Origin of the sequence: Humitalea rosea (assembly GCF_003253705.1) — a bacterium.
Taxonomy (GTDB): domain Bacteria; phylum Pseudomonadota; class Alphaproteobacteria; order Acetobacterales; family Acetobacteraceae; genus Humitalea; species Humitalea rosea.
Map to the genome: position 1 here is coordinate 54,701 of NZ_QKYU01000021.1, position 40,645 is coordinate 95,345.

Annotated in this window: 39 protein-coding genes, 1 tRNA gene and 2 pseudogenes (1 of these 42 only partly in view); 26 read left to right on the forward strand and 16 right to left on the reverse strand. The window is 68.4% G+C overall.

The window, feature by feature from the left end; all coding sequences use genetic code 11:
- Positions 1-230, forward strand: a pseudogene (locus C8P66_RS24820) (NAD-dependent epimerase/dehydratase family protein) (its annotated part extends 262 nt beyond the left edge of the window); the annotation flags it as partial.
- 47 nt (positions 231-277) lie between these two features.
- On the opposite strand, the gene C8P66_RS24445 reads toward C8P66_RS24820, so the two are convergent.
- The gene (locus C8P66_RS24445; RefSeq protein WP_111399529.1) at positions 278-526 is read right to left on the reverse strand and encodes a hypothetical protein; all 249 of its coding nucleotides are present in this window, start codon (positions 524-526) and stop codon (positions 278-280) included.
- A 113-nt stretch (positions 527-639) separates the two neighbouring features.
- Positions 640-714: transfer RNA gene (locus C8P66_RS17285), tRNA-Val, on the reverse strand.
- 207 nt (positions 715-921) lie between these two features.
- Between C8P66_RS17285 and C8P66_RS17290 the strand changes: the two are divergent.
- Positions 922-1,509 (forward strand): annotated as a pseudogene (locus C8P66_RS17290) (DUF3108 domain-containing protein); the annotation flags it as partial.
- Between the two features lie 53 nt (positions 1,510-1,562).
- Here C8P66_RS17290 and C8P66_RS24450 read toward each other — a convergent pair.
- Positions 1,563-2,246: an HAD-IA family hydrolase gene (locus C8P66_RS24450; protein ID WP_111399531.1), complete on the reverse strand. Its 684-nt coding sequence runs from the start codon at positions 2,244-2,246 to the stop codon at positions 1,563-1,565.
- A 104-nt stretch (positions 2,247-2,350) separates the two neighbouring features.
- Between C8P66_RS24450 and glmU the strand changes: the two genes are divergently transcribed.
- From glmU to C8P66_RS17315, 4 genes are all read left to right on the forward strand, one after another.
- Positions 2,351-3,664: a bifunctional UDP-N-acetylglucosamine diphosphorylase/glucosamine-1-phosphate N-acetyltransferase GlmU gene (gene glmU, locus C8P66_RS17300; RefSeq protein ID WP_111399532.1), complete on the forward strand. Its 1,314-nt coding sequence runs from the start codon at positions 2,351-2,353 to the stop codon at positions 3,662-3,664.
- An 18-nt stretch (positions 3,665-3,682) separates the two neighbouring features.
- Positions 3,683-5,506, forward strand: coding sequence for a glutamine--fructose-6-phosphate transaminase (isomerizing) (gene glmS, locus C8P66_RS17305; RefSeq protein WP_111399533.1), 1,824 nt, complete (start codon positions 3,683-3,685; stop codon positions 5,504-5,506).
- A gap of 57 nt (positions 5,507-5,563) precedes the next feature.
- Positions 5,564-5,983 (forward strand): hypothetical protein, encoded by a 420-nt coding sequence (locus C8P66_RS17310; protein ID WP_146422927.1) that lies wholly within the window; start codon positions 5,564-5,566, stop codon positions 5,981-5,983.
- A 67-nt stretch (positions 5,984-6,050) separates the two neighbouring features.
- A complete protein-coding gene (locus C8P66_RS17315) occupies positions 6,051-7,529 on the forward strand; it encodes an NAD-dependent succinate-semialdehyde dehydrogenase (protein ID WP_111399569.1) in 1,479 nt (492 codons plus the stop codon).
- Positions 7,530-7,615: 86 nt separating this feature from the next.
- Here C8P66_RS17315 and C8P66_RS23615 read toward each other — a convergent pair whose 3' ends face one another.
- Positions 7,616-8,389: a hypothetical protein gene (locus tag C8P66_RS23615; RefSeq protein WP_146422929.1), complete on the reverse strand. Its 774-nt coding sequence runs from the start codon at positions 8,387-8,389 to the stop codon at positions 7,616-7,618.
- On the reverse strand, positions 8,386-8,898 hold the full coding sequence (locus tag C8P66_RS23620) for a hypothetical protein (RefSeq protein WP_146422930.1): 513 nt from the start codon (positions 8,896-8,898) through the stop codon (positions 8,386-8,388). The genes C8P66_RS23615 and C8P66_RS23620 overlap by 4 nt, the downstream gene beginning before the upstream one ends.
- Before the next feature lie 435 nt (positions 8,899-9,333).
- On the opposite strand from C8P66_RS23620, the gene C8P66_RS17320 reads away from it, so the two are divergent.
- From C8P66_RS17320 to C8P66_RS17400, 18 genes are all read left to right on the forward strand, one after another.
- A complete protein-coding gene (locus C8P66_RS17320; protein WP_111399535.1) occupies positions 9,334-10,290 on the forward strand; it encodes a hypothetical protein in 957 nt (318 codons plus the stop codon).
- 84 nt (positions 10,291-10,374) lie between these two features.
- Positions 10,375-11,739 (forward strand): glutathione-disulfide reductase, encoded by a 1,365-nt coding sequence (gene gorA, locus C8P66_RS17325; RefSeq protein WP_111399536.1) that lies wholly within the window; start codon positions 10,375-10,377, stop codon positions 11,737-11,739.
- Positions 11,740-11,798: 59 nt separating this feature from the next.
- A complete protein-coding gene (locus C8P66_RS17330; RefSeq protein WP_111399537.1) occupies positions 11,799-13,190 on the forward strand; it encodes a class II 3-deoxy-7-phosphoheptulonate synthase in 1,392 nt (463 codons plus the stop codon).
- Positions 13,187-14,350 (forward strand): nicotinate phosphoribosyltransferase, encoded by a 1,164-nt coding sequence (locus C8P66_RS17335; RefSeq protein WP_111399538.1) that lies wholly within the window; start codon positions 13,187-13,189, stop codon positions 14,348-14,350. Before C8P66_RS17330 ends, C8P66_RS17335 begins: the two co-directional genes overlap by 4 nt.
- Complete coding sequence (locus C8P66_RS17340; protein ID WP_111399539.1) at positions 14,347-15,228, forward strand: DMT family transporter; 882 nt, start codon at positions 14,347-14,349, stop codon at positions 15,226-15,228. Before C8P66_RS17335 ends, C8P66_RS17340 begins: the two co-directional genes overlap by 4 nt.
- Positions 15,229-15,362: 134 nt before the next feature.
- Entirely contained in the window at positions 15,363-16,556 is a 1,194-nt protein-coding gene (locus C8P66_RS23625) for a DUF3644 domain-containing protein (protein WP_146422932.1), read from the forward strand.
- Positions 16,557-16,748: 192 nt separating this feature from the next.
- Positions 16,749-17,285 (forward strand): transposase, encoded by a 537-nt coding sequence (locus tag C8P66_RS17345; RefSeq protein WP_111399540.1) that lies wholly within the window; start codon positions 16,749-16,751, stop codon positions 17,283-17,285.
- 74 nt (positions 17,286-17,359) lie between these two features.
- Positions 17,360-19,021: an NAD+ synthase gene (locus C8P66_RS17350; RefSeq protein ID WP_245903644.1), complete on the forward strand. Its 1,662-nt coding sequence runs from the start codon at positions 17,360-17,362 to the stop codon at positions 19,019-19,021.
- Positions 19,021-19,725 (forward strand): substrate-binding domain-containing protein, encoded by a 705-nt coding sequence (locus tag C8P66_RS17355; RefSeq protein WP_111399542.1) that lies wholly within the window; start codon positions 19,021-19,023, stop codon positions 19,723-19,725. The genes C8P66_RS17350 and C8P66_RS17355 overlap by 1 nt, the downstream gene beginning before the upstream one ends.
- Before the next feature lie 99 nt (positions 19,726-19,824).
- Positions 19,825-20,352, forward strand: a complete 528-nt coding sequence (ppa, locus tag C8P66_RS17360; protein WP_111399543.1) for an inorganic diphosphatase — start codon at positions 19,825-19,827, stop codon at positions 20,350-20,352.
- Positions 20,353-20,441: 89 nt separating this feature from the next.
- Entirely contained in the window at positions 20,442-20,858 is a 417-nt protein-coding gene (locus tag C8P66_RS17365) for a hypothetical protein (protein ID WP_111399544.1), read from the forward strand.
- Entirely contained in the window at positions 20,855-21,166 is a 312-nt protein-coding gene (locus tag C8P66_RS17370; RefSeq protein WP_111399545.1) for a hypothetical protein, read from the forward strand. Before C8P66_RS17365 ends, C8P66_RS17370 begins: the two co-directional genes overlap by 4 nt.
- Positions 21,163-22,497, forward strand: a complete 1,335-nt coding sequence (gene gltX / locus C8P66_RS17375) for a glutamate--tRNA ligase (protein ID WP_111399546.1) — start codon at positions 21,163-21,165, stop codon at positions 22,495-22,497. The genes C8P66_RS17370 and gltX overlap by 4 nt, the downstream gene beginning before the upstream one ends.
- A gap of 10 nt (positions 22,498-22,507) precedes the next feature.
- Positions 22,508-23,938: a cysteine--tRNA ligase gene (cysS, locus tag C8P66_RS17380; protein WP_170141588.1), complete on the forward strand. Its 1,431-nt coding sequence runs from the start codon at positions 22,508-22,510 to the stop codon at positions 23,936-23,938.
- 43 nt (positions 23,939-23,981) lie between these two features.
- The gene (locus C8P66_RS17385) at positions 23,982-24,251 is read left to right on the forward strand and encodes a metal-sensing transcriptional repressor (protein ID WP_111399547.1); all 270 of its coding nucleotides are present in this window, start codon (positions 23,982-23,984) and stop codon (positions 24,249-24,251) included.
- Positions 24,248-24,982: a HoxN/HupN/NixA family nickel/cobalt transporter gene (locus C8P66_RS17390; protein WP_111399548.1), complete on the forward strand. Its 735-nt coding sequence runs from the start codon at positions 24,248-24,250 to the stop codon at positions 24,980-24,982. The genes C8P66_RS17385 and C8P66_RS17390 overlap by 4 nt, the downstream gene beginning before the upstream one ends.
- Before the next feature lie 183 nt (positions 24,983-25,165).
- Entirely contained in the window at positions 25,166-25,993 is an 828-nt protein-coding gene (locus C8P66_RS17395) for an RNA methyltransferase (protein WP_111399571.1), read from the forward strand.
- Entirely contained in the window at positions 25,990-26,877 is an 888-nt protein-coding gene (locus C8P66_RS17400) for an alpha/beta fold hydrolase (protein WP_111399549.1), read from the forward strand. The genes C8P66_RS17395 and C8P66_RS17400 overlap by 4 nt, the downstream gene beginning before the upstream one ends.
- 4 nt (positions 26,878-26,881) lie before the next feature.
- On the opposite strand, the gene C8P66_RS17405 is transcribed toward C8P66_RS17400, so the two are convergent.
- The 4 genes from C8P66_RS17405 to C8P66_RS17420 form a co-directional block, all read right to left on the reverse strand.
- A complete protein-coding gene (locus C8P66_RS17405) occupies positions 26,882-28,621 on the reverse strand; it encodes an ABC transporter ATP-binding protein/permease (RefSeq protein WP_111399550.1) in 1,740 nt (579 codons plus the stop codon).
- Between the two features lie 10 nt (positions 28,622-28,631).
- A complete protein-coding gene (locus C8P66_RS17410) occupies positions 28,632-29,081 on the reverse strand; it encodes a DUF1499 domain-containing protein (RefSeq protein ID WP_111399551.1) in 450 nt (149 codons plus the stop codon).
- Between the two features lie 2 nt (positions 29,082-29,083).
- Positions 29,084-29,344, reverse strand: a complete 261-nt coding sequence (locus C8P66_RS17415; protein WP_111399552.1) for a DUF3253 domain-containing protein — start codon at positions 29,342-29,344, stop codon at positions 29,084-29,086.
- A 78-nt stretch (positions 29,345-29,422) separates the two neighbouring features.
- Positions 29,423-30,964, reverse strand: a complete 1,542-nt coding sequence (locus C8P66_RS17420) for an ABC transporter substrate-binding protein (RefSeq protein WP_111399553.1) — start codon at positions 30,962-30,964, stop codon at positions 29,423-29,425.
- 155 nt (positions 30,965-31,119) lie between these two features.
- Between C8P66_RS17420 and C8P66_RS17425 the strand changes: the two genes are divergently transcribed.
- Both C8P66_RS17425 and C8P66_RS17430 read left to right on the forward strand, forming a co-directional pair.
- Positions 31,120-32,091 (forward strand): SDR family oxidoreductase, encoded by a 972-nt coding sequence (locus C8P66_RS17425; RefSeq protein ID WP_111399554.1) that lies wholly within the window; start codon positions 31,120-31,122, stop codon positions 32,089-32,091.
- A gap of 61 nt (positions 32,092-32,152) precedes the next feature.
- A complete protein-coding gene (locus C8P66_RS17430; RefSeq protein WP_146422933.1) occupies positions 32,153-33,274 on the forward strand; it encodes a hypothetical protein in 1,122 nt (373 codons plus the stop codon).
- On the opposite strand, the gene C8P66_RS17435 is transcribed toward C8P66_RS17430, so the two are convergent.
- From C8P66_RS17435 to C8P66_RS17465, 7 genes are all read right to left on the reverse strand, one after another.
- The gene (locus C8P66_RS17435) at positions 33,268-34,326 is read right to left on the reverse strand and encodes a LacI family DNA-binding transcriptional regulator (RefSeq protein WP_111399556.1); all 1,059 of its coding nucleotides are present in this window, start codon (positions 34,324-34,326) and stop codon (positions 33,268-33,270) included. The two genes, C8P66_RS17430 and C8P66_RS17435, sit on opposite strands and share 7 nt — an antisense overlap.
- Positions 34,323-35,078 (reverse strand): SDR family NAD(P)-dependent oxidoreductase, encoded by a 756-nt coding sequence (locus tag C8P66_RS17440; protein ID WP_146422934.1) that lies wholly within the window; start codon positions 35,076-35,078, stop codon positions 34,323-34,325. The genes C8P66_RS17435 and C8P66_RS17440 overlap by 4 nt, the downstream gene beginning before the upstream one ends.
- Positions 35,079-35,082: 4 nt before the next feature.
- A complete protein-coding gene (hisD, locus tag C8P66_RS17445) occupies positions 35,083-36,390 on the reverse strand; it encodes a histidinol dehydrogenase (RefSeq protein WP_111399558.1) in 1,308 nt (435 codons plus the stop codon).
- Between the two features lie 69 nt (positions 36,391-36,459).
- Entirely contained in the window at positions 36,460-37,566 is a 1,107-nt protein-coding gene (locus tag C8P66_RS17450; RefSeq protein ID WP_245903645.1) for an isocitrate/isopropylmalate dehydrogenase family protein, read from the reverse strand.
- 45 nt (positions 37,567-37,611) lie between these two features.
- The gene (locus C8P66_RS17455) at positions 37,612-38,412 is read right to left on the reverse strand and encodes an SDR family NAD(P)-dependent oxidoreductase (protein ID WP_111399559.1); all 801 of its coding nucleotides are present in this window, start codon (positions 38,410-38,412) and stop codon (positions 37,612-37,614) included.
- Between the two features lie 5 nt (positions 38,413-38,417).
- Complete coding sequence (locus tag C8P66_RS17460; RefSeq protein ID WP_111399560.1) at positions 38,418-39,398, reverse strand: tripartite tricarboxylate transporter substrate-binding protein; 981 nt, start codon at positions 39,396-39,398, stop codon at positions 38,418-38,420.
- Positions 39,399-39,416: 18 nt separating this feature from the next.
- A complete protein-coding gene (locus C8P66_RS17465; RefSeq protein WP_111399561.1) occupies positions 39,417-40,397 on the reverse strand; it encodes a Bug family tripartite tricarboxylate transporter substrate binding protein in 981 nt (326 codons plus the stop codon).
- Positions 40,398-40,645: the final 248 nt, after the last annotated feature.

Here is a 40,645-nt window from a genome sequence, read left to right on the forward strand (position 1 = left end):
CGGTGCTCGCCTGGTGCCGGCGCCAGCCGCGGCCGGTGCGGCTGCTGCTGCTCAGCAGCGTCACCGTCTTCGGGGCCGAGGAGGCCGAGGCGCGCGAATCGACCCGTGCCGCGCCCTGCTGCACCTATGGCATGACCAAGCTCGTGGCCGAGCAGCTCGTGCTCGACGCGGCGCGGCGGGGGGAGGTCGATGGCCGCGTGCTGCGGCTGCCGATCTCGGCGATCCGCACCAGCCGGGTGGGCCGGCCGGGGGCGGGGTTTCTCTCCGATCTCGTGGATCATGTGATGCGCGGGCGCCGCTTCGGCGTGCCGCTGCCGATGGGGCGGCGGATGCCGGTCGCCTCGGTGGAGTCAGGGCTTGGGATGATCGCGCGGATGGCGCTGGCGCCGGCGCTGCCCGCGCCCTTGCTGCATCTGCCGAGCCTCGGCGTCTCGGCCGGGGAGGCGGTGGCGGCGCTGGTCGCGGCGGGGTTCTGGCAGGCGCCGGCGCTGATCCATGCGGAGCCTGAGCCGGATGTCGCGCGCATGGTCGCGGGCTGGCCGCAACGGCTGGGGACCGACTACCCGGAGGTTTCGGCGGATCTGGGGGAGATGGGGTTCGGCGCGCTCATCGAGGCGCACAGGAAGGTGGTGGGCAAGGTGGTGGGCGCGACAGGGATTGAACCTGTGACCCTTCGCGTGTGAAGCGAATGCTCTACCGCTGAGCTACGCGCCCGACCTTGGTGCGGGACGGCTGTATCCTCCGACCACGGCGGGGCTGTCAACGGTTCCCCCCCGGAAATCCTTGCTTTCCGGTGAAGGCGTTCACTAGCCTTGGCGCATGCGTGTCCTCGTCCTGCTGATCGGCCTTGCGTTCTCCCTGCCGGCGGCGGCCGAGCCCCTGCGCGCCACCTACCGCGTCACCGCCGCGGGGCTGACGGTGATGGAGGTGGAGGCGGTCTTCGACCTCACCACCCCCGGCGCCTACCGGATCGAGACCCGCAGCCGGCTCACCGGCTTCGCCAGCACCTTCTTCAGCGGCAACCAGGTCAATGAGGTGCGCGGCACCTGGGCCGGGGATCTGGCCCGCCCCAGCCGCTTCGCCGCCGAGGGCGTCTGGCGCGGCACCGCCCGTCGCATCCTGCTGGAATACCCGGGCGGGGAGCCCGTTGTCCGCGCGCTTGAGCCGCCCAACGAGGGCGAGCGCGAGGAGGTGCCGCCCGATCTGAAGCAGGGCACGATGGACAGCCTCTCGGCCCTGGCACAGCTCACCCGGACCCTGGCGACGACCCAGCGCTGCGAGGGCGCGGCCCAGGTCTATGACGGCCGCCGCCGCAGCGATTTCTCCGCCATCACGGCGGGCTGGGAGCAGGTGCCGGCGTGGCGCGATGCCTGGACCGGCGCGGCGCTGCGTTGCGGCTTCGAGGGGCGGCAGATCGCGGGCTTCCTGCTGGATGACGACCGCCCGGCCGAATCGCGCCAGCCGCAGCAGGGCACCGCCTGGATGGCCGTGATCCGCCCGGATATGCCGCCGGTGCCGGTGCGGATCGAGATGCCGAGCCGCTGGTTCGGCAAGGTCATCGCCTATCTGGTGCGGAGCGGGCCCCCGAGCGGCCCCCCGAGCGGGCAGGCGAGCAGGCGGGCGAGCAACGGCACGAGGTCGCTGACCATGGCCGCCACGGGCGCCGCGCCCGCCATGGCGCCGGTGCCATAGCCCCAGCCGCAGAACACCACCGGCAGTCCCGCGCCGCTGCCCGCGAGCATGTCATTGGCATGGTCGCCGACCATCACCGCCGTGCCGCCGCCGGCCGCCGCCAGGGTCGCCAGCACATGCGCGGGGTCGGGTTTTCGGACCGGAAAACTGTCGCCGCCGCCGATCGCGGCGAAGAGGTGGCCGATCCCGAAGCCCTCCAGGATCGCGCGGGCGGGGCGCTCGGGCTTGTTGGTGCAGACGGCGAGGCGCCAGCCGCGCTCCACCATCTCGGCCAAAGCGGCGGCGATTCCGGGGAAGAGGCGGGTCTCCTCCGCGGCATGGGCCTCGTAATCGGCGAGGAAGCCCGTGATCGCGGCCTCATCCGCCACGGCGCCGCGTGCGGCCAGGGCGCGCTCCACCAGCGCCCGCACGCCATCGCCGATCATCGCGGTCGCCTCCGCGCGGCTGAGGGGCGCGAGGTCGCGGGCCAAAAGCATGCGGTCGAGGGCGGCATGCAGATCGGGCACGCTGTCCACCAGCGTGCCATCGAGGTCGAGCAGGATCACGGGGTTCATGGCCCCGGGCGATACAGCCCTGCCCACACGCCCGCAATGCACCGCAACAGAGTTTGAGAAGCCCCCCGCTTCACAGCGCCGGGCAGGCAGGGCAGGAGGACCGCATGACCGCAGCCGCCATTCTCCTCGCCGCCGGACTTGGGACCCGGATGCGGTCGCGCCGCCCCAAGGCGCTGCACCCGATCGCCGGGCGGCCGATGCTGGCGCATCTGATCGCCGCCTGCGAGGCGGTGTTCGACCGCATCATCATCGTCACCGGCCCCGACATGCCCGAGCTTGCCGCCGTGGCGCGGCCGCATGCGGTCGTGGTGCAGCATGAGCGCCTGGGCACCGCCCACGCCGCGTTGCAGGCGGCGCCCTTGCTGGAGGGGTTTTCGGGCGATGTGGCAGTCCTCTACGCCGACAATCCGCTGATCACCGCCGAGACCCTGCGCGGGCTGCTGGCCGCGCGGCAAAAACATGGCGCGGCGCTGCTGGGGATGCGGCCGGCCGATCCCGCGCGCTATGGCCGGCTGGTCGCCGATGTCGCGGGCCGGGTCTCCCGCGTGGTGGAATGGGCGGATGCGTCGGAGGCGGAGCGCGGCATCGGGCTCTGCAACGTCGGGGTCATCTGCGCGCCGGCCGAAAAGATGTTCGGCTGGCTGCGGGCGGTGGGCAACGCCAACCGGGCCGCCGAATACTATCTGCCCGATGTCATCGCCATCGGCACCGCCGAGGGCGCGCATTGGGTCGCCGTCGAGGCCGCCGAGGCCGAATGCCGCGGCATCAACAGCCGCGCCGAACTCGCGGGTGCCGAGGCCGAGGTGCAATCCCGCCTGCGCGCCGCCGCCATGGCCGGGGGCGCGACCCTGATCGCGCCCGACACCGTCACCTTCTGCCACGACACGAAGATCGGCCAGGATGTGACCATCGGCCCCTCCGTGGTCTTCGGCCCCGGGGTCACCATCGAGGATGACGTCGAGATCCTGCCCTTCTGCCATCTGACCGGCTGCGTGGTGCGCTCGGGCGCCACCATCGGCCCCTTTGCCCGGCTGCGCCCCGGCACACTCATCGAGGCGGGGGCGCATGTGGGGAATTTCGTGGAGCTGAAGGGCAGCACCCTTGGCGCGGGGGCCAAGGCGAACCACCTCGCCTACCTTGGCGATGCCAGCATCGGGGCGGGGGCCAACATCGGCGCGGGGACCATCACCTGCAATTATGACGGCATCCACAAGCACCGCACCGAGATCGGTGCCGGCGCCTTCGTCGGCAGCAATTCCTCGCTGGTGGCCCCGGTACGGGTCGGCGCGCGGGCGCTGATCGGGGCGGGCAGCGTGATTACCGAGGATGTGCCCGATGACGCGATGGGCATCGCGCGCGGACGGCAAAGCAACAAACCAGGCCGCGGCTTCCGGGGCAAACCGCCCCGCGCGACCTGACAAGGGGGCACCAGCAGCATGTGCGGCATCGTGGGCATCGTCGGCGCCAACCCCGCCGCCCTTCGCATCGTGGACGGGCTCAGGCGGCTGGAATACCGCGGCTATGACAGCGCCGGCATCGCCACGCTGGTCGATGGCAGGATCGAGCGCCGCCGGGCGGAGGGCAAGCTCGGCAACCTCGCGGCCGTGCTGGAGGAGACCCCGCTCGCGGGCCGCACCGGCATCGGCCACACCCGCTGGGCGACCCATGGCGCGCCGACCACCCGCAACGCGCATCCGCATGCGACCGCCCGCGTCGCCGTGGTCCATAACGGCATCATCGAGAATTTCTCCGAGCTGCGGACCGAGCTTGAGGCCGCCGGCCAGGTGTTCGAGAGCGACACCGATACCGAGGCGGTGGTGCAGCTTCTGGACCTGCTGCTGGCCCAGGGCCATGGGCCGGAGGAGGCCTCCCGCCTGGCGCTCAAGCGGCTGCATGGCGCCTTCGCCATGGCCTTCCTCTTCGCCGACCATCCGGAACTGCTGATTGCCGCGCGGCGCGGCCCGGCGCTGGCGATCGGCTTCGGCGACAATGAGATGTATGTCGGCAATGATGCCCTGGCCCTGGCACCTTTGACCCCGCGCATCGCCTATCTGGAGGAGGGCGACCGCGTCATCCTGCGCCGTGACGGCGCCGAATTCTTCGATGTGGACGATCTGCCCGTCATCCGCGCGATCAAGGCGACGCATGTCTCGGGCGCGCTGACCGGCAAGGGCAACTACCGCCACTTCATGGAGAAGGAACTCCATGAGCACCCCGGGGTCATTGGCGACACGCTCCGCCAATATGTCTCCCCGGCGAGCCGGGCGGTCGCCTTGCCGCCGCTGCCCTTCGACCCGAGGGTGGTGCCGCGGCTGACGCTGTCCGGCTGCGGCTCGGCCTTCCTGGCCGCCCATGTCGGGCGCTACTGGATCGAGGCGCTGGCCCGCATCCCCTGCGATGCCGATGTCGCCAGCGAATTGCGCTACCGCGAGCCGCCCTTCGCCAAGGGGGGGGCGGCGATCCTGGTCAGCCAATCGGGCGAGACCGCCGATACCCTGGCCGTGCTCGCGATGATGAAGGCGCAGGGGCAGAGCGTGCTCTCCGTCGTCAACGTGCCCGAGAGCAGCATGGCGCGGGAGGCGGATACGCCGCTGCTGACCGTGGCGGGGCCGGAGATCGGCGTCGCCTCGACCAAGGCCTTCTCCGCCCAGCTTTCGGTGCTGGCGTGCCTCGCCATCGGCATGGCCCGCGCCCGCGGCACGCTGGATGGCGGCACCGAGATGCGGCTGACCCAGGCGCTGCTGGCGGTGCCGGAGGCGGCCGCCGCGATCCTGGAACAGGACGAGGAGATACGCGCCCTCGCACATGAGATCACGCGCGCGCGGGACGTGCTCTTCCTCGGCCGGGGCGCGATGTTCCCGATCGCCATGGAGGGCGCGCTGAAGCTCAAGGAGCTGTCCTACATCCACGCCGAGGGCTATGCGGCCGGTGAGATGAAGCACGGCCCGATCGCGCTGATCGATGAGGCGGTGCCGGTGATCGCGCTCTGCCCCTCCGGGCCGCTGTTCGAGAAGACGGCCTCCAACCTCCAGGAAGCGGCAGCGCGCGGCGGGCGGATCATGGCCTTCTGCGATGCCGAGGGGGCTGCCGCGCTGTCCCGCTTCGCCGAGCGGGTGGTGGTGCTGCCGAGCGTGGACCCGTTCGTGGCACCGATCCTGCACGCGATCCCGGTGCAATTGCTTGCCTATCACGTCGCTGTGCTGAAGGGCACGGATGTCGACCAGCCCCGCAATCTGGCGAAGAGCGTTACGGTGGAGTGAAGCCGGGAAGGCCCGCCCAAGCCTTCCTGCCAAATAGCGGGCGCTGGAGGCCGATGGATGCCGCGTCACAAGGGTCTGGAACATCTCGCCCGCCGATATCTCGCGAGCCGCGGCACGCCCCCCATGGTGGAGGACCCGGTCGGCGTCGCCTTGCCACGGCTGAGGGCGGAGGTGGCGCAGGCCCGCCGCACCGCGCGCAGGGACCTCGGGCTCGGGCTCGGGCTGACCCTGGCGGGGCTGATTTCAGGGGGCTCCATCCTGGTCATGCCCTTCGGCAATGATGTGCTGATGGCGATGCTGCGGCTGCATCTGGTGCCGCTGATGGGCCTGGGCGGCGCGCTCTGGGGCGCGATCCTGTTCGAGCGGGCGGGGCCGGTCTGGATGGCGGCACGCAACGTCGTGCGTCACCTCTCAACCGGGGCGCTGGTCGAGGCATTTCAACTGGCATTGTCGGGGCTGCCTGCCCAGGTGCGGTGAACGGGGCGGGCACGCTGACATCCGCATCCGTCCGGCGTAGCCTCGCCGGAAAACCGGAGGAATGACGATGCTCGACGCAATCACGACCCTGCCCCTGAAGGATTCCGGGCTGCTGCGGCAGGCCAACCGCATTGGCGGCGCCTGGGTCCAGGCGGAGTCCGGCAAGACCCTGGACGTCCGCAACCCCGCCAATGGCGAGTTGGTCGGCCGCGTGCCGGCGATGGGGGCCAAGGAGACCCGTGCCGCCATCGATGCCGCCGCCGCCGCCTTCCCGGCCTGGCGCGCCATGCTGGCCAAGGACCGCGGCGCCATCATCCGCCGCATGGCGGAGATGATGCTCGCCAATACCGACGACCTCGCCGCCATCATGACCGCCGAACAGGGCAAGCCGCTGGCCGAGGCCAAGGGCGAGGTCGCCTACGCCGCGAGCTTCCTCGAATGGTTCGCCGAGGAAGGCCGCCGGATCTATGGCGACATCATCCCGCCCAACGCGCCCGGCCGCCGCATCCTGGTGAGCAAGGAGCCGATCGGCGTCTTCGCCGCGATCACGCCCTGGAACTTCCCCTCCGCCATGATCACGCGCAAGGCCGGCCCCGGCTGGGCGGCGGGCTGCACCGGGGTGATCCGCCCGGCCTCGCAGACGCCGTTCTCCGCACTCGCGCTGGCGGTGCTGGCCGAACAGGCGGGGATGCCGCCCGGGGTCTGCAACGTCATCACCGGCCCCTCGGGGGCGACGGGTGGCGAACTGACGGCGAACCCGCTGGTGCGGAAGCTGTCCTTCACCGGCTCGACCGAGGTGGGGCGGCTGCTGCTCGCGCAATGCGCGCCGACCATCAAGAAGACCAGCATGGAACTTGGCGGCAACGCGCCCTTCCTGGTCTTCGACGACGCCGATCTCGACCAGGCGGTGCTCGGCGCCATGGCCAGCAAGTTCCGCAACACCGGACAGACCTGCGTCTGCGCCAACCGCATCCTGGTGCAGGAGGGGGTCTATGACGCCTTCGCCGAAAAGCTGGTGACGGCGGTCAAGGCGCTGAAGGTCGGCAACGGCATGGAGCCGGGGGTGACCCAGGGGCCGCTGATCAACCCCGATGCGGTCACCAAGGTCGAGCAGCACATCGCCGACGCCACCTCCAAGGGCGCCCGAATCCTGACCGGCGGCCAGCGGGATGCGAAGGGGGGCAATTTCTTCACCCCCACGGTGCTGGCCGATGTGCCGCTCTCGGCCCAGGTGCTGACGGAGGAGACCTTTGGCCCGGTCGCGCCGCTGATCCGCTTCGGCACCGAGGCGGACGGCATCCGCATCGCCAACGACACCGAATTCGGCCTGGCGGCGTATTTTTACGCCCGCGATGTGGGGCGCATCTTCCGCGTGGCGGAGGCGCTGGAGGCCGGGATCATCGGCGTGAATGAGGGGATCATCAGCACGGCCGAGGCGCCCTTCGGCGGGTTCAAGCAGTCGGGGCTGGGGCGCGAAGGGGGCAAGTATGGGATCGAGGATTATCTGGAGGTGAAGTACATCGCGTTGGGTGGGCTTGGGGGGTAGGCACCGGTTCTGGAGGGGCGTTTCGAGGGGCTTGCCCCTCGAGCAGCCCCGATGGCTGCACCTCAACCTTGGTTAGACGCGCCGTTCTATCGTTCCGAACAAGGAGGCTGCCACCATCGCGACGAACGTCCTACGCGTCGCTCAGTCTCACTGTAGTAAGTAGCGAGAGCCCCCGTCTCCGCACCACCAAACACGTATTCACGGATGAGTGTGCTACCGCCTGGCTTACTCTCAAAGCAGCGCAGCATCAAAAATAATTGTACGTCGTAATCGATTCTTATATTGGGAATCGGGAAGAGGTTAGTGTCAATATCTTCAGAATTTAATGTAAAAAACGTGTCCCACCAAATTCCAATAACTTGTGCCATGGGCCATCCTATAATAGAAGTTCCACGATACACTTGTGGCCTAAGACGCTCTAGTGTAGTACGTGCGCTTAGATAGTTTTGCAAAATACTTCTATGTTCGTAACTTTCGATCTCCTGGGCCATGGCTGTATTCGCTCGCGCACTAAGCCAGTGAAAACTTAAATTGATGGGGAGAGATCGATTGCGGCGAGAGATCCGAAACGCATATTCACGGCGCGGTTCACCTTGCCGTTGAGTATAGGCTATAAGAATGTTCATGTCGGAATCGCGCTCGTTGGGTATTGCGAGTTCGGCACGCCCGCTCTCAAATTTGGCGGAACGCCACTCTGTCTCGCCACGCAGGAACACACGAAGTTCATCTGCGTCGGGTGACTGGGCGACGAACTGAAAAGTCGTCGAGTCATCAGCAAACACCATGCCTGTGGTCAGTGAGTATAGAAGAAATACCAACAGAAAAATCGCCGGGCGGGCCTTGCGTGAGTGCTGCGTCATGTGCGAACGCCTCCCAGTATTAGCCCGAGGAAGCCACCGAAACACGCCTGCAATGCGGAGAGATTGCTTCGGATGGCGCTGGCAATTTGCTCATAGTACTTGATCTGATCCTGCTCGTTCAAGCTTGCGGGTGGCGATGTGACTACGTTTGCACTGAGGGTTTCCACTACCCTAACTCCGTCGAGTAACTCATAGGGAAGATAGAAGGAGAGGACTATTCCAACCACCGATAGCACGAATCCAATACCGACGACGACATATCGGAATATTGATATACGACGACTGGAGATGGCAACGCTGAAATCTGTCTGAAGTAGTGTAAAAACGCTGGTGACTGCCACAAGAGGTCCGGCGGAGCTGTCAAAAAATGGAAGAAATGCGAATCTGACCCATTTCGTGCCTGAGCCAATCAACTCATCGTCATTCATTATCCAAGAGATGACTATAAGATAAAGTGTTAGAATGCCGATTACGGAGACCAGCACTAGCTGACGTGCCAATATTCGCATCGATTTCTCCTGGGGCGCCGCGTTAGGGTGGAATTTTATCCGAAATATAGTTACAATATTTATAAATAGGTGGCGCGATTGGCGCAAAGAGGAATTTCGCTCACAGTATCGAGATTGTGGTGGCCAACGGTCAAACCATAACATATCCAATTCGATATAAAACAGTTTGAATCGGCAGTTCGCCGAGAACCAGTCCGCTCAGTCGCCTCGCCTCGCCTAGGCTTACGGCATGAGTTCATCGCTTCCAAGGTCTTGGTAGGTCCGCGACGCCGTGCCTTGCGCGGGTCGGTTACTGTCTTGGTTCGTTGAACGCTTCGCGGACCGACGGCATGGCCGGTCACAATTGGCGCCACGAACCCTTCGCTCCCCGGCAGGCCACTTGTCACCCCCCCACCACCCCCTAACCTCCCGCCCCAACAGCCTCAGGGACGGACAATGCCCAACGACACCGCATTCTACCGCAACGATTCCTCCCGCCCCGACCCGCCCTTCGCCCGCACCGAGCTCAGCAACCTCCTGCGGAACAACCAGCCGGTCCTGCGCCGCAACGGCATCCCCGTGGGCGCCGAGCACCGCCACACCTACCGCCTGTTCCGGGCCGACCAGCTTGTGGGCAGCTACCAGTTCACCTGGCACCACAACATCCCCTGGAACATCCTGCGCCGCAGTTGGGATGTCGTCCTGACCTTCTGCACCGATGCGGCGCTGAAGGCCCTGTTCAACTTCTACGCCGCCGGCCACCCCCTTGCCGATGACGCGCCGCGCCTCTTCGCCAAGCTGCTGCTGCTGCGCGCCACCTTCGGCATCACCAACGGCGTCGCCGAGCGCACTCCCGGCGTCCGCGGCTGCGAGGCCTGGATCGACCATCTGACGGACACCATGCGCGACTCCCCCAATCCCCGCATGGGCTTCCAGGGCGAGGACCGGGAGAAGCTGAAGACCATCCTCTGCTGGGGCACCTGGAACCTGAACGAGGGCCCGGGCACGCGGGTGGACGACCCGGGCGAGTTGTTCGACACCTTCGGCCCCTTCGATGCCGAGGAGACCCGCCGCGCGCGCTATGTCGCGGTGGAGCGCCTCAACACCACGCTGAACGACATCTGGGACCGCTTCACCGAGCAGGCGAACATGCCCTGTAGCATGGCCACCACCACCCGCCCCTGGTCGGCCGCCTTGCTGGAAACCCTGCGCGTCTGCGCGGCGCTGACCCCGAGCCAGCGCGGCATCGTCTATTTCGACCCGCTGATGTGGGCGCCGGTGACGCTCTCCCGCTCGGCCATGGAGCTGTTCGACGTGAAGGCCAATGCCACCTTCGACAGCGGCATGATCACCGAGGTCCTGCGCGGGGTGAGCGTCTACAAGCAGATGAAGAAGCGGGTGCGCTTCCGCTAGGCCCTCGCCGCATGTCAGCCCGGAGATGACATCGCCGCGGTTTCACGCCATCTGGAAGGGCCAGTTCCGGATGGTTTGACGTACATGACCTACGACTTCGACCTTTTCGTGATCGGCGGCGGCTCCGCCGGCGTTCGCTGCGGCCGCATCGCCGCGGGCCATGGCGCGCGCGTCGCCGTCGCGGAATCGCGATTCTGGGGCGGCACCTGCGTCAACGTCGGCTGCGTGCCGAAGAAATTCATGGTCCAGGCGGCCGAATACGGCGGCTGGATCCAGGATGCGCCCGCCTTCGGCTGGAACATCCCCCCCGGCACCACGCATGACTGGGCCAGGCTCGCCAGCGCGCGGGATACCGAGGTCGCGCGGCTCTCGGGCATCTACGCCACCCTGCTGGGCAATGCCGGCGTCACCACCCTCGAGGGCTATGCGAGTTTCGCGGGGCCGCATGCGGTCGAGGTGAACGGCACCATCTATACCGCCGCCACCATCGTCATCGCCGTCGGCGGCCAGCCGGTGCGGCCGGGCATCCCGGGCGTCGATCTGGCGCTGGTCTCGGACGACCTCTTCACTTTGCCGGCGCTGCCCAAACAGATCGCGGTGATCGGGGCGGGCTATATCGCGTTGGAATTCGCGATGCTGCTGCGCGGCCTGGGCGCCGAGGTCGATCTGATCCACCGCAGCGAGATGCCGCTGCGCGGCTTCGACCAGGACATCCGCGAGGCCGTCTGCGTGGCGCTCGACCATGCCGGCATCCGCCGCCATGGCGGCCTGCCGCCGCTGGCGATCGAGGCGGTGGGCGAGCGGCGTCTGGTCCACCTCTCGGATTCCCACGCGATCGAGACGGATGCGGTGATGCTGGCCACCGGCCGGATGCCGAATCTCGCGGGGCTGAAGCTGGAGGCGGCCGGGCTTGCCGCCGACAAGCGGGGCGCTCTTTCGGTGAATGCGGCGCATCAGACAGCGGTGCCGCATATCTATGCGATCGGCGATGTGATCGACCGCGTGGCGCTGACCCCGATGGCGACCGCGGTCGGCCATGCGCTGGCCGATACGCTGTTCGGCGGCAATCCGCGCCAGGCCTCCTACCTCAACGTGCCGAGTGCCGTCTTCACCGATCCGCCGATCGCAAGCGTCGGGCTGACGGAGGAGCAGGCGGCGGCAACGGGGCTGACCGACATCTACGTCTCCCGCTTCACCCCCATGCGCCACACCATCACCAAGAACGGCCGCCGGACCTTGATGAAGCTCGTGGTCGACGCCCGCACCCAGAAGGTGCTGGGCGCGCATATGATGGGGGAGGATGCCGCCGAGATGATGCAGGGCATCGCCATCGCCATCACCGCCGGCGCCACCAAGCAGGATTTCGACCGCACCATCGGCATCCATCCGACCGCCGCGGAGGAGTTCGTGACGATGCGGACCCGCACGCGGCAGGTCGGGGTGCCCTGATCGGTGGCAATCGGCTACAAGGAACGCCTTTTCTCTGAACAGGACAGGACTGGACCCCGATGACGTCTCGCGCGTGGCGCCCTGACAGCTGGCGGCAGATGCCGATCCGGCAGGTGCCCGAATACCCCGACCTGGCGGCTCTGGCGGCGATGGAGGCGCGTATCGCGTCCTTTCCGCCGCTGGTCTTTGCCGGCGAGGCCGATCGTCTGAAGGCGCTGCTGGCCAAGGCCGGCAAGGGCGAGGCCTTTGTCCTGCAAGGCGGGGATTGCGCCGAGGGCTTCGCGGATTTCCGCGCGGATATCATCCGCGACAGCTTCCGCGTGCTGTTGCAGATGGCGGTGGTGTTGACCTTCGGCGGCGGGCTGCCGGTGGTGAAGCTCGGCCGCATGGCCGGGCAATTCGCCAAGCCGCGCTCCTCGGACACCGAGACGGTCGGCGGCGTGACCCTGCCTTCCTACCGCGGCGACATCGTGAACGGCCCGGATTTCACCCCCGAGGCGCGCATCCCCGATCCCAGCCGGATGGAATTCGCCTACCTCCAGGCCGCCGGCACGCTGAACCTGCTGCGGGCCTTCGCGACCGGCGGCTATGCCGATCTGCATGAGGTGCATCGCTGGAACCTCGGCTTCGTCGCGCGCAGCCCGCTGGCGGCGCGCTACGATGATTTGTCCCAGCGCATCGACGAGACGCTGCGCTTCATGAGCGCCTGCGGCATGGGCCAGGCGCCCCAGGTGCGGGAGACGGAATTCTACACCAGCCATGAATCCCTGCTGCTGCCCTTCGAGCAGGCGATGACGCGCGAGCCCTCCACCCATCGCGGCCAGTATTTCGCGACCTCGGCGCATTTCCTCTGGATCGGGGATCGCACGCGGCAGCCGGATGGCGCGCATGTGGAGTTCCTGCGCGGCGTCGCCAATCCGATCGGCATGAAGGTCGGCCCGAGCATGGATGCCGACGAGCTGGTCCGCCTCACCGAGATCCTGAACCCGCGCAACGAGCCGGGGCGGCTGACCCTGATCGCCCGCATGGGCGCCACCAAGGTCGCCGAAAAACTGCCGCCGCTGCTGCGGGCCGTCGCGCGCGCGGGGGCGGAGGTGACCTGGCTCTGCGATCCGATGCACGGCAACACCGTCAAGGCCGGCAATGACTACAAGACCCGGTCCTTCGACTCCATCCTCGGCGAGGTGCGCGGATTTTTTGATGCGCACGCCGCGGCGGGGACGGTCGCAGGGGGCGTGCATGTGGAGATGACGGGGCAGGACGTGACCGAGTGCATCGGTGGCGCGCATCGCCTGACGGAAGCCGATCTGGCCGGGAATTACGCGACCTTCTGCGACCCGCGCCTGAATGCGGAACAATCGCTGGAACTCGCCTTCCTGGTCGCCGAGGAGTTGAAGGCGCGCCGGCTGCTGGCGGTCCGGGAGGACGCGGCTGCCGTGGCGGCGCAATGACGGAGGATGTCTCCGACCGCGCCATAGCGGCGCGGACGGATGTCTATTTCAACCGCACCCGGCAGATCGTCCAGAAATTCGGCGATTGCCGGGTCACCTATGCGGTGTTCCTGCGGCGCCCGGTGGTCTCGGCCCCGCGCATCATGCTGGACTGGATCGCCGCCGTCGCCGCCCATCGCGGGGTGAGGATCGAGGTCGATCTGGTCCACCCCGAGGGCGAATGGGTCGGCGCCGGCGATCCCATCGTCTATCTGACCGGCGCCTTCGCCGATCTGGCCGATCTGGAGACGCTGTATCTCCAAAAACTCGGCGCCCCCTGTGTCGCGGCCTTCAACGCCTGGCAGATGTGCCTGGAACTGAAGACCGTCGCCTTCCTCGCCATGGATGCGCGCCACTGCGCGGGGGAGGGGATGCAGGAGATGATGGCCTATGCCGCCTCGGTCGGCAGCCGGGCGGCGCAGCGGGACGGGGCGCGCGGCTTCACCGGCAATGCGACCGATGCCACCGCGCATTTCTTCGGCCAGCCGCATGGCTACGGCACCATGCCGCATGCGCTGATCGGCTACGCCGGCAGCACCGTCCGCGCGGCGGAGATGTTCCACGAGACCTTCCCGGACGAAAACCTGACCGTGCTGGTCGATTACTTCGGCCGCGAGGTCAGCGACGGGCTGGCCGTCGCCGCGCGCTTCCCCGAGATCGCCGCCGCCGGCCGCATGGCCGTGCGGCTGGACACCCATGGCGGCCGCTTCCTGGAGGGGCTGGACCCCGCCGAATCCTATGCGGTGATCGAGCGGCACATGCCCGAGGCGATCCGCCGCTACCGCTCCGAGACCGATCTGCGCCACATGGTCGGCACCGGCGTCTCCGCCGCCGCCGTCTGGCGCATGCGCGAGGCGCTGAACCAGGCCGGCTACCCGCGGGTAAAAATCGTCGCCTCCTCCGGCTTCAACGTGCAGAAATGCCGGGTGATGGCCGAGGCGAGCGCGCCCATCGACGTGATCGGCACCGGCAGCTTCATCCCCGAGGCCTGGGGCGAGACCTATGCCACCGCCGATATCGTGGCCTATGACGGCCATCCGCGGGTCAAGGTCGGGCGCGAGTTCCTGCTGCGGCAGAACGGGCACCGCCAAAACGGCCCCAACGGGCAAAACGCCGGGTGACGGAACGCCGCATCGGGCTGATCTGCGCCTTTTCGGTGCTCGCGGTCTGGGCGGGGTTCTTGCTCAGCGGGCGGCTTTCGGCCCGGCAGGCGTTTTTGCCCTGGGATATGGCCGCACTGCGCTACGGCGGGTCGTTCCTGGCGGCGCTGCCGCTGGTCGCGGTGTTTGGCTGGCCGCGGCTGCCGCCGTTGCGGGGGCTGGTATTGGTGCTGCTGGCGGCCGGCGGGTTTCCGCTGCTGGCCTATATCGGCTTCGGCTTCGCGCCGGCCTCCCATGCCGGGGTGATGCTGCCGGGGACGCTGCCGTTCCTGACGGCGGGGTTGGCGGCGATCTTCCTGGGCGAGGTCTGGACCGCGACGCGCATCGCCTCGCTCGGCGTGGTCGCGGCCGGGATCGGGTTGCTGGCGGCGGATACCTTCGGGGCCAATCCCGGGTCCTGGCGGGGCGATCTGCTGTTCCTCGGCGGGTCGCTGTCCTGGGCGATGTACACGCTGCTGATCCGGCACTGGAAGGTTTCGGCGCTGACGGTGACGCTGGGGGTCGCGCTCTACCCGGCCATGCTGTTCCTGCCGCTGTGGTGGTTCGTGCTGCCCTCGCAGATGCATCTGGTGCCGGTGCGGATCATCCTCTTCCAGGGGCTGTACCAGGGGATTTTTGCGGTGGTGGTCGCGGGCTTCCTGTTCACCCGGGCGGTGACGGCGCTGGGGGCGCCGCTGACCACCAGCATCACCGCGCTGGTGCCGGCCATCGTCGCGATTGCCGCCTGGCCGCTGCTGGGGGAACCGCTGGGGGTGGCGGGGCTGGTGGGGGTGGGGCTGGTTTCGGCGGGGATGGTGCTGGCGGTGGCGGGGCCGGGGTTGGTGAGAAGGTGGTTGTAGAGGGGGGCGGGGGGCGGTTCGAGGCGCGGCGTGCCTTCAATCTCGTTCTTGCGTTCTATTCCGTACCTATACGCGGAACGGTCATTTCGGATTTCTTACTTCTGCCCCGCCCATTATCATGATACCGTTATGAGATGACCATAAAGCTCTCTGGCACCACGCTTACCCCGCTTGAGAAGTCAGTGATCAAGGCACTCATCAACGATGGTTGGAGAAATCAAGACATCCAAACATTGATTAATACGGGAAGGGTTGCTTCGATAAATTTCGGGCGAATCTCCGGAGTTAAGAAAGCTACAAATATAATTCCCGCAACAAAGCAGCAGGTAGATATTTTTCGGCACAAGAAATTACTTTTCGATCATATCACCGGGTTGTGTCCTTTTGAAGATGAAAGACTCGTTCGTGCCCGAGAGGCCATGATTTTGGCTGTAGAATTATTTAATACGCCGCGTATTGAATTTAAGGCGGGTGTATTTTCGATGTTGGCCAATGTCGCTTGGACCTACCTTCTGCACGAATTCTATCAAAGAAGGGGAGTTCTGATTGTTAATAAAGAAGGGCATAGCCTAGCTCTCTCACAGATGCTCGTCCATAACGATTGTCCTCTCTCTAAGAGCTGCAAACAAAATCTTATGGCCCTTAAAGATATCCGAGATGTGGTCGAGCACCGCACGATTGGTCCATTTGATTTAAACTGGTTGCCGATGTTTCAGGCAACTTGCCTAAATTTCGAGAAGGTCATTACTGATCTGTTTGGGCAAAAATTGACATTGGGCCGAGATTTGGGATTCTCACTTCAGTTTGCCAAACTTACCACGGCGGAGATCGCTACACTACAAGGTTACGACTTACCTGAGCACATCGCCGCGCTTGATGCGAGTTTGGCTGCAAGATTGGATGCGGGCGATGCCGACAATTTAGAGTATCAGTTCAAGGTGGTCTATACACTGACCAGTGCATCGAAAGCTAAGTCGCATTTTCAATTTATTCAGCCTGAGTCATCTGAGGGAAAGGAAATTCAAAACGTACTAATAAAATACAAACCCGCAATTGATTTGTATCCATTAAAAATTAAAGACGTGATAGATTCTGTATCGCAATCTAGTGGCCGAAATTTTACGCGAGACACACATCAACGTGCGTGGAAGAAATATAATGCTCGCCCGAAAACTGGATCTACCGACCCTGGTGCCACAAATAAGGAATTTTGTTTTTACCATCAACCATTTAAATCATACACTTATTCCAGATCTTGGGTTGATTACCTTATAAATCAGATCTCTGACGACGATGAATGGTCTGCTCTCTGCCGATTTTACGGATAGACTGATAAAATATCCCATCTTCTGGGATGCAATGCCATCAGGGAAGGATTTCGGGATGAGGACGCCATTCGCAGATGATCTCTCTAAGAATAAATACCTTGACATATATCTGGATATCGGCTGATAATCTCACCCCATCTCCCAAGGCCCCCCATGCGCCCCCACTACTCCACCCCCCGCCCGCCCGGCCGCATGACCGACCTCGAGTGGACCACCCTCTCCCCCTACATCCTCTGGCACCGCGCCGGCCGCCCCGTCGCAAACCTCCGCATGCGTATCGACGCCCTGTTCTGGGTCGCCGCCACCGGCAAGCCCTGGAAGGACTTGCCGGAGGAATTCGGCCGCCCCGACACCGCCTCCCGCCATTTCCGCCGCCTCACCCAGCGCCACCTCTGGCAGCGCCTGCTCCACGCTTTGGCCGACCCCAAGGCGCCGCCCGGCCTCAAATCCTTGGAGCACTGGATCTGCCGCGCCTGCCAGCGCGCCTATCGCCTGGGCGGCATGTCGCTGATCACCACCGCGCGGCGCCTCGGCTTCCACACCGCCTTGCGCGGCCCCTCCTGGATGCTGCCCGATGCGGATTTGTCCGAATTGATCCTCCGCGTCACCGACCACTGGCTGAAACGCCTCCCGATGGGCGTCCCCAGGGGCATTTTCGCCCTCTGCGGCCGGCTGCTCGCCACCGCCGGCGGCCGCCGGCGCGTCCCGCGCTACCTCTGGCCCAAATGACCCCGGCGCCCGACCCGGCCGGCCGCCCCGCCCTGGGGCTGTTTCAACCCGCAAGCGCGTTATATGGATCGGTCATGGACCAGATTCGGATCGCCCTCGCGCAGATCAATCCTCACCAGGGCCAGATCCTGGCCAATGCCGACCGCATCCGCGCCGCGCGCGCGCGGGCGGCGATGGAGGGCGCCCATCTGCTGGTCACGCCCGAATTCAGCATCGCCGGCTACCCGCCTGAGGATCTGGTGCTGAAGCCCGCCTTCGTCGCCGATTGTGTCAAGGCGATCGAGGCCCTGGCCGCCGAGACCGCCGATGGCGGCCCCGGCCTGGTCGTGGGCGGCCCGTGGCGGGACGGGGAATCGCTGCACAATGCGCTCTACGTGCTGGACGGCGGCCGCATCATCGCCCGCCGCGCCAAGCACGAACTGCCGAACTACGGGGTCTTCGACGACAAGCGCACCTTCGTCCCCGGCCCCGCGCCCGGCCCGGTCGCCTTCCGCGGCGTGCGCCTGGGGCTGATGATCTGCGAGGATTGGTGGTTCCCCCATGTCAGCGAGACGCTGGCCGAATCCGGCGCCGAGATTCTCATTGCCATCAACGGCAGCCCCTTCGAGGTCAACAAGCCCTACGACCGCGTCGATCTCGCGGTCGCGCGGGTGGTGGAGACCGGGCTGCCCTTCGTCTTCCTGAACCAGGTCTGCGGCCAGGATGAGCTGGTCTTCGACGGCGGCTCCTTCGGGCTCAACGCCGATCGCAGCCTCGCCTTCCGCCTGCCGCTGTTCGAGGAGGCGGTGGCGACCACCGACTGGACCCGGCGCAATGCCGGCTGGATCTGCGCCCCCAGCGCCATCCCGCCGCAGATGCCGCCGCTGGAGCAGACCTGGCGGGCGATGATGCTGGGCCTCGCGGATTACGTGAACAAGAACCGCTTCCCGGGCGTGGTGCTCGGCCTTTCGGGCGGCATCGACAGCGCCATCACCGCCGCCTGCGCCGTGGATGCGCTCGGCCCCGACCGGGTGCGGGCGGTGATGATGCCGAGCCCCTATACCAGCGCCGAAAGCCTGGAGGATGCCGCCGCCTGCGCCGGTCTGCTCGGCATCGCCTATGACAGCATCGGGATCGGCCCGGCCATGGCGGCCTTCGGCGCCATGCTGGCCCCGGTGTTCGAGGGCCGCCAGGCCGACACCACCGAGGAGAACATCCAGTCCCGCGCCCGCGGCCTGACCTTGATGGCGCTGTCCAACAAATTCGGCGACATGCTGCTGACCACCGGCAACAAGAGCGAGATGTCGGTGGGCTACGCGACGCTCTATGGCGACATGTGCGGCGGCTATTCGGTGCTGAAGGACCTCTACAAGACCCGCGTCTTCGCCCTCTCCCGCTGGCGGAACGAGGTGTTTCCCGAGGGCGCGCGCGGCCCGCGCGGGCCGGTGATGCCGCTGCGGGTGATCGAAAAGCCACCCTCGGCCGAACTCAAGCCCGGCCAGACCGACCAGGACAGCCTGCCGCCCTACGACATCCTGGATTCCATCCTGGAAGGGCTGGTGGAGCGCGAGCGGGACGTGGATGGGCTGGTCGCCGAGGGGCATGACCGCGCGACCGTGGTCCGGGTCTGGAAGATGCTGGACCGCGCCGAATACAAGCGCCGGCAGGCGCCGCCGGGGGTCAAGCTCGGCACCCGCGCCTTCGGCCGCGACCGGCGTTACCCGCTGACCAATGGCTATACCGGGCTGATCGCCTGATGCCGGCCACGGTCCGGCTGCTCTCCACCCTGGCGGTGCTGCGCGCCTTGGAGGAGGTGCGCGCGGCCTGCGAGGCCGAGGCCGATGTGGCGCTGGAGGTCGCCTTCGGCCCGACCAACGACATGCTGGCTCGCCTCGCGGCCGGGGAGGTGGCCGATGCCGCCATCCTGACCGCGACCGCCGTGGAGGCGATGATCGCCGAGGGCAAGATGCTGGCCGAAAGCCGGGTCGATCTGGCGCTCTCGGGCATCGGGCTCGCGGTGCGGGCGGGCGCGCCCCGGCCGGATATTTCCACGCCCGAGGCGCTGCGCGCGGCGCTGCTGGCGATCCCCTCCATCGTCGTCTCCCGCGCCGGTGCCAGCGGGGCGGTCTTCGCCGGGGTGGTCGCCCGCCTCGGCATCGCCGATGCGGTGGCGGCGAAGTCCCTGGTGATCCCCATCGGCCTGACCGCCGAGCTGGTGGCGCGGGGGGAGGCGGCGATGGCGGTGCAGCAGGTCAGCGAGTTGCTGGCGGTGGCCGGCGTCGATCTGGTCGGGCCGCTGCCCCCGCCCTTGCAGCATAGGGCGCTGTTCTCGGCGGCCGTGTTTTCCGCGAGCCCCGAGGCGGCCGCCGCCACGCGGTTGCTGCGCTGTCTGGGGGCGGCGCTCACCCCCGCTCTCCTGCGCCGGCACGGGCTGGAGCCCCCGCCGTCTGAAAAAGCATAGGCGACATGCTTTGCGTGGGACGAGAGGGTGGTATGTGTGCGCGCGCGGGCGTTCGCCCGCTATGTTGGCCCGATAACCCTTTGATGGAAGCTCGCCTCGATGCTGCTTGACGGAATTCCGATCGGTAACAACCCGCCCGATGACATCAATGTCGTCATCGAGGTCGCGATCGGCGGTGAGCCCATCAAATACGAGATGAACAAGGCGGCCGGCACGCTGTTCGTCGACCGCTTCCTGCACACGCCGATGCGCTACCCGGGCAATTACGGCTTCGTGCCGCATACGCTGTCCGACGATGGCGACCCGATCGACGTGCTGGTGGCCAATACCCGTCCGATCATCCCGGGCGCGGTCATCAACGTCCGCCCGGTCGGCGTGCTGAAGATGGAAGATGACGGCGGCGGGGATGAGAAGATCATCGCCGTGCCGGTCACCCGCCTGACCAAGCGCTATGTGCATGTGCACAACGTCCATGACCTGCCGCAGATCACGCTGGAGCAGATCCAGCACTTCTTCGAGCACTACAAGGATCTGGAGCCCGGCAAATGGGTGAAGGTCATGGGCTGGGGCGATGCGGATGAGGCCAAGGCCATGATCCAGGCCGCGATCGCGCGCGCCAAAGCCTGATCGCATGGGTGGGGCAGGGCAGGTGAGCCTTGCCCCCGTCCGCGCCAGCGGGCAAACGGCGGGATGACCAGCATCTCCGTTGCACGAGCATGAGCGCGAATTTCCTGACCGGCGATTTCGCCGTGACCATCAAGGACCTGTCCGGCGGCAATGGCGCCGAGGCGGTGGAGACCATCCGTGGCTTCACCACTTTGGCCCATGCCAATGCCTTTGCCCGGCGCTACGTCCGCGACAGTGTGGAGCGTTGCCGCAGCCGTGGCATGTCGGCCGATGAGGTGCTGGCCGCCTGGTTCGCCTTTGGCGAGGATGCCGAGGTGACCGGGGCCGAGGGCGCCGGCTGGACCTCGGGCGCCGAGATCAAGGCTTTCGCCGCCGCCAGCCCCACCGATCCCGAGGACCGCGCCTGGCGCGCCATCGACCCCCGCCGCATCGCCCAGGAGGATGACGACGACGCCGACGATGCCCCAGATGGGGATGGGGATGGGGACGGGGACGGCGAGGCGTGACCCACGCCGTCACCTGCGGCGATTACGCCGATGACGGCGACCCCGACGAGGAATGGGTCGTTGCAGGATTTTCCACGGCCGAGGCCGCCGTGGAGTATGCTCGCCGCTTCATCCGCGCCGGGATCGAGGATCTGCGCGGCGAAGCCGCATCGAACGAGGACCTGCGCGACATGTATTTCCGCTGGGGCGAATTCGCCCTGACCCCTGGGCTTGAGACCGTCCCTTGGGTCGATTTCTGCATAGCGAACCCGGCGACCAAGCCGGCCGAGACCGATTACGCGCGCCTCGATCCGAACCCGCCCGCATGAAGCTGCGTTTCGCACCCTCCCCGACCGGGCTGCTGCATGTCGGCAATGCCCGCGTCGCCTTGGCCAATTGGCTGGTCGCCCGCAAGCAGAAGGCGACATTCGTCCTGCGGCTGGACGATACCGACACCGGCCGCAGCACCCCCGAATTCGCCAAGGCGATCGAGGAGGATCTGCGCTGGCTGGGCCTGGACTGGGATGAGAGCTTTGCCCAGACCTCTCGGCTGGAGGCTTACGCCGCCGCCATGGAGCGGCTGATCGCCGCCAAGCGCCTCTACCCTTGCTTCGAGAGCGAGGAAGAACTCGTCGCCAAGCGCGAGCGGCGCCGCCGGGAAGGCCGCGCGCCGGTCTATGACCGCGAGGCGCTGCGGATGACCCCGGCCCAGATCGCCAAGGCACGGGAGAACGGCAAGACGCCGTACTGGCGCTTCCAGCTTTCGGCCAGGACGGTGACCTGGAAGGACGCCGTGCTCGGCCCGCGTTCTGTCAAGCTGCAGGCGATCAGCGACCCGGTGCTGGTCCGCGCGGATGGGACCTTCCTCTACACCTTCGCCTCGGTGGTCGATGACCTGGAAACCAAGGTCACCCACATCATCCGCGGCGAGGATCACGTCACCAATACCGGTGTGCAGCTCGACATCCTGCAGGCGCTGGGGGGTGATTCCCAGAAGGTGTTCTTCGCCCATCTGCCGCTGCTGACCGACAGCGACGGCGGGCCGCTGTCCAAGCGCCTCGGCTCGCTCTCGCTGCGCCAGATGCGGCGGGATGGGATCGAGCCTGCGGCCCTTGCGGGGATGCTGGCGACCCTCGGCAGCAGCGCCGATCCGGTCGCGGCCATGCCGGTGGAACTGGTCGAGGGCTTTGACATCACCCGCTTCGGCACCTCGCCGGCGCGGTTCGATGTCGCGCAGTTGCTCGTGCTGAACCGGCGGATGCTGCATGCGCTGTCCTTCGCCGATGTGCAGCAGCGCCTGCCCGAGGGCGCGACCGAGGCCTTCTGGCTCGCCGTGCGCGGCAACCTCGACCTGCCGGCCGAGGCGCGCGACTGGTGGGAGGTGGTGACCGGCGAGGTGCCGGTGCCCGAGCTCGCCGAGCCCGACCGCGAGACCCTGCGCGCCGCGCTGGAGCTGCTGCCCGAGGGCGAGCCCGGCCCCGACACCTGGTTCGCCTGGACCGCCGACCTCACCGCCCGCACCGGGGCCAAGGGCCGCAAGCTGTTCCTGCCGCTGCGCCTGGCGCTGACCGGCGTGGACAAGGGCCCCGACCTCAAATCTTTCCTGCCGCTGCTGACGCGCGAGACGATCACGCGCCGCCTTGCCGCCGCCATTGGATAATCCAGCCCCGATGATCCCCGAGCTTTTCTTCCACGACAGCGCCACCCGGCAGAAGCAGCGCTTCGTGCCGATCGATCCGCAGCATGTCTCGATCTATGTCTGCGGCCCGACGGTCTATGACTTGGCACACCTGGGCAATGCGCGGCCGGTGATCGTGTTCGACGTGCTGGTGCGGCTGCTGCGGCGGTTCTATCCGCGCGTCACCTATGTCCGGAACATCACGGACATCGACGACAAGATCAACGACCGCGCCCGCGAGAGCGGCGAGAGCATCGGCGCCATCACCGCCCGCACCACCGAGGCCTTCCACGCCGACATGGCCGCGGTGGGGGCACTTCCGCCCGATGCGGAACCCCGCGCGACCCAGACCATCGCCGGGATGATCGCCTTCATCGAGCGGCTGATCGCTGGCGGCCATGCCTATGCCGCCGAGGGGCATGTGCTGTTCGACACGCCCTCCTTCCCCGATTACGGCGCGCTCTCCGGGCGCACGCCCGAGGATCTGATCGCCGGCGCCCGCGTCGAGGTCGCGCCGTTCAAGCGCAACCCCGGCGATTTCGTGCTGTGGAAGCCGTCGGACGCCGAAACCCCGGGCTGGGACAGCCCCTGGGGCCGTGGCCGGCCGGGCTGGCATATCGAGTGCTCGGCGATGTCGCTGGCGCAGCTCGGCCCGGATTTCGACATCCATGGCGGCGGCCATGATCTGCTGTTCCCGCATCATGAAAACGAGCGGGCGCAGTCGCTCTGCGCGTATCCCGGTTCCGGCTTCGCCCGGATGTGGCTGCACAATGGGATGCTGCGGGTGAATGGGGAGAAGATGTCGAAGTCCCTCGGCAATTTCCTCACCCTGCGCGACATCCTGGCCCGTGGTCCCTGGGCCGGCGAGGCCTTCCGGATGCTGGTGCTGAAGACGCATTACCGCGCGGCACTGGATTTTACGGACGCGGGGCTCGCCGAGGCGCGGGCCGATTGCGACGACGACTACGCCATGCTGGCGCGCGCGCCGCAGGCAGGATCGGATCGCGCGATGATCGATTGGGCGTTGGCGCCGCTCTGCGACGACCTGAACACGCCGCTGACCCTGGCGCGGCTGCGCGACCTGCGCACGGTCGAGAATGCGGTGACCACGGGCGGCTCGCCGACCGTGGGGATGGAGCGGATGGGGCGGCATGACGTGCCGGAGCCCGGCGTCGCCGCGGCCTCCTTCCGCGAGGTCGCCGCGGTGCTCGGCATCGCGCAGAGCGACCCGACCTCCTGGCGCCAGGGCGGGCTCGAACAGGGCGGGCTGGCGCCGGCCGCGATCGAGGCCGCCATCGCCGCCCGCCTCGCCGCCCGCAAGGCGAAGGATTTCGCCGAGGCCGACCGCATCCGCGCGGAACTGGCCGAGCAGGGGGTGGTGCTGGAGGATGGCGCCGGCGGGACGGTCTGGCGCCTTGCCTGATCCGGCTTGATCCTATCCCCCCGGAGGGGATAGGATCGGCCGCATGTCCAGCCACCCCACCCATCCTGATGTGCTGCGCCGCCTGCGCCTCGCCGCCGGGCATCTGAACGGCGTCATCGGCATGATCGAGGCGGGCGCCCCCTGCCTCAAGCTCGCAGCGCAACTGCACGCGGTGGAGCGCGCCATCGCCGCCAGCAAGCGCATCGTGATCGAAACCCATCTCGACCACTGCCTGGAACACGCGCTCTCCAGCGACGGCGAGGCCGCCCGCGCCGCCGCGGACGAGTTCCGCGCGATCGTGAAACACCTGTGAACGACTTCGGCGCCCTGCTGGGCCAGGGGGGCATGGCGCCCTGGCTGTATCTACCGCTGGCGCTGGGGCTCGGCGCGCTGCATGCGCTGGAACCGGGCCATGGCAAGACGATGATGGCGGGCTTCATCGTCGCGATCCGCGGCACCCCGGGCCAGGCGGTGCTGCTCGGCGTCTCGGCGGCGGTGGCGCATTCGCTGGTGGTCTGGACCATCGTGCTGACCGGGCTCTGGCTTGGGCGGGATCTGCTGCCGGAGGCGCTGATGCCCTGGCTCGGGCTGGCCTCGGGGCTGGTGGCGCTTGGCGTCGCGGGCTGGATGGCACGCGGGGTGCTGCGGCAGCGCGGGCATGGGCACGACCACCATCACGGCCATGACCATGACCATCACCATGACCATGCGGCACCCGTGGCGCCCGGAAATGGCCAGATCATCGCCTTCGGCTTCTCGGGCGGCCTCGTGCCCTGCCCCTCGGCGCTGGTGGTGCTGGCGCTGTGCCTGCATGCCGGCGCCTTCGGCCTCGGCATCGCCACGGTCACCGCCTTCAGCCTTGGCCTCGCGCTGGTTCTGGTCGGCGTCGGGGTCGCGGCGGCCTTCGGGGCGCGGCGGGCACGGGCCGGCTGGCCCTGGCTCGAACGGGTCGCGGCGCGGGCGCCCTGGCTCTCGGTGGCGGTGATCGCGCTGACCGGGGTTTACGCCATCGGCCTCGCTGTGAGCCACTTGACCTTCCCATAGGGGGCCGCCGCATCCTTGATGCGCCGGGTCGTCCCCACGCCATGGCAGGGATCACGAAATCCACCGCCTCGCCGAAAACCGGAGATCGCGCAAATGCGCGCGCTGCTGGGTCGCCTGCCACGCTGAACCCCTTGCGCCGCCCCGCCCCACGGGGCATGGGCGGCGCATGAAGGAACATTGTTCGTGACTGGTGGCCGCCGTGAGGGCGGTGCCGAGCTGGCGCCCCCCCCGGGTGAAAGCCCCATCATCGTGCTGGTCCGCCCCCAGCTTGGCGAGAACATCGGCACCGCCGCCCGCGCCATGGCCAATGGCGGGCTGTTCCATATGCGGATCGTCGCCCCGCGCGACGGCTGGCCGCAGCCCTATGCCTGGCGCGCCGCCAGCGGCGCCGACAAGATCCTGGACGCCGCGACCATCCATCCGACCGTCGCCGATGCGGTCGCCGATTGCCACCGCGTCTTCGCGACCTGCCCGCGCCCGCGCCACATCGTCATCCCCGTCCGCACTGCCCGCGCCGCGGCCGAGGATCTGCGCGAGATCAACGCCCGCCCGCTGCGGGCCGCGGTGCTGTTCGGCCCGGAACGCGCCGGCCTCGACAATGAGGAGATGGCCTGCGCCGACACGCTGGTCCGCTACCCGCTGAACCCCGCGCATATGTCGCTGAACCTCGCCCAGGCGGTGATGATCCTCGCCTATGAATGGTGGACGGCGACCGAACCGACGCCCGCGCGCGAATTCATGACCAACGAGACCCGCGTCGCGAACAAGGGCGAGGTCGATGGGCTGCTGGGGCGGCTGATGGTGGAGCTGGATGCCTCCGGCTTCCTCGACAACCAGGCCAAGCGGGCGGGGATGGTCCGCAACCTCGCGCATTGGTTCCAGCGCGGCGAGGTGACGACGCAGGAACTCCGCACGCTGCATGGCGTCGTCACCGAATTGTCCCGCGGGCGGATGCGCCGCGGGCGGAAGCCGGATCTGGACGAGAGCCCCCCCTGGGACGACCCCGCATGATCCATCCCGACGGCACGCCCATCCCGGCGCTGCCTGATGTCAGCATCACCACCGTGGATGCCGCGCGGCTTGGCCTCGCCGGACCCGTGCTGTCGTGGCGGGAGGCGGGCCAAGAGGCGGGCCAAGAGGCGGGGCAACGCCCGGCGGTGCTGCTGCTGCATGGCGTCGCGGGCAATAGCGCGGCCATGCGCTTCCTCCTGGCGGGGCTGGCACCGGATGCGAGGGTCATCGCCTGGAACGCGCCCGGCTATGTGTTGAGCGACCCCTTCCTGGCCGAGGCCCCCTCGGGCGAGGCCTATGCCGATGCGGCCCTGGCGCTGCTGGAGGCGCTGGGGGAGGCGGGGCGGGTGCATGTCGTGGGCGTGGCCTTCGGCGCGCTGGTCGCGACGGCGCTGGCGGCGCGCCACCCGGAGCGGGTGGCGACGCTGAGCCTGCTCGGCCCCAGCCGGGGCGAGCGCTGGCGGGGGGCCGAGGCGCGGACGATGATGCTGGCGCTGCGCGCGGCCAGCATCGCCGAGGGCGGCGAGGGGCTCGCCCGGATGCGCACCTCGACCCTGGTCTCCCGCGCCGCCGGGCCCGTCGTGGCCGAGCTGGTGCGCGGCGTGCTGCTGGAGACGACGGCGCCGGGGCTGATGGGCTCCGCGCGCTGTGCCGATCTCGTGGATGTGGTGGTCGATTTCGCGCCGCGCGTGCTGGCGCCGACCCTGGTCGTGACCGGAGCCAAGGATGCGGTGAACCCGCCCTATGTCGGCGAGGCGATCGCCGCCGCCATCCCCTTCGCCCGCTTCGTCAAGGTGGAGGGGATCGGGCATCTGCTGGATCTGGAGGCGCCGGCGCTGGCCTTGGGCCTGTTGCGGGAGCACATGGGCTTCCCGGCCCGATAATGTCTCAGGCCGGCAGCGGCGCCTCGGTCAGTCGGCCATCGGCGACCCTCCAGCCACGGTCGTGGAAGCGGGCCAGCGCCGGGCGATGCGCGATCGAGACCAGCGCCGTGCCTGGCAGCCGCTCCCGCAACAGCCCGTAGAGCAGCGCCTCCGCCTCGCCATCCAGGCTCGCGGTCGCCTCGTCCAGGAACAGCCATTCGGGGCGCAGCAGCAGGGCGCGGGCGATGGCGACGCGCTGCTGCTCGCCACCGGAGAGGCGGCGGTCCCAGACCTCCTCCTGATGCATGCGCGGGATCAGGGCGCCGAGCCCGGTCGCCTCCATCACCTCGGCGACGGCCGCATCGGTGTGCAGGCTCGCATGGTCCGGGTAGCAGATCGCGCGCTTCAGCGAGCCGAGCGGCAGATAGGGCCGCTGCGGCAGGAACAGCGCGCGGCCGCCATTGGGCCGCTCGATGCCGCCGCTGCCGAAGGGCCAGATGCCGGCCAGGGCCCGGAACAAAGTGGATTTGCCGCTGCCGGAGGCGCCGGTGATCAGCACATGCTCCCCCGGCCCCGCGATCGTGCCATCGGCGCCGCGCATCAGCACCCGCCCATCCGGCAGCGCCAGGGTCAGGTCGTGCAGCACCACGCCGGCGCCGCCATTGGTGGTGACGACCGGGCCGCCGGTCGCGGCATTGGCCTCCGCGATCGCGAGGTTGAAGCCGGAGAGCCGCAGCACGGTCGCGCGCCAGTCGGTCAGGGTCCGGTAGGAGTCCACGAACCAGGACAGCGAGCCCTGCACCTGGCCGAAGGCGCTGGAGGTCTGGATCAGCCCGCCCAACTGGATCAGCCCGGCGAAATAGGCGGGGGAGGCGACCACGATCGGGAAGATGCTGGCGACCTGGCTGAAGCCCGCGGTGAAGAAGGTGAGGCGCTTGGTCGCGGTCATGATCGACCACCAGTTGCCGCGCACGATGTCGAAGCGTTCCTCCAGCGCCTGCTTCTCATCCGCCTCGCCGCCATGCAGCGCGATGCCCTCGCCGCCGTCGCGGACGCGGACCAGGGCGTAGCGGAAGTCGGCCTCGACCTTTTCCTGGAGGAAGCTGAGCTGGATCAGCGGGCGGCCGATCAGATGCGCGAGCCAGGTGCCGAGCGCCGAATAGATCAGCGCCACCCAGACCATGTAGCCGGGGATGGTGACGCCCCAGACCTCGATGCTGCCAGACAGGCCCCAGAGCACGAAGATGAAGCTGAACAGCGTCACCACCGCATTCATCAGCCCGAGGCCGAGGGAGAGCGTGTTGCCGACGAAGAGGCGGCTGTCCTCGGCGATGCGCTGGTCGGGGTTGTCGGTGGCGCCGTCCTGCAGCGACATGCGGTAATGCGCCTGGCCGGTCAGCCAGTCATCCAGCATCCGCTGGGTCAGCCAGCGCCGCCAGCGGATCTCCAGCGCCTGGCGCAGATAGAGCGAATAGACCGCGATCACGATATAGGCCACGGCGATCAGGCTGAAGCCGGGGAAGCTGCCCTCCGCGGTGGTGCGGCCCAGCAGCAGCAGGCCGAAGAAGGCCTCCTGATCCTTGTTTTGCAGCGTGTTGTAGAAGGCGTTCTGCCAATAGGTGAGCAGCACGCTCATCCCCACCAGCGACAGGTTCAGCGCCACGACGGCGGCGAGCAGCCCGCGGGCGCGCCACTTCTCCTCGCTGCTCCAATAGGGGCGGGTCAGCCGCCAGGCGTCGGAGAGCCAGTCGGTACGATCGCCCATGGGACAGGTCCTAGGAAAGCTGGGAGGTGAGGGCGGCGATCCACGCCTCGACCCGGCGGGCGTTCACGCCGAAGTCGGAATGGCCGAGCAGGCTGCGGGAATAGAGCGCGAGCCCGGTCGCGGCATCGCCCTGGGGCAGCAGCTGCGCCACGATGATGTCGGGGTAGTTCATGAGCGCGCTGCGCTCGACCCATTGCGCCTGGAGCCGCTCGGGCCAGGCGGCGATCAGCGTGGTGCGGGGGCGTGCGGCGGCCACGGTCTGCACCGCGGCCCAGAGCCGGCCCTGCCCCACCGGGAAGGGGGCCAGGATGCGGTGCGGCTTCGGCCCCGGCGCGCCCTCCGGCGCGGCGAGGCAGGTATTGGGCGAGCCGGGCAGCACGAGATTTGCCAGATCGAGCGGCACCGGCGCCCCAAGCCCCCCGGCGCCCGAGCCGAATAGCAGCGAGAGCGCATTGGGCATGGTCAGCTATCCTGGCGCAGGCGCAGCCGGATCACGCCACGGACCGCTTCCGCCGCGACCGGCTTGCCTTTGCGGAGGATGTCGATGCGCCCCTCGGCCTGCAAGGCCAGGGCGGCGCGGCGGACGCGGCCCATCAGCGGGCGCCAGGCGGCTTCCTCCGCTTCCAGGGAGCGGGCGACCTCGGTCGGGCAGATGGATTTGCCCGGGCCGGCGGCGGTGGTCAGGGCGAGGATGGCCTCGGGGATGGCGGCATCGGCGGTCATGGGCGCCACCGGGGCAGGTCATGGATCATGCGCCCGGTATGGCCATTGCCACGCCGGACGCAAGTGCCAAGCCCGGCATCAGGAGAAGGACAGGTTATCCGGGCGCAGGTCCATGAAGTAAAAGGTGTAGGGCGTCCAGTTCACGCCCTTCCGCATCGCGTAGAATTCGGCCGGCTGGTACAGCACCGTCCCCGGTGCCGCATCCTCCCAGGCATCCAGCAGCTGCGTGAACAGCGCTTTTCGCGCGGCCGGATCGGTTTCGGCCTGCAAGGCGCGGCCGGCGGTGTTGAAGGCCCCGGTGGTGGCGAAGGCGCCCGAGGTCTGGAACCAGCTGCCCGGCCCCCAGGAGATCCAGATCGAGCCCAGCGGATCGGGCAGGCGGGTCGAGTTGGAGTTGTTGCCGACCTGCTGCCCGGCGGCGCGCATCTGGGTGAAATTCTCGACGACCTGGAGCCGGGCATTGATGCCGACCTCACGCCACATCTCGATCGCCACCTGGGCCGCGCGCAGCGCGTTGGTGTAGTAGTTCGGCATGGTGCGATAGACGATTTCCTCGCCCTTGTAGCCGGCCTCGGCCAGCAGGCGGCGGGCGGCGGCGGGGTCGTAGCGCAGCGAGCGGCCTTCCAGGAACATCTGGCCGTATTCGGGGTAGTTGTGCCCCTGCGGCACCACGGCCGCGCCATCCCACAGCGTCTCGACCAGCAGCTTGCGGTCGATCGCCAGGCCCAGCGCCTGGCGGATGCGCTTGTCGCCGATCACCGGGCCGCGCTCGTCGAAGGTCAGCACATGCACATTGGCCAGGACGACGGATTTCACCGCGATCTCGGGGGCCTGGCGCAGCGGCGCGACCTGGTCGGGCGGCACATTGGTGATCAGATCGACATCGCCCGCCTGCAAGGCCGCGACGCGGGCGGCGAGTTCGGGGATCTGGCGGAACACCACACCGCGGGCATTGGGCTTGCCCATGAAGTAGTCGTCATGCGCATCCAGCACGATCTGCTGGTCGGCCTGCAGGGTCCGCAGCTTGAACGGGCCGGTGCCGATGGGCGCGCGGCTGAAGCCGTCAAAGCCCAGCGCCTCATAGGCGCGCTTGTTGACGATCCAGGCGCACCAGCTTGCGAGGCGCTGTTCCAGCAGCACATCGGGCACGCGGGTGCGGAAGCGGACGGTGCGCTCATCCAGCGCCTCGACCGAGGCGAGGGTCACGAAATAGGACGCGGCTTCCCGCATCAGCGGCTCGGCGCTGAACATGCGGTTGGAGGTGAAGGTGTAGACGACGTCATCGGCCGTCAGCACGTCGCCATTGTGGAAGCGCACGCCCTCACGCAGCGTCAGCACCAGCTCGGACGGGGAGTTGCGGGTCCAGGACGTCGCCAGATGCGGCGTCAGCCCCGAGCCGCCGCCATCGGGCGAGCCCAGGAAGTCGCGCCGGATCAGCGTGTCGAAGATCGAATAGGTGACGCGGGTGCCGACATTGGACAGCTCGCGCGCCGGCTCCAGCGTCGGCGGCACCTCGGCCACACCCACCCGCAGGATCGGGCGCGCATCGGCGGTTTGCGCGAAACCGGGCCGGGCGAAGGGGGTGGCGAGGCCGGCTGCGAGAAGTGTGCGTCGAAACATGAGGGGCGCCCCGTTCAGTCATGAAGGGGCGCCTTGTGCCAAAGCCATGTGATCTGGCCGCGACGGTTTGGCGTCCGTTGCGTGACGGATCGAAACCGTGCCGGCCTCCGGCCGTTGCAGGGCAGACCTCGCCACATGCTCCAGGAGCCTCCCCGATGCCGAATGGGACCGATCTTGCCAAGCGCCAGCGCGCGATCCAGGCCCAGGTCGCCGAGGCCGACCGGCTGCGCCCGCGGGAGGAGATGCAGGGCGCGATGCAGGCCGGCGCCCGGCGCTACCCCGAGCCGCCCTTCCCCCCGGCGGCGCTGGAGAAGCCGGGGCTGGAGGCGGACCTGCCGCTCGCGCCGATGTATGACGCGCCTTACTACAAGGGCTCGGGCAAGCTTGCGGGCAAGCGCGCGATCATCACCGGCGGCGATTCCGGCATTGGTCGCGCGGTTGCCGTGCTCTTCGCGCGGGAGGGTGCCGATGTCGCCATCCTGCATATGGAGGAGGAGGCGGTGGACGCCGAGGCGACCTGCCGCGCCATCGAGAAGGAAGGCCAGCGCTCGCTGGCCATCGCCGGCGACGTGTCGGACCGCGCCTTCTGCCTCGCCGCGGTGGCGCAGGTGGCCGGGGCCTTTGGCGGCCTCGACGTGCTGGTCAACAACGCCGCCTTCCAGCTCCACGTCAGCCGTTTCGAGGATCTCACCGAGGCGCATTTCGACCTGACGGTGAAGACCAACCTCTATGGCTATTTCCACATGGCGCAGGCCTGCGTGCCGCATATGAAGGAAGGCTCGGCGATCGTGAACAGCGGCTCGGTCACCGGGCTGATGGGCAATTCCACCATCATTGACTATTCGATGACCAAGGGCGGCATCCATGCGCTGACCCGCGCCCTCGCCGGCAGCCTGATGGCGCGCGGCATAAGGGTGAATGCGGTGGCGCCGGGGCCGGTCTGGACGCCGCTGAACCCGAGCGACAACCCCGCCAAGATCGAGAATTTCGGCAGCAATGCGCCGATGAAGCGCGCGGCCCAGCCGGAGGAGATCGCGCCCGCCTATGTCTTCCTCGCCTCGGCCCAGATGTCGAGCTACATCACCGGCGAAATCCTGCCCGTGATCGGGGGCTACGCCGACCGCTGACCCTTTGGGGTGGGGTTCGGCCGCCCGATGGTGCATATCCGCACCGACGATGGAGGCGGAGATGGCGGAGACCGAACTGACGGTGCGGTCGGGGCAGGTGGTCGCATTACGGCTCTTTGACCTCGCCTATGAAATCGATCTGAAGCGGGCCGAGACGCTGTGGGCCGCGCGCGCGACGGGGGCCAGCGCCCGTGCGCGGCTCGTCGGCACGCCGCCCAAGGCGGTCTCCTTCGGGGTGCCGCCGCTGGCGCTGGACCTGGGCGCGGTGACGGTCGAGATCGATGGCGTGTCGCTGGTCATGGCCGCGACGGTGCGGCTGTATGATTTCGGCATCGCCGCCTTCGCGCTGCGCCTGCCGGTCGCGGCACTGCCCTGGCCGGACTTCGTGCGGCTGTGCAATGCCACGGATATCGCCATCGGCGCCTCGGCCACGACGTCGGTCTGGGAGCGGCTGCTGGCGCAGTTGCGGGAGACGGTGGGCGAGGCGCTGGACCGCCCGACCACGCGGCTGTTGCAGGAAGACTATTTGATGGCGGTGGTCGATGATTTCGGCGGGCCGCTCAGCGCCCAGGCCTTGCAGGCGCGGGTGGATCTGGTCCCGCTGCTCTCCGGCGAGGAGCGCCCGCTCTCCGATGGCGCGCGCGGCGACCTGCTGCGGCAGCGCTTCTCCTACCACCCTGATGACCTCGTGGTGATCACCTGGGATCGCGCCTTCATCTACGAGCCGCAGCGCGAGACCGATGTTGCCGACGTGCTGGAAATCGCCAATGCGCAGTTGCTGGTGATGCGCAGCTACGACGAGATGCTGGACGAGGAATTGCCGCGCATGCGCGACCTCGTGGAGCGGGCGCGTCGGCGGACCAGCCTGCTCGCCTCACGCCGCTATGCGCGGCTGGCGCGGCGGCTGCACACGCTGGTGGCCGAGGTCACGGAACTGGCCGAGCGCGTGGACAATGCTTTGCAGGTCACGGAAGATGTGTATCTCGCCCGCGTCTATGCTGCGGCGATGGAGCTGTTCCGGGTGCCGAATGTCAGTGCCGCGGTGGATCGCAAGCTGACCATCATCCGCCAGACCTATACCTCCCTGCATGACGAGGCGGCGGGGGCGCGGGCGGAGATCCTGGAGATCGCGATCCTGGTGCTGATCGCGCTGGAGATCGTGCTGTCGCTGCTGCGTCACTGAGGCCGCCAGATCCGCCGCCCGGCTTCGGTGACCAGCCCGCGCGCCGGCAGCCGTGCCGATCCGCGCACCACCAGCGCGCCCGGCAGCACAAGCTGCCGCGCGGGCGCATCCGGATCGGCCAGCCGCGCCACCAGCAGCCCGACCGTCGCCGCGACCATCTCGGCCACGGGCTGGGAGAAGCTGGTGAGCGAAAAGCTCGGCCAGGAGGCGGGGGCGGTATCGTCGAAGCCGATGATGGAGACATCATCCGGCACGCGCAGCCCGTGGCTGTGCCGCGCCGCATCCATCACCGCCAGCGCCATGTGGTCATTGGCGCAGAACACCGCATCCGGCGGATCGCCGCTCGCGAACAGCAGCGCCGCCGCGCGCTGGGCCTGCGTGTGGTCATAGCCGCCGGCCACGATGCGCGGGGGTGCCAGGCCATGCGCCGCGAGGGCGGCGCAGAACCCCCGCTGGCGGTCGCGGTTGGTCGAGGAATTTTCCAGCCCCGCGACATAGGCCAGGCGCCGGTGCCCGCCCGCGACCAGGAACGCCGCGATCATCGCGGCGCCGGCTTCATTGTCGCCGCTGACGCTTTCGGTGCCGTCATCGCCGGCGGTGGTGCGGTTGAACAGCACGACAGGCACGCCGCTGGCCCGGCATTCGGCCGCAAGCCGCGAGGACAGGCTGGCCGAGGCCAGCACCAGACCATCGACCTGGTAGCGCAGGATATCGGCGATGCGCGGATCGGCGTCGCCCTCCTGTGGGGCGGTGAACAGCAGCACCTGGTAGCCGATGGCCTGCAAGGCTTCCGACAGCGCCTCCAGCACCGCCGGATAGAACTGGTTGTGCAGATAGCCGAGCGCCACCCCGATGATCCGCGACCGCCGGGTGATCAGCGAACGCGCGATCAAATTGGGCCGGTAGCCGAGGCTGCGCGCCGCCGCCTCCACCCGCTCGCGCATCTGAGGTGCGGCGCTGGCGCCGGGGGTGAAGCAGCGCGAGACCGCCGATTGCGACACGCCCGCGAGCCGCGCCACATCCTGCGCCGTCACGGGGCGCCGCTGGCTCATTCCGCGGTCCAGCCCCCATCCACCACCAGCGAGGTGCCGGTGACGAGTGCCGAGGCCCCGCCTGCAAGAAACACGATCGCACCCATCAGATCCTCGACCTGCCCGAGGCGCCCGAGCTTGATCTTCGACAGCACGCCGGCGAGGAAGGCCGGGTCCTCGAAATAGGGCCTGGTCAGCGGGGTTTCGATGAAGGTCGGCGCGATGCAGTTCACCCGGATGCGATGCGGGGCGAGCTCCACCGCCATCGCCTTGCTCATCCCCTCCATCCCCCATTTGGAGGCGCAGTAGAGGCTGCGGTTCGCCGCCCCCACATGCCCCATCTGGGAGGAGATGTTGATGATCGAACCTGGCCGCGCCGCCCCCACCAGCCGCCGCACCACGGCCTGTGCCAGGAAATAGGCGGCGCGCAGGTTCAGCCCGAGCACGGCGTCATAATCCTCGATGCTGACATCGAGGATGGGCTTGGGGCGGTTGGTGCCGGCATTGTTCACCAGCACGTCGAAAGGCGCTTGCGCCGCGATGGCGGCGCCAGTCGCGGCAAGGTCGGTGACGTCCAGCACCAGTGTCGTCGCACCCTGGCCGATGGCGGCGGCGGCGGCCTCGATCTCCGAACCCGTGCGGGCGAGCAGGGTCACCTGCGCCCCCGCCTGGGCCAGCGCCGCGGCGGCGGCCAGCCCGATGCCGCGCCCGGCGCCGCTGACCAGCGCGCGCTTGCCCTCCAGCGAGAAGGAGGGCGTCGTCGGGATATGCACCGCCCTATTCCGCCGCGGTGGCGTAGGGAATGTTGCGTCCACCGTAGCGGCGGACGCGGATGTTCGCCTGCTCGGCGTGGCCGGCAAACCCCTCCAGCATGCAGAGTCGCGAGCAATATTCCCCAACCTTGGCCGAGGCCTCATCGGTCAGGATGCGCTGGTAGGTGCAGGTCTTCATGAACTTGCCGACCCAGAGCCCGCCGGTGTAGCGCGCCGCCTTCTTGGTCGGCAGCGTGTGATTGGTGCCGATGACCTTGTCGCCAAAGGCGACATTGGTGCGGGGGCCGAGGAACAGCGCGCCGTAGTTGGTCATGTTGTTCAGGAAGTAGTCCGGATCGCGGGTCATCACCTGCACATGCTCCGAGGCGATGCGGTCCGCCTCGCGCACCATCTCCTCCTCGGTCTCGCAGAGGATGACCTCGCCGTAGTCCTCCCAGGCTTTGCGGGCGATGGCGGCGGTGGGCAGGATGGTCAGCAGGCGCTCGATCTCCCGCATCGTCTCGCGCGCCAACTTCTCCGATGTGGTCAGCAGGATCGCGGGGGAGTTCGGCCCGTGCTCGGCCTGGCCGAGCAGATCGGTCGCGCAGAGTTCGCCATCCACCGTGTCATCGGCGATGACCAGCGTCTCGGTCGGGCCGGCAAACAGGTCGATGCCGACGCGGCCGAACAATTGCCGCTTGGCCTCGGCGACGAAGGCATTGCCGGGGCCGACCAGCATGTCCACCGCCTGGATCGTCTCGGTGCCGAGCGCCATGGCGCCGACCGCCTGGATGCCGCCGAGGCAATAGATCACATCCGCCCCCGCCAGATGCTGGGCGGCGACGATGGCGGCGGCGGGGCGGCCCTCGAAGGGCGGCGCGCAGGTCACGATGCGCTTGCAGCCGGCGACCTTGGCGGTGACCACCGACATATGCGCCGAGGCGACCATCGGATATTTGCCGCCCGGCACGTAGCAGCCGACCGACTGCACCGGGATGTTGCGATGGCCGAGCACGACGCCGGGCATGGTCTCGACCTCGATATCCCGCAGCGCCGCCTTCTGGTGCTCGGCGAAGTTGCGGACCTGGGCCTGGGCGAAGCGGATGTCCTCCAGGTCGCGGGGCGCAAGCTCGGCGATGCAGCCCTGGATCTCGGCCTGGCTCAGCCGGTAGTCGGCGCGGTCCCAGCGGTCGAAGCGGATGGAAAGCTCGCGCACCGCGGCGTCACCACGGGCACGGATATCGGCCAGGATGCCTTCGACGGTGGCGCGGACGCGGGCGTCATCCTCGGCGGCGGCATCGGCGTCGCGGCCGCGCTTGAGATACTGGGCCATCGGTTTCCCCTTGCATGCGTATGCAATAAGGAAGGACCCCGGCCGGGCAATGTCAACCCGGCCGCTGGATCACCCGATCTTCGCCGCGACCGCGCGCGCGGCATCGGCGGTGCCATGGCGCCCGCCGATATCCGGCGTGCGCAGCCCATCGGCGAAGGCCGCATCCACCGCCGCGGTCAGCTCCTGTGCCGCATCGGCAAACCCCTGGCCGGCGCCGCGCGCGGCGAGCCAGTCCAGCATCATCGCCGCCGAGAGCAGCGTCGCGGTCGGGTTCGCCAGCCCCTTGCCGGCGATGTCGGGGGCGGTGCCATGCGCCGGCTGGAACACCGCGTGATCGTCGCCGATATCGGCCGAGGGCGAGAAGCCCATGCCCCCCACCAGCCCGGCGCCGAGATCGGTCAGGATGTCGCCGAACATGTTCTCCATCGGCAGCACGTCGAAGTCCCAGGGGCGGCGGACCAGATCCAGCGCCATCGCATCGACGTAGTGCTGGCGATAGGCGACATCGGGAAAGTGTTCCGCCACCCCGGCGAACACGCCCCGCATGAAGGCGAAGGCGCGGAAGACGTTCGCCTTGTCCACCAGCGTCACCAGCCCCGGTTTCTGGCGCCCCGGTTTCTGGCGCGTCGCGGCGCGGCGCCGGGCGAGGGCGAAGGAGAAGCGCGCCAGCTTCTCGGTGGTGGCGCGGGTGATGCGCAGGGTTTCCTCGGCGGCGTCGTAAGTCACCACGCCCTTGCCGCGCGAATGGAACAGCCCCTCGGTGCTTTCGCGCACCAGCACGATGTCCAGCGCCTGGGCGCGCGGATCGGCCAGGGCGACCGGCACGCCGGGGATGGCCCGCACCGGCCGCACGCCGGCGTAGAGGTTCAGCCGGAACCGCAGATCGAGTTGCGGTGCGATCTCGGTGCCGTCCTCGGTGCGGATCTCGGGCCAGCCCATGGCGCCGAGCAGGATCGCATCGGCCCCGGCGGCGGCGGCGAAGGTCGCCTCGCTCATCGCCGTGCCGGTGTCGCGGTAGCAGAAGGCCCCGGCCCGCAGATGCTCATAGGCGAGGCCGATGCCATGCCGCTTGGCCAGTGGCTCCAGCACCGAGAGCGTCGCCGCGGTGACCTCGGTGCCGATGCCGTCGCCGGCCAGCACCGCGATCCGCAAGGTGTTGGAAGCCATCCGCGTCATCCCCCCGTTTTCCCGCATGATGCACGGGAAGCGGGAGGCGGCCAGCTAGCCGCAGCGCACCGACATGCCGCCATCCACGATCAACTCGGTGCCGGTGATGAAGCGCGCGTCGTCAGAGGCCAGGAACACCACCGCATTCGCGGTGTCCCGCCCGTCGCCCGCAAAGCCCAGCGGGATGCGCGCCACGCGCTGCGCCAGCAAGGCCGCGGCATCGCCTCCGGCGCGCTGCCCGGCAAGCCGGACCTCGACCATCGGCGTATGCATCTGCCCCGGCACCACGGTGTTCACCCGGATGCCGCGGCTTGCATATTGCACCGCCACCACGCGGGAGAACTGGATCACCCCGGCCTTGGAGGCCGCATAGGCGACCTGCGCCGCCCCGGTCCAGCGGATGCCGGAGGTGGAGGCGACATTGACGATGGCACCCGACCCTTGGGCCTCCATGATCGGCAGCACATGCTTGCAGGTCAGGAACACGCTTTTCAGATTGTAATCGACCTGCGCGTCCCAGACCTCCTCGGCCATTTCCACCGGGCCGCCGGCGGCCGAGCCGCCGACATTGTTCACCAGCACATCGATGCGGCCGAAGCGCGCATGCGCGGTCGCGACCATGGCGGCGATCGACTCATGGCTGGTGACGTCGCAGGTCCCGGGCTCGAAGCGCCCGCCGACCTCGGCGACGCGCTCGGCGGTCTCGATCATGGCGTCGAGGTTGCGGTCCACGCCATAGACGGTGGCCCCCTCCCGCGCGAAGGCGACGGCGGCGGCGCGGCCATTGCCCCAGCCGGTGCCGACCGAACCGGCCCCGGTCACGATGACGGTCTTGCCGGCGAATCTCTGGGTCATAAACCTCACTCCAAACGAATATGGGCGGCGGCGGCAAGCTCGCGCCAGGCGGTCAGATCGGCCTGCACGAAACGATCCCCAGCCTCGGGGGAGAGATGCGCGGGGGCAGCACCTTCGCTCGCCATGTTGGCGGCGAAGCGGGGATCGGCCAATGCCGCATTGGTGGCGGTATTGAGCCGGGCGCGGATCGCGGGCGGCAGGCCGCGACGGGCCAGCATCGCCCACCAGATCCCGGCCTCATAGCTCGGCAGCCCGCTTTCGCGCGGGGTCGGGCGGGCGGGGCCGGGGGCGGGGCTGACCGCCGGGCGGTTCTCCGAGGTCCAGCCGAGCAGCTTCACCCGGCCGGAGGAGATCAGCCCGGCCGCCGCGGTGACGGTGGTGAAGGTCAGATGGATGGTGCCGGCGACCAAATCGTTCAGCACCGGGCCGGTGCCGCGATAGGGGATGTGCTGCATCTCCAGCCCCCCCGCCCGCAGCGCGAAGAGCGCGCCGGCCATGTGGCCGATGCTGCCCGGCCCGGCCGAGCCGTAATCCACCTTGCCCGGATTGGCGCGGATGAAGGCGATGGCCTCCGCCATGGTGTTCGGCGCCCAGTCCGGCGCGCCAAGCATCACCAATGGGGCGGTGGCCAGCAGCGCCACCGTCTCGAAATCGCGCGCCGCATCGTAAGGCGTCGTCTGGATCGCGGCACTGGTCGCGAAGGTGGAAGAGGTGACCAGCAGCGTATAGCCATCCGGGGCCGCGCGGGCGACCTCGGCGGTGCCGATGGTGCTGCCGGCGCCGCCGCGGTTCTCGATCACGAAGGTCTGGCCGAGGCTGCGTTGCAGCGCATCGGTCAGCGGCCGCGCCAAAGCATCATTGCTCCCGCCGGGCGGGAAGGGGACGATGACCCGCACCGGCCGCTCGGGCCATGCGGCTTGGGCCCGCGCAGCCGCTGGCAGGCCAAGCGCGGCGAGGGTGGGAAGGAAATGGCGTCGATGCAGCATGGCGTGGGTGCTCCTGGCTCAGTCGAGGGAGAGGTGCGCCGCCGTGACCACGCGCCGCCAGCGGTCGATCTCCGCGCGCTGGAAGGCGGCGTATTCGGCCGGGCTGTCGCCGACGACGGAGTAGCCTGCGGCCTCCAGCACCGGGGCGACGGCGGGATCGCGCAGGGCGCGCACCACCTCGGTATTGATCCGGGCCAGCAGCGGCGCGGGCATGCCACCCGGCCCCATCACCGCCTGCCAGGAGCTGACGACGAAATCGGCGAGCCCGGCCTCGGCCGAGGTCGGCACCTCCGGCAGCAGCGGGCTGCGCTCGGCGGCGGTGACCAGGATCGCGCGCAGCCGTCCGTCGCGCACCGGGCCGATGATGCTGCCCAGCCCCTGGAACGACACCTGCACCCGCCCGGCCAGCTGGTCGAGCACCGCCGTCGCACCGCCGCGCGAGGGGACATGCGTCGCCTCCGCCCCGGTCAACTGGGTGAACAGCTCCATGGTCAGATGCGGCGAGGAGCCATTGCCGCTGGTCGCGTGGAACACCTCGCCGGGCTTGGATTTCATCCAGGCGATCAGCTCGGGCAGGGTATGGACGGGGCAGACCGTGGGGTTCACCACAAGCACATTCGGCGTGGTGACCGCGAGGGTGACGGGCGAGAAATCCGCGACCGGATCGTAGCCGGGGTCGCGGTAGAGCACCGCGTTCAGCGCGAAGACGCCGATCGAGCCGACCAGCAGCGTGTAGCCATCCGGGGGCGAGCGCAGCAATTGCCGCGCGGCGATCTGGCCATTGGCGCCGGCACGGTTCTCCACCACCACCGACTGGCCGAGGCTCTGCGACATCCGCGTGCCGATGGCCCGCGCGGTGATGTCCGAGGCGCCGCCGGGGCCGAAGGGCACCAGGAAGGTGACGGGGCGGTTGGGCCAGGGCGCCTGGGCCTCGGCCCGGGTCGCGCCCGCGGCCGCCAAGGCCAGGCCGAGCGCATGCCGGCGGTTGATCCGCATCATTTGGCGTTCTCCACATATCCATCCCGTGCCCGGCTGCCCCGGTCGCGGGGGTATTGTCCCGCCGCAAGGACTAGGGCGGACTTCCATGTGGTGCAATGCCATTCCAAAATATGAACCTCCCCCCTAGCAGTCTGTCGGATTCACTTTGCCTTTCTGATTTGTCAAACTGCGGTTATGGCGACCTTCGTATCCTACAATCGCGACCAGGCATTCCTGTTGCCTCCGGACCTCAAGGCGTGGCTGCCCGA

What these genes read in the sequence shown, in the direction of transcription:
- C8P66_RS24445 (WP_111399529.1), bottom strand. Translation starts at nt 526, where the DNA reads ATGCGCGCGACATCCGGCTCAGGCTCCGCATGGATCAGCGCCGGCGCC.
- C8P66_RS24450 (WP_111399531.1), bottom strand. Translation starts at nt 2,246, where the DNA reads ATGAACCCCGTGATCCTGCTCGACCTCGATGGCACGCTGGTGGACAGC.
- glmU (WP_111399532.1), top strand. Translation starts at nt 2,351, where the DNA reads ATGACCGCAGCCGCCATTCTCCTCGCCGCCGGACTTGGGACCCGGATG.
- glmS (WP_111399533.1), top strand. Translation starts at nt 3,683, where the DNA reads ATGTGCGGCATCGTGGGCATCGTCGGCGCCAACCCCGCCGCCCTTCGC.
- C8P66_RS17310 (WP_146422927.1), top strand. Translation starts at nt 5,564, where the DNA reads ATGCCGCGTCACAAGGGTCTGGAACATCTCGCCCGCCGATATCTCGCG.
- C8P66_RS17315 (WP_111399569.1), top strand. Translation starts at nt 6,051, where the DNA reads ATGCTCGACGCAATCACGACCCTGCCCCTGAAGGATTCCGGGCTGCTG.
- C8P66_RS23615 (WP_146422929.1), bottom strand. Translation starts at nt 8,389, where the DNA reads ATGACGCAGCACTCACGCAAGGCCCGCCCGGCGATTTTTCTGTTGGTA.
- C8P66_RS23620 (WP_146422930.1), bottom strand. Translation starts at nt 8,898, where the DNA reads ATGCGAATATTGGCACGTCAGCTAGTGCTGGTCTCCGTAATCGGCATT.
- C8P66_RS17320 (WP_111399535.1), top strand. Translation starts at nt 9,334, where the DNA reads ATGCCCAACGACACCGCATTCTACCGCAACGATTCCTCCCGCCCCGAC.
- gorA (WP_111399536.1), top strand. Translation starts at nt 10,375, where the DNA reads ATGACCTACGACTTCGACCTTTTCGTGATCGGCGGCGGCTCCGCCGGC.
- C8P66_RS17330 (WP_111399537.1), top strand. Translation starts at nt 11,799, where the DNA reads ATGACGTCTCGCGCGTGGCGCCCTGACAGCTGGCGGCAGATGCCGATC.
- C8P66_RS17335 (WP_111399538.1), top strand. Translation starts at nt 13,187, where the DNA reads ATGACGGAGGATGTCTCCGACCGCGCCATAGCGGCGCGGACGGATGTC.
- C8P66_RS23625 (WP_146422932.1), top strand. Translation starts at nt 15,363, where the DNA reads ATGACCATAAAGCTCTCTGGCACCACGCTTACCCCGCTTGAGAAGTCA.
- C8P66_RS17345 (WP_111399540.1), top strand. Translation starts at nt 16,749, where the DNA reads ATGACCGACCTCGAGTGGACCACCCTCTCCCCCTACATCCTCTGGCAC.
- C8P66_RS17350 (WP_245903644.1), top strand. Translation starts at nt 17,360, where the DNA reads ATGGACCAGATTCGGATCGCCCTCGCGCAGATCAATCCTCACCAGGGC.
- C8P66_RS17355 (WP_111399542.1), top strand. Translation starts at nt 19,021, where the DNA reads ATGCCGGCCACGGTCCGGCTGCTCTCCACCCTGGCGGTGCTGCGCGCC.
- ppa (WP_111399543.1), top strand. Translation starts at nt 19,825, where the DNA reads ATGCTGCTTGACGGAATTCCGATCGGTAACAACCCGCCCGATGACATC.
- C8P66_RS17365 (WP_111399544.1), top strand. Translation starts at nt 20,442, where the DNA reads ATGAGCGCGAATTTCCTGACCGGCGATTTCGCCGTGACCATCAAGGAC.
- gltX (WP_111399546.1), top strand. Translation starts at nt 21,163, where the DNA reads ATGAAGCTGCGTTTCGCACCCTCCCCGACCGGGCTGCTGCATGTCGGC.
- cysS (WP_170141588.1), top strand. Translation starts at nt 22,508, where the DNA reads ATGATCCCCGAGCTTTTCTTCCACGACAGCGCCACCCGGCAGAAGCAG.
- C8P66_RS17385 (WP_111399547.1), top strand. Translation starts at nt 23,982, where the DNA reads ATGTCCAGCCACCCCACCCATCCTGATGTGCTGCGCCGCCTGCGCCTC.
- C8P66_RS17400 (WP_111399549.1), top strand. Translation starts at nt 25,990, where the DNA reads ATGATCCATCCCGACGGCACGCCCATCCCGGCGCTGCCTGATGTCAGC.
- C8P66_RS17405 (WP_111399550.1), bottom strand. Translation starts at nt 28,621, where the DNA reads ATGGGCGATCGTACCGACTGGCTCTCCGACGCCTGGCGGCTGACCCGC.
- C8P66_RS17410 (WP_111399551.1), bottom strand. Translation starts at nt 29,081, where the DNA reads ATGCCCAATGCGCTCTCGCTGCTATTCGGCTCGGGCGCCGGGGGGCTT.
- C8P66_RS17415 (WP_111399552.1), bottom strand. Translation starts at nt 29,344, where the DNA reads ATGACCGCCGATGCCGCCATCCCCGAGGCCATCCTCGCCCTGACCACC.
- C8P66_RS17420 (WP_111399553.1), bottom strand. Translation starts at nt 30,964, where the DNA reads ATGTTTCGACGCACACTTCTCGCAGCCGGCCTCGCCACCCCCTTCGCC.
- C8P66_RS17425 (WP_111399554.1), top strand. Translation starts at nt 31,120, where the DNA reads ATGCCGAATGGGACCGATCTTGCCAAGCGCCAGCGCGCGATCCAGGCC.
- C8P66_RS17430 (WP_146422933.1), top strand. Translation starts at nt 32,153, where the DNA reads ATGGCGGAGACCGAACTGACGGTGCGGTCGGGGCAGGTGGTCGCATTA.
- C8P66_RS17435 (WP_111399556.1), bottom strand. Translation starts at nt 34,326, where the DNA reads ATGAGCCAGCGGCGCCCCGTGACGGCGCAGGATGTGGCGCGGCTCGCG.
- hisD (WP_111399558.1), bottom strand. Translation starts at nt 36,390, where the DNA reads ATGGCCCAGTATCTCAAGCGCGGCCGCGACGCCGATGCCGCCGCCGAG.
- C8P66_RS17450 (WP_245903645.1), bottom strand. Translation starts at nt 37,566, where the DNA reads ATGACGCGGATGGCTTCCAACACCTTGCGGATCGCGGTGCTGGCCGGC.
- C8P66_RS17455 (WP_111399559.1), bottom strand. Translation starts at nt 38,412, where the DNA reads ATGACCCAGAGATTCGCCGGCAAGACCGTCATCGTGACCGGGGCCGGT.
- C8P66_RS17460 (WP_111399560.1), bottom strand. Translation starts at nt 39,398, where the DNA reads ATGCTGCATCGACGCCATTTCCTTCCCACCCTCGCCGCGCTTGGCCTG.
- C8P66_RS17465 (WP_111399561.1), bottom strand. Translation starts at nt 40,397, where the DNA reads ATGATGCGGATCAACCGCCGGCATGCGCTCGGCCTGGCCTTGGCGGCC.